The following is a 57,671-nucleotide window of genomic DNA, read 5'->3' on the forward strand; positions in this document are numbered from 1 at the left end:
TCATCAATCGCAACAAGTTACCTCAGAAAGGGCCTGTCCTTATTGCCGCCAACCATAACAGCCATCTTGATACGCTGGTATTGCTCGCTTTGTTTCCCATTAGTCTGGTCCACAAGGTTCGCCCTGTGGCTGCTGCTGACTATTTTCTGTCAAATCGCTTTTCTGCCTGGCTCTCATTAAATGTTATCGGCATCATCCCTATTAACAGAACAGGAAATGCTGCTGATAGGAATGCGCTGTTTAATGAATGCCACCGCGCGCTGGATAAGGGAGATATTTTATTGGTATTTCCTGAAGGAAGCCGAGGTGAACCTGAGGTGATGAGCGAGTTAAAAAAAGGGATCTACCACCTGGCAAGAGAGCATGACCACTGTCCTGTTATCCCGGTTGTCATGAAAGGCCTTGGTATGTCTTTGCCCAAGGGCACAGCGATGTTTGTACCTTTCAACTGCGATGTTGTTATCGGCCAACCTGTGGATCACGTCGATTGTTCAGAAACCTTTATGGCTGAGATACAGGCTCAGTATGCTGAACTCAGTCAACACTGTATTACCCAGTATAACGCCTAGGGTCTGTTGACCTTTGGTTATGATTTTTGCAGCAGTTTGTGGGGATTTTATGCAAGGCAGAGGCTTCGATGTGTAGCTCGCCTACATGAGAAGCTGATAACGCAGCAGAAATTCCCCACAAACGCTGCCCGAAGGGTTCGACTGCGCGTCCCGTACTCTAAGCATTTTAAGCTTTGTTGAGGTGTATTTGCTTAGAATAACCGGGCAGCATATACCTCGCCGCGCCTAAAACGCTTATAGCGAGAACAAAATTTAACCACCAAAGGTCAACAGACCCTAGTGTATTTGCTTAGAATAACCGGGCAGCATATACCTCGCCGCGCCTAAAACGCTTATGATGGGAACAAAACTCAACCACCAACGGTCAACAAACTCTGGCAATCATCCCCTTCAACCAGCTCACAAAGCTCTCCGTGCTTTCGTCCTGCATATTGCTGATCAGGTAATACCCTGCGTTGGCTTTGATGGGTGAAAACGGTGACACCAACCTTCCGGTTTCCAACTCATTATCGATAAGCGCCATACGCGCCATCGCGATGCCTACGCCTGCTTCTGCGGCGGACATGGCCATATCAGTGCGGTTAAAGAAGTGGCCGCTTTCGGTGGGTACAGAAAGCTGCATTGCTTTGGCCCAGTTTCGCCATTCTAAATCCTTGTCGGCTTTTTCCCATGGCATGGCATCGTGCAGCAAGGTGATACCGCGCCAATGCTGAGCATTACCTGCTTCGTTTTGCAGCCACTGGTGACGTTCCAGATATCTTGAGTTCATCACTGGCAGCAGATACTCGTCCAACAACAGTTCAGCGTTCGGATGTTTGAAAGGATGCGGGCGATAGTCGATGGCAAGATCAAAGTCCCGCGTGTCAGCGTTCACCAATGCGCCTTCGGCATAGATCTGTACCTGAATATCGGGGTAAAAGTCGTGGAAGCTTTCGAGTTTTGGCACCAGCCATTTAAACGCAAAGGAAGGCGTCAGCTTTAGACGGATTTCCTGTTTCTTTCCGGTATTACGTTGCAAGCTGGCGATTTCTGCATCAATTTCTGCTAAATGGAAACTCACATTTTGGTGAAGCTGTTTACCCTTTTCGGTCAGACGAATACCCCGGGAATGACGTTCAAGCAGAGTGAAACCCAGTTGCTGCTCCAGTTGCAACAACTGTTGGCTCACCGCCCCAGTAGTCAGGTGCATAGCTTTCGCGGCGCTGGTCAGTGTGCTGTGCCTCCCAACTTCCGAAAAAGTATAAAGGGCACCGAGATGTTGGCTTTTGAGTGTCTGCATTTTTGCTTTTAGACATTCTATACACAGTGATTAATTTAAATCGATTGTTAGGGTTATGTAAACACCGCAAACTCGCCCTGTCTGATTGGGGGGAATAATCATGAAAGTATTGGTCTTGGGAAGTGGCGTTGTCGGTTTGATGAGCGCCTGGTATTTGCAGCAGGCAGGTTACAAAGTCACTGTCGTCGATCGCCAATCTAAAGCGGGCGAAGAAACCAGTTTCGCCAATGCAGGGCAAATCTCCTACGGTTACTCCTCTCCTTGGGCAGCACCCGGTATTCCGCAAAAGGCCATTCGTTGGCTGATGGAAGAACACGCACCGCTCAAAGTGAAACCCTCGCTCGATCCTCAGTTGATCAAATGGGCAACGCAAATGCTGTCAAACTGTCAGCTTGATCGTTATCAGGTGAACAAGTCGCGTATGCTGGGCATTGCCAACCATAGCCGTCAGTGTCTGTTGGATTTGCGTGAGAAGCATGACATCGAATATCAGGGGCGCCAGAAAGGCACACTGCAAATCTTCCGTAATCAGAAGCAACTTGATGCGGTAGAAAAAGACATCGCCCTTCTGGAGCAAAGCGGTACCCGTTATCAGCGTATGACGGTCGAAGATTGCATCAAGCAAGAGCCCGGATTGGCCTCTGTGAGCCACAAGCTGACTGGCGGTCTCTATCTGCCGGATGACGAAACGGGTGATTGCTACCTGTTCTGCCAGCAAATGACCGAGCTTGCCAAAGCGCACGGCGTGGAATTTATGTTCGACACCGAAGTGAAGAATGTGAAACGCGAAGGCACCCGAATTGTCAGCGTCGTAACGGATAAAGGCGAACTGGAAGCAGACGCTTATGTGGTGGCGATGGGCAGCTACTCGACCAAGTTTATGGCAGGTCTGGGTCTGAGTATTCCTGTGTACCCGGTGAAAGGTTACTCGCTGACCGTGCCTATCACTGACGAAACGCAGGCACCGACATCAACCGTGATGGACGAAACCTACAAAGTCGCCCTGACCCGCTTTGACGATCGTATCCGTGTGGCGGGCACTGCTGAGTTGGCAGGCTTCGATCCTTCTATTCCGGAAAAGCGCAAAGCGACGATTTCCATGGTGGTAAAAGATCTGTTCCCACACAGCGGCGATTTCGACAAAGCCGAGTTCTGGACAGGGTTCCGCCCAATGACGCCAGATGGTACGCCGCTGATAGGTAAAACGCCGTTCGACAATCTGTTCACCAATACCGGTCATGGTACGCTGGGCTGGACCATGGCTTGTGGTTCCGGCCATCTGCTGGCGCAAATCATCTCCAAAGAGATCACCAGTAATGTCGAGGGTCTGGATTACTTCCGCTACGCGGGATAACACATCTGACTAACAGAGGGGGCCACAAGGCTCCTTCTTTGCTTTCTTCTCCCGAAAACTATCTTTGCCACTTTCCCACTTTCCCCTTCCTGCTTTGTATCAAGAATAACGCGCGCTCTTCTGCCCTACACATCTAGGCTCTATGCATCTCTTTTCAATGAGGGTTTGTTATGCCAGTCATTCAACAGTTCAGCCTTGATGGTCAGGTTGCCATTGTCACCGGTGCTGCCGCCGGGATTGGGCGCCGGATAGCCGAAGTTTTTGCTGATGCAGGCGCAGAAGTGATGGTAAGCGATCTGGATTTGGATGCCGCGACAGAAGTGGCTTCCGCCATTAATGCTACAGGTCGACATGCTATCTCAGCGGCCTGTAACGTCACCAAAGAAGAAGACAGAACGGCTTTGGTTGAACGTGCTGTCACGACATTTGGCAAGGTGACTATCCTTGCCAACAATGCAGGCGGTGGCGGCCCAAAACCCTTCGACATGCCAATGGCAGACTTTGAGTGGGCGTATCAACTCAATGTATTTTCCCCTTTCAGGCTGATGCAGCTTTGCGCGCCGGAGATGGAAAAAGCCGGCGGAGGCGCAGTATTGAATATCAGTTCGATGGCTGGCGAAAACAAAAACTGGATGATGGCGTCTTATGGCTCTTCGAAAGCCGCCATCAATCATCTCACCCGCAATACCGCTTTTGATTTGGGTGCCAGGGGCATTCGCGTGAATGCCATTGCACCGGGGGCAATCCGCACGGCGGCGCTGGAGAAAGTGCTCACCCCTGATATTGAAAAAGCCATGCTGAAACACACGCCACTCGGAAGGCTTGGGAAAACCGATGATATTGCGCTTGCCGCCCTGTTTCTGTGCTCGCCCGCGGCAGCTTGGGTGAGTGGTCAGGTGCTGACAGTCAGTGGCGGCGGCTCTCAGGAATTGAGCTAAAAACCATCTTTAACGAAAGTTAACCCCTCCTCGCCTCTCCCCTAAAAAGGGGGAGCCAAGACCGATTGTGTCATTCCCTTTAAACGGGAGAGACAAGGACGGAGTTAAATGGGGGGAGGGGGAATCTTACTTCTCCATCTCTGCTTTCAGGTTATCTAAACCCGCTTTATAGAGTCCGGTGATGGCTGAAATGGCTGTTGCGTCGTTGAGGTTTTCAGGCGGATCGTTGTTCGGATAGCCACGGTAGAATCCGGCCTTCCAAGTCACCACACTTTTGTCACCTTCGGCTTTCACTTTGATGGTGGACTGGTAGTTGGTGACGGGTAACAACGCGGTGTTGTCTTTGATGATTTTGTATTTGAGCATCATGGCGTCAGGGTTGTAGCGCTTTATCTCTTCCGTCACGCTCTGGTCACCCACATAAACGACACGCACCGCCCCTTTCTCAGCCGGGTTTCCTGATTCCATGACCACTTTAGTCACGGGTGGCAACCAGGAAAGGCTCTCGAAAGCCCCTACCGTTTTCCAAACTTTGTCCGCTGGGGCATTGATGGTGACAGATTCAGAGACTTTGAGCCTTGATGGGCCATGGGCGTTGGCCGTTGAAACGCCGACAATGCCTGCCAGCATCACGATGACGGGAAGTAGTTTTCTTAACATCCGCTGTTCCTTCTCAAACCGTTTCGTTTCTTTATAACGACGATCAGGAAGGAACAGAATCACGTCAGTGGCAAAAGTGTTTTCCGTTTTTAGTGAATATCCTTGTATTACCTACCCACGCTGGGTTTCAAGCGTAAAGGTAAGATGCTATCCCCAAAAAACCTGAAGATGCAGGACTCAGATATACCCAAACAACCTGAAGATACTTCTATTCAGAGGTCATCAATGCATTCAATTCGAGGCAAATTTCACGAGGAATAGTGGTTCTATTTCCCTGGAATTAAACGAAGAAGTGGGCGCATTGAGGGCATCCCTTCGGGCAAGTTGACTAACACCAAAAAATGCCTCTTTGTGATCAGGTGTAACGATGACTAGCCCACTCATAAACCGCTTCATCAAACTTCGAAAATTCCACATGAAATTAAACTGAAAAAATTCACACCTTATTTCTATAATGTTACAAAAAGAATAAATAAAACAATTTGAATCTCATCGAAAATAAACTTGCAAGTCATTTTAAAAATTAACTAACCATCCATTTCGTTTAAAACAAGAAAGGTCATAAAAGTCAAAATGAAGTCCGCAAAAGATCATTTAAACCAATATTTTAAACCAAAATCACAAGGAGGTATAAACAGATTAAAACAAAGATACAAATTAAAGTTAAATTAACTTTAAAAAGGCAGATTAAAAATCGAAATATATTGTCACATTAGAAGTTTAGGTTCACCCGGAAATCAATCAGAGGGTATATCTCAAATGAAAAAGTGGGCTCTATTATTATCTTTTCTAACGACAACAAACGTGCTTGCTGGTAGTGATGTCTACCTGACAAACAACTCTAGCCAGACTCTCACTATCAATGTTGATCATTCCGGTTCTGACTTACTTGAACATGGAAATGAATGGTTCCAACTCACTCAAACGTTGGGGCCTTGGGAGACCAAACCCGTGTTGACTTTCAATCGCTGGGAGGGCGTTAAAGCAGGCAAAGAATACCGCTTCACTACCGTAGTCACCAATGAATCTGGCCAGCAATCTATGTTACACCAAACCATGACGGGTCATTGGAGTCACTCTTCTATTTCCTATGGTGTCAGCGCAGATGATGTGCCTTTGCACATGCAGAATGACCGGAACATTCACCGTTTCCACACCTCTGTGTTTCAGGACCGTCCTACGGAGCTGGCCATGAAATCCGTTGCTACCGCCAGATATGATAATCTTTATTACACCATCACTCCTGAGAAAATAGGTGAGCCTCAAGCACCATCTGAAGATACGTTAAAAGTCATGACGTATAACATTTGGGCTTTGCCATTGATTGCCTCTCATATCGGTGATCGGTTCAATATCATCCCCGAATACGTGAAAGGCTATGACGTTATCGCGCTGCAAGAAGTCTTTGCTAACGGGAGAGGCAGCTTCCTCCGCAGACTGGCCGCTGAATATCCTTATCAGACCCAAATGCTGAGTAAGAACAGTTCAAATATATATGATGGTGGTGTGGTCATTGTCAGCCGCTACCCTATCGTGAATGAAACACAATTTATCTTCCCTGATTGCTCGGGTACAGATTGCTTCGCCGATAAAGGGGTAAATTACGCGGAGATCATCAAAGGCGGAAAGGCCTATCATGTCTTTGCCACACATACGGCTTCTTTTGATACCGATACCGCAAGAGAATACAGGCAGCGACAGTTCCAACAAATTCGGGCTCTCGCAAATTCACTCGATATTTCGGCAAATGATACCGTCATCTACAGCGGAGACTTCAACGTGAACAAACTTAAGTTTCCCGGTGACTATCAACAGATGATCGAGAACCTCGCTGCTGTCGAGCCAACTTACTCGGGCTACACCGAATCAACATTTGATCCACGTATCAACAATTTTGCCGGTGAAGCGCTGTCCGGTGGAGAGCACATAGAATATCTCGACTACGTCATGATCAGTAGGGAATATGGCTCGAATACCGCGACCAATGACAACCGCGTCGATGTCCCTAGAACAACAGACGCGAGACTATGGAAACACTGGAATCTGTCTGATCACTTTCCCGTCGCCGCGGTGATTCAGCAATGAAAAAAGTCGTTATCGGCTTGGTGCCTGTCTTACTGACAGGCATCTTCATTGGGTTAGGAAGTGACGCTGACACACCTAATGTGGCTGTCATACCGACAAAAGCTGATGTCACCAATACGCCTCAAACTGAGCCTGACATCGCTTTACCCTTGCGCACTACAGACAAGGTTTCCGCCTCGACAAACCTAGAGGTGAACAGTTCATTATTTAGCGATGATTTACTCTTAGGGGATCTTAAACGCTTAAAAGGCGAGCCTCTGCAACGATCTTTACAGGCATTTTGGACTCACTGCTCTGGGAAAGAAAATTGCGACGAGCGCTTGTTAGAACTGCAGCAGCGCCTCTCTGCGGTTAATTATGATCTGCTAGCCACTTTCCCCATGCGAAGTGAAATCTGGAAAACAGTCCAATCCACTGTCCCACTCACCAATGACAATACGATTGAAGAGAATATCGCCATCTTCAAACGATATGGAGCAGAGACTTGGGATGATCACACCAGTGTGGTGCTGGCAGATGCATTCACTATGCTGGATTTTAAGCAACAAGCACAGCAGCTAAACAATGTTTCAGCCGATATCTTTTTGTCGGAGTATCAATCTCTCCTCGGTCATTGGCGTCAAGATTTAAAGGTACTGGCGCTTGAATCAGGGGTAAATCAATATGAGCAAGGCCTTGCTCTCATTCCTCCAAGTTTTACCAACGAACAACGCAGTATCATCCAAAGTCAACTCGCAAATTATTACCTCGAACCTCGGGAAGCAGAGCAGGTACTGGCCCGTGAGCGAGCAGTGATAGCACAATCAGAAAAAGTAGCGCGTTATCAGGCAGCCCTTTCCTCTCTTGAAGCATCATTGGAATCAGCACGCCTTACTACGCACTCTCATCTCGACAATACACGTTGGGAAGAATACAAGGCAGGAGAAATCAGCGTATTTCGGCGTAGGTTCTTTTCAGCAGGCACTGACTAGAAAAACGGGGCTCCCCATTTTCTGGAGAGCCTCCGATACAACGTGCTTCAATAGCCGAGACCCGTTACGCTCAGTAAATCCTTTATCTTCACCTATGAAGCGTGTTTTTTAATAAACCCTTTGATCTTAGGTGCTATCGCCTCTCGGTAGCGGCGACCGTTGAAAATACCGTAGTGCCCGACACCTTTTTGCTCATAATGGAGTTTCTTTGATTTCGGCAGCTTGGTACAAAGATCCAAGGCTGCAGAAGTTTGACCACGGCCGGTGATGTCATCTAACTCCCCTTCAATGGTCAATATGGCAGTTTGGGTAATGGCATCCAAATCGATAAGCTCTCCGCGATACTGCATGGTCTTATTAGGCAGTTTGTGTTCGAGGAAGACCTTGCGAATGGTATCGAGGTAGTAATGGGCAGGCAAATCCATCACGGCGAGGTATTCATTGTAAAACTTACGGTGGGCTTCTGCATTGTCGCCATCGCCTTTCACCAAATCGCCAAAGAACTTGAAGTGCTTCTGCACATGGGTATCAAGGTTCATCGACATGAAACCGGAAAGCTGTACGAAACCGGGATAAACCAATTGTCCCGCCCCCTCATATTGCTCGGGCACAGTACAAATCACGTTGGATTCAAACCACTCCAAATCCTTGTCACTGGCATAATCGTTCACTTCCGTCGGGTTGATTCTGGTGTCTATCGGCCCGCCCATCAGCGTCATACTGCAAGGCACCGCAGGATTGTTACGCGCTGACATCAAGGCGGTGGCCACCATTAAAGGAACGCAAGGCTGACAAACCGCGATGGCATGGGTGTCTGGCCCCAGAAGTTCTAAGAATTCGACCAGATAATCCACATAATCGTCGAAGTGGAACTCCCCTTCACTCAGCGGCACATCGCGGGCATTATGCCAGTCTGTGACATACACATCGTGATCTGGCAGAAAGGTGTCAATCGTGCCACGCAGCAAGGTAGCGAAGTGACCGGAAAGCGGCGCAACGAAAAGTACTTTAGGTTGGTTAATTTGGGCTTTGCTGCGGCGAAAATGCAGCAGATTACAGAAAGGTTTATTGGCAATCACATTGTACTGAATCGCGAGCTTCTCGCCGTTGATGACGGTGGTATCAAGCCCCCAGGCCGGTTCGTCATAGCAATCAGTCAGCCGCTCCACCAGTTCCATGGAAGCATCAAGCGTTCGGATAACCGGAGTCGTTTTCATTGGGTTCCAGGGGGCGGCATTCACATCCCGCACAAACTTAACCCAGCTGTTCAATGGCTTGATAGCATCCATATAGGTTGCGTTGAATTGGTAAAGCATAAACCGCCCCTTAATTCTGGCTGACTACAAAGGTGGTTTCGTTTTTATTAGCGATGGGTTATCGCTTATTGATTAACCACACAATTAATATACTAGCCCAGTTCGGCGTATTAACGCTTTGGCAAACTTCCACACAAACATCTAGATATCAAACGCGTGACCCTACGCGAAGCCACCCATTATCTGGTCCAGCAAGGCATGGTCTACCGCGTAAGAGGCTCCTGTCTGTATGTGGGATCTGGCCAAGTATCACCGAGCAGCAATTTTTATGTCATCCCCCCCTTTCGATGAAAAGTCGTCTCTAATATTCATCAAATTACCCGCCATTAGCGCTTACTTCCCCACCAGCCTTTCCTGAGGACTGGTTTACCGCAGTACTTTTATTTTTATCTCACTGGAAAGACATATGTCTCATATCTAGTCTTTTATGAGACAAAAAAGTCTTATTCAAGCGGGAAAAACAATGAAATACATCTTCATTCTGACGGCGTTGTCGATGCTATTAAGCGGCTGCGACAGCCGTGAAATCTCTGGAAGCCAGCAAGACGAAGAAGCAAAAGCTCTGGCCCTTAAACTTGCGGTATCAAGCCACGAGGGCAGTGCAAGCTCAGAAGCAGCCCTGTACTTCGCCTCGCTGATAAACGAAAGATCCAAAGGTCAACTGACTGTATCTGCATCATTTAAGCCCAACAACGTCAGTGAGCGGGAGTTGATTGCTTCCGTCCAGAAAGGCGAGGTGGACTTTGCTGTTGTGACAAGCTCAAAGATGTCCTACCTTTATCCTTCTCTTGAACTGTTTGATTTGCCTTTTTTCTTTACAGATCATGAACAAGTCACACAAGTTTATGAAAGTCCGGCTGGCAAACTCTTGCTTAACTCTCTCCGAAAAAAAGAGCTTGTCGGACTGGCATTTTGGGATGGTGGCTTTAAGCATCTCGTCACCACTTTTCCCATGGAAACCATCTCACAATTAGACCAACGCCGCTTTCGCGTCACCGAAAGTGCCATTATTAAACAGCAATTCTCTGCTTGGAAAAGCCTGGCTATTCCCGTATCAGATGAAGTGGTAACGCAGGCTTTCTCAAATGGGGATTTGGATGGAGAAGAAATCACGCTAAGCCGGTTATCAGCGCGTCGAATTGCTGGGCAGAAACTCTATCTCACCCGTCATGGTCACCAAACCCAAATATTGATCATGTCGGAGAAAGCGAACGCAAAGCTCTCTGAAGCGCAGAAAACTCTCATCAATAGCGCCAGTAATATTGCCACCTCCTTCCAAAATGAAATTTCCCATCGAAAAGATCATGTTGCGCTTGCCAATTTAAGGGAAGAAGGAATCACCCGGCAACCGTCTGACAGCTTGCTTGCCGATTTAAAAGCCTCGTCTTCTAACATCATGGAACATAACAGGATGCGGATCGGCACGGCTATTATCGAACAAGTGCTTCAAGGAAAAGAGAATTGGAACCATCCGCATCCAGATAAACTTATTGTTGCGTTAGACGCCGATATGATCGGTGGTTCAGCCATTTCGGGATTGTCTATACGCAGGGGAATAGAACTCGCGCTGGAAGAAATTAATCAAGGTGGTGGCGTACTGGGCAAAGAAGTGAAATTGGTCGTCAGAAACAATTCTATGGTCCCCTCCCGGGGGTTAGATAACATTGCAATATTCTCGGAACTACCCAACCTAATTGCTGTGTTTGGTGGAATCAGTAGTCCCGTTGTGCTGGCAGAACTGGATTTGCTGCACCAACACAAAATACTGATGCTGGCTCCCTGGGCTGCCGCCACTCCCATTGTCAGTAATGGGCAAAATCCGAATTTTGTTTTCCGGGTTTCCGTGCGGGACGAATACGCCGCCCAGTTTATGCTGGATGGCGCATTGAGTGTTTCTAAAAAAGTAGGCTTTTTGCTGGTCAATAATGGCTGGGGAAGGAGCAATTTTGAGGGACTGACAAAAGAGATGAAGAGACGTACGCTTGCTCCTGTTCACGTCGAGTGGTTTGACTGGGGTGAGAAAAACATGGGAAATAAAGTTAAAAATCTCGTCCAGAAAGGCGTTGAATCCATCATTTTTGTCGGCAATGCCGTAGAAGGTGAAAAGTTTGTTTACCAACTTGCCAAATACCCCAATCCACCAGTCGTTTTCTCTCATTGGGGGATCACAGGCTCAGAGTTTGCCAGACGTTCTGAGAGCGCGCTTAGGGCCGTCGATCTCCGCGTATTGCAAACGTTCACTTTCGTTGAAAACAACACACCTGAAGCCAAAACTTTAGTCCAACGCTACCACCGCCGCTATGGAACCAAAAAAGAATCAGATATTTATGCCCCGTCCGGTACAGCACATGCTTATGATTTAATGCATATGCTCGCTATTGCTGCTGAAAAGGCAGGTTCGGCAGATATGTCCGCCATCCAAAAAGAACTCACTAAATTGGATAGATACAACGGACTGCTAAAGCAATACCGTTCTCCGTTTGATCGCGGTAAGCAAGATGCCCTGACATCAGAAGACTACCTGTTCGCTCACTATAAAGACGGAAGTCTTTATCCATTGGAGAGCGATCGCTGATGGCAACCAAAACCAGCATTGCCAACCGCTTTTCCAGACTTCTCCTGCTACTACTTGTCTCATTCTTACTTTTGATTGTGGGCGCTACCACCATCATGGAAATTTTCCGAATTGAGCGACAGCTCCAAAGTACGCTCCATAGTGATGCGTTTAATACTTTAGGTCTTCTTGACCTAGAGCTAAAAACGCAGCAACGGGCAGTATCACGAACAGCACAAAGCCAGCTTTCCATCAACAGTCTTATTAATATCGGAACTGAGCAATATTACTTCCATCATGCTTTGGAAGATCTGACGCTCTATACCGCTATTGAGGACGCCTTGCTGTTTGATTATGCAGGGAATGCACTCGGCGATAGACAAGGCGATATCGGATGGTTTTCCCCGCAACTCGTCACAGATACACTTTCCTCTGGCCGCGGGGACGTCAAGTTTATCAACGGTAGCTTCTATATCATTGAGCCGATTAATTACTACTACGCAGTCCAGGGGGGAATCATTGCCAAAATCAATCTGGACCGGCTGACAGAAGCAGCTCTGGCAAACCTTGACCACAGCTACGACCTCAACATTCATCAAAAGTGGGGGAATAGTGAAGGTGATCTCGATGCTATGGGTATTAAAGTTTCTATGTATCCCGCGCAAGACCTGCTGATTGGAAAATTCGACATTTCTATTACCTTGAACCAACCCTATATTTCTATGCTCAAGGAAATTTCACCCTGGCTTACCAACTTCAGTATCCTTGCGCTTATCGCCATGATTCCACTGGTCATTATCACCAAGCGAATCGGGCAAAAAATGGCCACACCAATCGTTGAACTTGCCAACGAAGTCAAGGCAGGGGAATACCCGGTAAAAGCGCATGCATCAGACGCAGAGTTGGCGACCCTGGCAGAGGTTTTTAACCACGCTACCCAAGAAATAAACCGCATCAATGAACAAAATATTCAGGAAGAGCGTCAGTCTGGGCAAAGCCAGATAATCGCGATTGTGGATACTGTCATTGATGCCATTATCACCATCGATTCACAGGGCTATATCGCCACGTTTAATCCCGCTGCCGAAGGATTGTTTGGATACAAAGCAAGTGAGGTTGTGAGTCAGAAAGTCAATATCCTCATGCCTCATAAATTCGCCCGTGACCACGACACTTACATCAATAATTATCTCTCGGGTAAGCAGGCTCGAATTATCGGTGTGGGTCGTGAAGTTGTCGCAAGACGTAAAGATGGCTCGACATTTCCTGCGGAGCTGTCAGTCAGCGAAATGCAAGTATCGGGAAAACGGATGTTTACCGGTATCATCCGCGATATCACTTCACGAAAGCAAGATGAGGCGATGAAAAGCGAGTTTGTGGCCACAGTGAGCCACGAGCTTCGCACCCCCCTGACTTCAATACTTGGTGCGCTCGGTTTGATCCTCGGAAAATTCGCGGATGAGTTACCCCCAAAAACGCATAAAATGCTGACCCTGGCACTCAGGAACTGTGAACGCCTGACTCTGCTGATCAACGATATTCTGGATATCGAAAAGCTCAAATCCGATCAGATGGTATATACCTTCCACAGGAACAATCTCTACAGCATCATCACCCGTTCAATTGAGGACAATCAGGATTACGCCCGCCAGCATCAAGTCAGAATGTCGTTCCGAACGGAAACAGAAAATGCCTTCATCATCGCTGACTCCCCTCGCATGCAGCAGGTGATGGCAAACCTGATTTCCAACGCAATCAAGTATTCAAAGCCAGGAGATAAAGTAGACATTTTGCTCTCTTTACAGGGGGGCGAGTATAAAGTGGAAGTGACTGATGTAGGAACTGGCATTCCGGAAGAGTTCCTTGATCACATCTTCGATCGGTTCTCCCAGGCTGATAGCTCTGACACCCGGCGCGTGGGCGGCACTGGTCTTGGGCTAGCTATCACTAAATCCATTATCGAGGCGCACAAAGGCAGCATCAATTTTTTCTCCACACAGGGGCAAGGGTCTACGTTCTTCTTCACTTTGCCTTGTGAAAACGCCCCTTCCCTCCCGAAAGCCCAGCAAGTTGCAGATACGCTTGCCGAATTTCAAATACTCTTTGTAGGACACAATGAAGATTTACTGACAGCACTCAGAAACCAGCTCTATCCTGCATGTGAGATCTCTGCTGCCGAATCAGTTTCACGTGCAAACCTCGCATTAGGCCAACAACCTTTCCAACTGGTCATGATGGCATTCCCTCAAAATGAACCCATCGACAAACTGCTGGACCAACTAAACCGTCGCAACATTCCAACCGTATTTCTTACTGATGGCATTCAGGACATCAAACTGCCTGAAGTTGTGGTCGCTACCCACGATATCCATGCATTGAATATTGGTAATCTTAAATCTGAACTATGTCTTATACTTAAGACATCAATTCCCAGGGTCTGTTGACCTTTGGCGATGATTTTTGCAGCAGTTTGTGGGGATTTCATGCAAGGCAGAGGCTTCGATGTGAAGCTAGCCTACATGAGAAGCTGATAACGCAGCAGAAAGTCCCCACAAACGCTGCCCGAAGGGTTCGACTGCGCGTCCCGTACTCTAAGCGTTTTATGCTTTGTTGAGGTGTATTTGCTTAGAATGAGAATGACTAGGCGGCACACACCTCGCCGCGCCTAAAACGCTTATAGATAGAACAAAATTCAACCACCAAAGGTCAACAGACCCTAGAGAGTCAGTCTGATGGATAAGCCAATTACCGTGCTTTACGTTGAAGATGATGAAGACATTCGTGATGTGGCAGAGCTCGCACTGGAAGGCGACGACTTCGTCATTCTGTCCTGCGAATGCGGTGAGATGGCTCTTGAGAAAGCCGCGCTATCGAACCCGGATCTATTGCTGCTGGACGTTATGATGCCAGATATGGACGGTCCCACGACGCTAAAGCACCTTCGGGAAATGCCACATTTAGAAAGCACACCCGCGATTTTTATGACTGCCAAAGTTCAGCCTGCGGAAGTGAAGTCCTATCACGACTGTGGCGCAATTGGCGTGATCAGCAAACCATTTGACCCTATGTTACTGGCCGACGAAATCATAAAGATAATGGGAAGGCACAGTGCATGAGACCTTCTCAAGTCAAAAAGTTTCAAGAACAGCAAGCCAAGTTCGCCAGCAGTGTTGCCAAACGCACTGAGCGTATTAAAACACTTTGGAATAAAATCCAGTCCCAAACATCCTCCGAATTTTGCGAATTGGAAGAGCTGGTCATGGAAGCGCACAAGCTTGCTGGCACCGCCACAACACTTGGGTTTGTGGATCTTGGTGAGTGCGGAAGAGAAATCGAAGTACTATTGAAACCTCATATTGAGAGCCAGACACTGCCTGCGGCAATCGATGATATCGACAGACTGATTGCGGGTATCGACGATATCGCCAAGATCGAACCTAAACGCCCTGACGATTTTACGTTTGGTGAGGTCACGCTACTTCACGAGAAGGACCGTACAAAGCAACTGGTTTATGTGGTGGCAGAGAACCCCGACGATGTCTCGGAGATGGTCAAACAACTCCAGTATATCGATTACGAAGTTATCCTTCTCGAGACCGCAACCCAGCTGAAAGATGCACTCTACAACAAGGCCCCTTCCGTACTGATTGTCGACTTGAACGACTTTCAGCTCCTGGATGACATTACCCGAGTCTGGCGTAAAAACAGTGGTATTCCTCTTGTGGTACTCAGCAAAACCGAATGCTGGGAAAGTCGGCTACATGCCGCCAAGGCGGGCGCCTACACCTTCTTCCACAAACCTGTTGAGTACGATGATATTCTCGGGCTGCTCGATTCGCTGTGGGAGACAAATAACGCCCAGTATCGCGTGCTTATTGTGGAAGATGACCGCACTCTCGCCGAGCATTACTCGATTGTGTTGCAAGGTGCTGGAATGAAAACCAGCATTGTGGATAATCCCCATCAACTACTTGATGAACTTGGCGAATTCCATCCTGATCTTGTTTTAATGGATCTTTACATGCCGGAATGCTCCGGCGTGGAAGCCGCCAGTGTTATCCGCCAACATGCTTCGAATACCAATGTGCCTATCGTGTACCTTTCCGGTGAAACCGATCTCAAGCTTCAAATGAAGGCACTCCAGGTCGGTGCGGACGATTTCCTGACCAAACCCATCAATGATCTACACCTGACACAAGCCGTGTCGATTCGTGCTCGTCGTTTCCGCGCCTTGAGTGCCATGATGGACAGAGATAGCCTGACCGGTCTTTTGAATCACTCCAACCTGAAAATGGCGTTGGAACGTGAGCTATCCCGCGCACGACGTCACAAGTCTCCAGTCAGCTTTGTGATGATCGATATCGATTACTTCAAATCGATTAACGACAAATATGGCCATCCGGTCGGCGACAAGGTGATCAAAGGTGTGGCCCGTTTGTTGAATTACCGCTTCCGTAAAACCGATACCAGCGCCCGTTATGGTGGAGAAGAATTTGCTTTGATCTTGCCTGACACCCCCGCAGACATTGCTCTCAGGCTGATTGATGAAATTCGCATTACCTTTGCGAAAACGCCTTTTTCTAATGGCCCAGAAACGTTCACCGCAACCTTGAGTGCGGGGATCGCCACCTTTCCGGAATTCGATTCTACAGAAAGCATCATCGAAGCGGCAGACTCGTCACTCTATCTGGCGAAAGAGAGAGGACGCAACCGTGTCATCACCCATGTTGAGCTGGGTGAGCGCCATGATTCTCAGGAGAAAAACACCGCCTGATATCTTGATAGGTTTTCATTAGGATCTGTTGATCTTTGCGAGAATTTTGAGAGAAATTCGCGGCAGCTTTGCCATTTTTTCGCGCCATGCTTGGAGGAATTCAACGCACAGGGAGCGAAAAATGAAAACCTTACTTCTCAGCATGGCAATGGTCGCAGCATTCACCGCACAAGCCGCCAACGTCGATGTCAAAATCACCAATGCCACCGATGGTATTTATTTCACCCCACTGATTGTTGCTGCTCACAGCCCGGATGCGTATCTGTTCCGCACTGGCGAAGCAGCATCTGCTGATCTTGAAGCTATGGCAGAGGGTGGTGAAGGCTTCAATGCTGCACGTGATGATATAGACCGCCTACGTATTCATCCTGGCGTGCTATCCGCCGATGAAGGACTGGAAGATTCGGCACTGAAATACCGACACCGTTTTCTGAACCCCGGCGCAAAAGTCACCATCAAACGCGTTTGGTAATTCATTACCGCAAAGCACAAACGGGCACTGTTGAAAGTGCCCGTTTTGATCTCCGGTCACGTATTTATATCTATGTTAAGCTGATTGAAAAGACGATTAATGTTGGAGAACCCGTGCTGAGCTTTGTTGAATCGCAGGAAAGCATTTTTCGCCTGCTGACTTTTTTCTCCTTTTTTGGGGTGATGGCTGCTGCAGAGTGGCTGTTTCCCAAACGGACTCTTACGGTGAGTAAAGCCAAACGCTGGCTGAATAATATTGCCCTGATGATGCTCAACACGGCTGTGCTCCGCGCTATTTTTCCCCTCGCCGCTGCGGGTTTCGCCGCATGGTGTTCCCGCCAGGGGATCGGTTTATTCAATATCCTCGACGCGCCGCTTTGGCTTTCAGTGATCCTCAGTATTGTCATTCTCGATGGCATCATCTGGTTCCAACATAAACTCTTCCATACTGTCCCTCTGCTTTGGCGTTTGCACGCGGTTCATCATGCAGACCGGGACCTGGATGTCACTTCAGGTGCACGCTTTCACCCGATTGAAATTCTGCTCTCCATGCTGATTAAGTTTGTAGCGATTGCGCTGTTAGGTGTCCCTGTCGTGGCAGTGATTTTGTTTGAAGTCATACTCAGCGGTATGGCTTTGTTTAATCACAGTAATGTGGCTATTCCATTGTCAATTGACCGCTGGGTGCGCAAAGTACTGGTGACGCCGGACATGCACCGCGTGCATCACTCCATTCACCGCTACGAAAGTGATTCGAACTTCGGCTTTAACCTTGCTATCTGGGACAGGCTGTTCAACACTTACCGCGCGCAACCCGAGGAAGGCCATTACGGTATGACAATTGGCATTAAAAGCCAACGGGAAGAAAAACATGTGGTTTGGCTAACAGGTCTGCTTGCCCTGCCATTTCGTTTGTTCAAACGCGCCCCTGAGAAAAAACAACAAGATAACTCCCTCTGAATCAGGATTGGATTCCCATGACTAAAGTGATCGTCACTTCGCTTAACCCTGCCAAAATTGCTGCTGTGGAAGCTGCCTTCAAAGAAGCATTTCCTAACAATGATATGACCTTTGAAGGTGTGTCTGTTGCCAGCGGTGTACCGGCTCAACCCATGACCAGCGAAGAAACGTTGGCAGGTGCCCGCAACCGTGTCCACAACGCCAAGAAAGTGATTGATGGTAGTTTCTATGTGGGCGTCGAAGCAGGGCTGGATGCCCCTTACACCTTTGCCTGGATGGTGGTGGAGTCTGCCGACCGTGTCGGTGAATCCCGTTCAGCCTCAGTACCATTGCCACCCGCGGCGCTGAAAATGCTGGAGGAAGGAAAAGAACTCGGCGATGTCATGAATGAGATGTTCAACGAGCAAAACGTCAAGCAGAAAGGCGGCGCGATTGGCATGCTGACCGGACACCTGCTAACAAGGAGCTCGGTCTACCATCAGGCGCTGATCCTCGCCCTAATTCCGTTTATAAATCCTAGGCTGTTTCCAACGAAAGAGTATTAAAGAGATCCTAGGGGCTGTTGACCTTTGGTGGTTAAATTTTGTTCTCGCTATAAGCGTTTTAGGCGCGGCGAGGTGTGTGCCGCCTAGTCATTCTAAGCAAATACACCTCAACAAAGCATAAAACGCTTAGAGTACGGGACGCGCAGTCGAACCCTTCGGGCAGCGTTTGTGGGGAATTTCTGCTGCGTTATCGACTTCTCATGTAGGCTAGCTACACATCGAAGCCTCTGCCTTGCATAAAATCCCCACAAACTGCTGCAAAAATCATCACCAAAGGTCAACAGCCCCTAGGTCCTAAAGATTGTAAAAAAGAAAAAAGCGGCACTGCTAATCAGTTGCCTCTTTCTCTTGTCCCTAGAACCTGCTTTTACTGAGCCTCAAGGCCCTCTGTTTATTTTTCCAAAAGCTTCAACAACCACGCCTTCTGCGCGTCATCCAGTTGCTTTAACTCGTTGGATCCACGAGTGATAGTGGCTATTCCTACGCCCAGCATCTGACTTAGTTGTCTTTGGCTCATCTCGCCTTTTAGCAACTCATTGACAATATTGACTCTGGCAATCAAAGCTGTTCGCTCATCAGGGGTCAGCAACATTTGCAGCAGTTCCGCTTCATGCCCGTCATCACTTGCTCTGTGGATCAAATCCAGCACATCTTGCCAGCCAGAATATTCCGGCGTCGCTTTCATGGTCACCTCATGGGAATAGGTTTGCTAAACCCAAGCATTATACCCCATCTATGTCAGAGTCTTAGTGAATCATGACTTAATAACGACGCTTGGACTCACTTTCTGTCAGGAACTGCAGTTTCTGACCCAGTAACTTGCTGTAGTAGATGTCATACATCAGCACGTTTTGTACGTAACCACGGGTCTCTCGGAATGGAATGGCCTCGATAAACGCAATCGCATCCAGATTACCGTCTGACTTCTCCAGCCAGCGGTTCGCTCGATGGGGGCCAGCATTGTATCCGGCAAAGGCAAGAATGCGGTTTTCATCGAACTGATCCAACAGCATCCGAAGGTAGCCACTACCCAATCGGATATTGATACCCGGGTCGTTCAGCGTGCTCTTCCCGAGATAGCGGAACCCCAGTTTTTTTGAGGTTTCCTTTGCTGTTGCTGGCATTAATTGCATCAGCCCACGTGCGCCAACAGGCGATACTGCGCGGGCGTAGAAAGCACTCTCCTGACGCGATAAAGCCAGAAGGGTCGTCAACGGAAGATCACGCTCTTTGCTGAAGAACTCAAACCACCAGCGATGCGCCACAGGAAAGCGGTACTCCAAATGTCCCCATAGCTTTCCAGCTATCGTTGCCTGCACACAAAGGTGATACCACTTCTGGTCGGACGCATACGCAGCCAGGTTCGCTTTCTGATCTTGATCGGCATTGCGGAGAATGTACTGCCACTCTCTTTTCGCAGCGGTAATCTTATCCAGTGCCAACAGTTCATCCACACGCTTCAAAGCGCTGTTAAATGGTGCCAGTGCGCCTGGGTTAAGCGGGGTGGTTTGGTAAGGGATATCAATCGGCTTACCTAACTCGTCCGCTGCTGCAACACTGTAGAAGTTACGCTCGCCGATTATGGACTCAAAAATCGCGTTAGCTTCTGCCGTTTTACCGGATTCTTTCAGCACGCGGGCACGCCAGTATTTCCACTTGAGCGAGTCGCGCTCTTTTTCTGACATGGCATTAATCCAGCGACCAACGCCTGTCCAGTCGGCTTCCACTAAGCTCATGCGCACACGACGCTCCAGCAGCGACTGATTCACTGATTGCTTGAGATGCTTGTCACGCCAAGCGACAAGGGTTGCATCTTCTGTCGACATCAAACGACCAGCGAGGTAATCGGCCATCTCCTGACGTTCATGCTTGTCGTAGTGCTGGCCTTCTACAGTGCGGTTGAACTGCTTCACCGCCTCCTCCGGATTGCTGCGCGCAAGGCGTTCAAAGGCAATGCGGGTGAGATGGCGATTAAAGGTGGTGACTTTGCTTTTCTTGGAGAAATCCGCCACGCCCTGAGGCTTGTTATACAGCGCCAGAATCTCTTTGGCCTGACGTTTGGCATAAGATGACGTCAGTTGCTTCTCAAGATAAGTCATCAAGGACTTATTACGGTTGTCAAACGCCAGCAACATGCGCTCAAGCACCAGGCTATCCGTCAACTTACCTTTGTCTTTAAGGTGATCAAACAGCTCGTCGCACGCCCTGTCGACTGAGGAACCTGACATATACAAGGATTTGGCACCGGACAACGCCAGTGCTTTGTCGCCTGCCTTGCTGTGTGCATAGTAGTAATGGCATTGGTAACTCTCACCGCGTGGTACCGTCTGCTGGAATGCCACCAACTGAGACCACTTTCCTTTTGAAGCCAATGCGCTTAGATGACGAGCACGCACTGTCCCGGTAAACGGCACATCTTCGTACGTCTTAAGGAAGGTATTCACTTCTTTGGTGCTGGCACTGTCGATATCGCGCATAAAGTCGCGGTAGTCCAAGTACGGGTATAGTGGGTAATTTTTCACGTCAGATTTCAGACGCGAGAAGGTCTTTATGTCGTTGCGATCAATGGCAGCAATAGCCTTTTCGTAACGGGTACGCTGTTCATCAATCGTGAGGGCTTGGGCCGGCGCAATGCCACCTAAAAGCAACACCAAACTGAGGGGCGCGGCAAAGTAAAATTCATCCACTGACGTTATATATTCTTTTGTAATTATTGAGCTTTTGGTTAATAGCATTTCAGATGCTTCTCCCCGGCGCGCTTAGCTTTAAGCTTATACCCAATCCATCAAGTTAGATGGAAAATCAGATCCGATGCACCGTCTTCTGTATATCAAATTTCCTGACCTCCCGCTGCAAAGAAACTGTTACTGAAAACGACAAACGGGAGCTCGGGCAGGTGAGACGGAAGCATGCCTATCTTTCTTTTGTTTTTCCCAACAACAAATGGTTCCCAAAACTATACTCTGACCAGCTCAATGTCTGACCTTAAAGCGGTTTGAGGCTTAGGGTCAGTTGATCTATGGTGATAACTTTTTGCAGCAAAATTTAACCAACAAAGGTCAACAGCCCCTTGGGTTGTTACAATGCTTGAACGAAGCAGGTAGAATATCCGGCTAATCATTTCTATTTAGTGACAAGAGAACGCGAGCAGAATGGCTGAGTACGTTTATACCATGTCGCGCGTTGGCAAAATCGTGCCACCGAAGCGTCAGATCCTGAAAGACATCTCTCTGTGCTTTTTCCCAGGTGCCAAAATCGGCGTATTGGGTCTAAACGGCGCAGGTAAATCCACCCTTCTACGCATCATGGCGGGTATCGATACCGATATCGAAGGTGAAGCGCGTGCACAACCTGGCATCAAAGTGGGTTACCTACCTCAGGAACCAAAACTGGATGAAGACAAAACAGTTCGTGAAACTGTGGAAGAAGCAGTTTCTGACGTGGTTGACGCCCTGTCCCGTCTTGATGCTGTTTACGCCGCTTATGCAGAACCAGATGCAGATTTCGACGCCCTGGCAAAAGAGCAAGGCGAGCTGGAAGCATTGATCCAGGCAAAAGACGGCCACAATCTTGATAACACCCTTGAGCGCGCTGCGGATGCACTGCGTCTACCAGAGTGGGATGCGAAAATTAAGCACCTGTCTGGTGGTGAGCGCCGCCGTGTCGCTATCTGCCGTCTGCTGCTTGAACGTCCAGACATGCTGCTGCTCGACGAACCAACGAACCACCTGGACGCAGAATCTGTGGGCTGGCTGGAACGCTTCCTGGTTGATTACAACGGCACTGTTGTGGCTATCACGCACGACCGTTACTTCCTTGATAACGCAGCGGGCTGGATTCTGGAACTTGACCGTGGTGAAGGTATTCCATGGGAAGGTAACTACACCTCCTGGCTGGAGCAAAAAGACGCGCGTCTGCAACAAGAAGCGTCATCTGAAAAAGCCCGCCAGAAGACCATCGAGAAAGAACTTGAGTGGGTTCGCCAGAATCCTAAAGGTCGTCAGGCAAAATCTAAAGCACGTATGGCACGCTTTGAAGAGCTGAACACCACTGACTACCAGCGTCGTAACGAAACCAACGAACTTTTCATCCCACCGGGTCCACGCCTGGGTGACAAGGTTATCGAAGTGAATAACCTGACCAAGTCATTCGGTGACCGCGTTCTGATCGACGATCTCTCGTTCAGCGTGCCTAAAGGTGCGATTGTGGGCATCATCGGTGCCAACGGTGCGGGTAAATCTACCCTGTTCAAGATGCTGAGCGGCACCGAGCAGCCAGACAGCGGTTCTGTAGAAATGGGTGAAACCGTACAACTGGCGTCGGTTGATCAGTTCCGTGACAGTATGGATGACAACAACACGGTTTATCAGGAAATCTCTGAAGGTGCAGAAATCATCCGCATCAATAACTTCGAGATCCCTGCACGTGCTTACTGTTCGCGCTTCAACTTCAAAGGCAGCGACCAGCAAAAACGTATCGGTGACTTGTCAGGTGGTGAGCGTAACCGTGTTCACCTGGCAAAACTGCTAAAAGCGGGCGGCAACGTACTGCTTCTCGACGAACCAACCAACGACCTGGACGTAGAAACTCTGCGTGCACTGGAAGAAGCACTGCTTGAGTTCCCAGGCTGTGCCATGGTTATCTCGCACGACCGTTGGTTCCTCGACCGTATCGCAACTCACATTCTGGACTACCGTGATGAAGGTCAGGTGAACTTCTTCGAAGGTAACTACGCGGAGTACAGTGAGTGGCTGAAGCAAACGCTAGGGGCAGCGGCAGCACAACCACACCGCATCAAATACAAGCGCGTGACCAAGTAATCGCAGCTTGATTGAGAAAAGGACCACGCCACGTGGTCTTTTTTTATCGATATATCTGCGGCTTACCTTCAATTATTGACTAATTCATTACTAAGACGGGTAGAGCATCACGGAGACGAAGCGTCGAAGTAGAGATATAGCGTCGACTCTCCTACACTTGGTGTAAAAGGAATTGAGGAATTTTAGATGGCTGAACGTCGTAAATTTTCCCGCGTGGTCTATCGTACGCCTGCGACTCTCCAGCAAAAAGATAGGAGCTGGGAACCAAAATTGCTGGACCTTTCGTTGAAAGGCGCATTGCTTACTACTCCCGCCGGCTGGGGGGAAACCGGTAAGGCTGACGATTATGTTCTGAGTTTTTGTCTAAACGAATCAGACATCACATTAGATATGGAACTCAAGCTGATTCAGGAAAATGATGAATGCCTGCACTTTGAAATCGTCCACATCGATATCGACAGTGCGAGCCACCTGAAGCGTTTGGTCGAACTCAATGTGGGTAATGATGATCTGCTTCATCGTGAATTAGCACAACTGACAGATTTAAAAGATACCGTATAATCGCGGTGCTCAATTAAGCGCAAATACATGAAGTAGTAGTAACATGCCCCACAACATTCGAATCGCCGTCTCCCATGCAAATGGCTCTCGCCATTTTGTACTTTCCCCTTGGCTCAAGAAAGTTCTGCTTTCACTGCTTGCTACCCTGATTGTCGGCATATTTGCCAGCATCGCGACTATCTATTATCTGAACCATCGCTCCACGACAGCAGAGGTGACGTTGAAGAACATGACGGAGAAAAGCTCTGCGCTCGTCGGCCAGTTGGAAGATCTCAAACAAAAACGTCAGCAACTTGAGCAGTTGATTAACAACAAAGAAGAGGAATACGCGCAGATCATTGAACACAAAGACAGTCAACTAAGCTACCTGACACAGCGCGTGTCGACGGTGGAAGAAGTGTTGGGTCTGGAAAACGAGGGCGATGAAACTTTGCCTTTGGCGGCTCGCTTGGACGTCGCAGCCATTAACTCTGCCGTGCGAGCCACCATGTTACAACTGATCCCGAGTGGTAAACCGATAGAAAGCTATCGCCGCTCTTCTGGCTATGGCTCGCGTAAACATCCTGTCACGGGTAACAAGAAGTTTCACCTTGGCTTGGACTTAACAGCTGATATCGGAACGCCCGTTTATGCGCCTGCTGATGGGGTAGTGGAATACAAACGCCCAAGCCGTAAAAAAGGCTATGGCAATATGCTGAAGATTGACCATGCCTTTGGCTTTATGACACTTTACGCGCACCTCGATAAATTCAACGTTGAAACCCGCCAGTTTGTAAAAAAAGGCGATTTAATTGGTTGGTCAGGAAACACAGGGCTTTCAACTGGCCCACACCTGCACTACGAAGTGCGCTTCCTAGGCAGGGCGTTGAACCCCAAACGCTTTATCGCCTGGACGCCGGATAATTTCGAGTCTCTGTTCGAAGAAGAGGACAAAGTGAATTGGGCAAGCTTGGTAAAGATCATTGAAAATATGGTTTCAACTCAGGTTCAACTGGCATCCGATGCCGTTGCTCAATCAGGTACTGTCACAGCGAAAAGCCTGGATGATTCTGCGGTCACCATAGCCGCTGCAGAGTAGATAAGGACAAGATACAAAAAGCGCCAATTCGTATTGGCGCTTTTTGGCTGAAGTGTCTGGACACGTTAATCCATTTCATCCAGTACGGTCAGCACTTCAGAAAGCTTGTTCACCCCATAGATTTTCATGCCTGGAATGTCTTTTTTCGGCGCATTCGCTATTGGCACGACAGCGCGCTTAAAGCCGTGCTTGGACGCTTCTGACAAGCGCTCTTGCCCGCTGGGCACAGGGCGAATTTCTCCGGCAAGACCGACCTCGCCGAATACCACTAAATCACGCTGTAATGGACGGTCACGAAAGCTTGAAATCAACGCTAGCAGCAAGGCCAGGTCCGCACTGGTTTCGGTGACTTTCACCCCTCCGACGACGTTAACGAACACATCCTGATCTGACATTTGCAGGCCACCGTGTTTGTGCAGAACTGCAAGCAACAACGCCAATCGGTTTTGCTCAAGGCCGACGGCGACCCGACGTGGGTTGGCAAGCTGACTGTAATCCACCAGCGCTTGAAGCTCGACAAGCAAAGGGCGAGTACCTTCCCAAAGCACCATCACAGAACTCCCTGACGTCGCTTCCTCGCCACGTGACAGGAAGATAGCTGAAGGGTTGCTCACTTCACGAAGCCCCTGCCCTGTCATCGCAAAAACGCCCAATTCATTGACCGCGCCAAAACGGTTTTTGTGGCTGCGTAGGGTACGGAAACGGCTATCACTGGAACCATCAAGCAATACCGAACAATCAATACAGTGCTCCAGCACTTTGGGACCGGCTAGTGTGCCGTCTTTGGTCACGTGACCGACCATGAAGATAGCTACATTGTGCTGCTTGGCATAGCGGGTCAGGGCTGCTGCAGATTCACGCACCTGAGCCACACTGCCCGGCGCAGAAGCGATATCAGCACAATGTATCACCTGAATCGAGTCGATAACCATGATTTTTGGCTGTTCCGTGCGGGCAATCGAACAGATGGTTTCAACGTTGGTTTCCGACAACATCTTGAGGTTGTCTTTCGGTAGCCCCAGTCGCTCAGCGCGCATGGCTACCTGTTGTAGCGATTCTTCACCGGTCACATACAAGGTCGGCATTTGGCTTGCTAACCAGCACATGGTTTGCAAGAGAAGCGTACTTTTACCCGCCCCAGGGTTACCACCAATCAAAATCGCAGCGCCCGGTACAATGCCTCCGCCCAGCACGCGGTCCAGCTCTTTAAATCCACTGGTAAAACGAGGTACTTCCTGGAGGTCGATAGCAGAAAGCGTCTGAACTTTGGCTTCTGTCGCACCGGCATAACCAGCATATTTTTCTGTGCGAGCCACCGTCGGTGAAGCGGCAAAACGTACTTCAGTGATCGTGTTCCAAGACCCACAGGCTGTGCATTGTCCCTGCCAGCGCGGGTAGTCCGCACCGCAGTCATTACACACGTAAGCACGTTTTGTTTTCGCCATGATTGCTCCTGTTACCAATTTTTACATGTATCGCTTGCAAGTATGCACATAAGTTCACGCCCAGGAAGGGAAAAAAGGTACACTAAGGGCATAATTTGACGATACGTATTCTGTACTCTTAGTTTCAGGATTCTACCAGACTTTATCGAGATGAAGGACCACGACAAGGAGCTGTTCGATCAGCTACTCCCCCTTTATGAGCAAGACGCTTTTGATGCGGTTCTTGCCGAACTCACTCCTAATGACAACGCTTCCGAACGGCTGATCACCAAAATGGAAGTGCGGCGCCTCACGTCTCCTTGCAGTAAGCCAGTTGATCTTCGTGGCAAAGTCGTTGGCGACTGCCGTCGCTACTTCCTACACGATGTCAATCACTGGATGGACGATGTGGCCATTAACCTGTATCACCGCCGTGTGGATATCTATCAAGGCAAGATGACTGTTGGCCTTTGGGAAGAACTACATAACACCCCTAATAGTTACCGGGTATTGCAACGCCAAGGCGATGTCCGTGCGATGGAATCACCTGATACTGTTGACGCCGTGCCAATCCGTTTTGGTCACTACCTATCGAGAAGTGAAAACCGTATTCATCTTTCTACCCGCATTCAGGCTTTCTTGCCTGATGGTACGGAAGTGAATGGTTCGACCATCGATATTTCCAATTCAGGTATGCAGGTCAAACTACCCTCTTCGTTCCGGTATGAAGCAGGTTCAACGCTGGTCATTTACTTCCCGCAGTTGGGCGACGAATGCCAGCTTGCTGAGCTCTTCAGTGGCCTGAACTATCGTGTGGTGGGTGTTGAGCTCAACCTGAATGCAGACAACTTTCAGCGCCTGCGACTTCGGTTGATGAGCAGCACAGATGTCATCAAAGAAGCAATCGAAATTAAGTCCAGAAAACACAATTTAACTTCCAAAACGGAAAACGAAGACAAGTTCCTGTCTACCCGTTCCCGCGCATATGAGCAGGTTTTCCTTGAGCAAACGCCCTCACTGCCACTTTTTTTCTGTGGTCACAAGCTAAGATACAGCCTGCTAACAGAGCAAAACAAGGAACTTTGGGACTACTGGCATGATGAGCGAAATCAGCCGGTGATCGACAAGCTGTTTTCAGCCAAGCGTCTGCAGTATCTGGCACTTGAAGGCTTAACCAACAGCGAAACTCTGGTTTATTGCTTCAACCATCAACAGGGTGAGAAAACCTACTTCTTCTCCGCCTGTCCAACAGAGCTTGATGAAGCGCTTCGCCACTTGTTTTGGCATGTGGGCAGCTCACGCCCTTCTTGGCGCGTACTTCGCGTCACTATGGCAAAGATTAGCGAAGAAGATGCGCGCCGATTACAGGAAGTCTCCCCGGCCTACATCCAGCAGATTGATGAGCTAACCCATATCGCGACGATCCAGGATTTAACACTTTCCCACATCAGTGGTGATTTTCGTATTCCCATCAAGCCCAAGCATCCGGTTAAGCAACTCAATCAGTTTGCCCACCCGCGTGATCCCATCCTACCTGTGGAGGCGGTACCTTCCGTATTAGCCCCTCAACGTAAGGAGCCACGTTATCAGCACAAAACCAAAACCACGCTGGTGCACCATCTAAGCGGCGAATTGCAAGGGCGGACCATCGACTTTTCCACTCAGGGACTGAATGTGGTGTTGGATAAGCCGTTTACAGGCAGTAAACAGCAGGAAGTCGCAATCACCTTCACCGATCTAACGCGCGTTGACCCCAAAGCACCGCTCGGTAATGTGCCTTACAAAGTGGTACAAATCAGTGAAGACAGAACCAACATCAAGCTGGCACTGTTGAAAGACAGACGCAGCAAGCAACGTAGCCATTACTTGCAGCGTCTGATTGAGCACAACCAGCATAAGCTTCTGCTCGACAGCGAAAGGCTACCGGACGCGCCCCTACTGCATGCCATGCATCAAATGCTGCTAACCCGTCTGTCTGCAACGCCATATTTCATTGTACGCCGGGACGAAACGCTTCAGGTGTCTGCGATTGGCGAGAGTTTAACGGGTAATGAGCTCAGCCGACTGCTACAGAAAAATGCTGGCTCAGACATGATGTCACTGCGCTCAGTGATTGGTGATCACCTCTCAAAATACGCGAACCCAGTCACCCGCCACCGTAACCGTGAAGCACAGGTTCGTCATGAGTTCTATATTTCAGCAACGGTCACAGACGGTGCCATTGTTGACAGCACATCCCGACCCTTGGAGAGCTTCGGCTCGCCGGAAGAACGCAAGATGTTTATCTCACAGGCCAGAAGGCGTGGTAAGTTCTTCGCAGTCAGAAACTGGCTACAACCGATTGATAATGGTATTCAATGGCTTGCACCAGAAACACTCGAATCACTACTGTCTCTTTCAACCCTTCGGGCAAGACAGTTGGAAATGGAATTTGCCGATCTGTGTGCATACGGTGAAATGAGTGACATTACGGATGAAGTGTTAAGGCGTCTGGAAATTGGTGGTTGAACCAAGACCCAATAGCAGAAAAATAGAAAAAAAAAGGGATGTCAAATGACATCCCTTTCTCATTTTCTCTAACGGTTTACCAACTCAAGCGTTGCGGTAACAGAGATGCAGAAAGCACACACAACACCCCTCCCAAGTCTGCATGGCGAATAGCAACTTGCGCTACTTGTTGTACTTTCGGCTTTGCGTGGTAAGCAATACCAAGGCCTGCAGCAGACATCATCACCAAATCATTCGCACCATCACCGACGGCCAAAGTATTGGCCGGCATCAGCTCGTAGCTTTCAGCCAAGTCAAGCAGGATATCTGCTTTGCGCTGTGCATCGACCACTGAGCCTGCCAGTTCACCCGTCAGTTTACCGCTCTCAATCACCAATTGGTTTGATTCGGCATAGGCAAGCGACAAATCCTCTTTCAGCTTGTCTGAGAACCAGGTAAAGCCACCGGACGCAATCGCCACTTTCCATCCACGCGCCTGCAAAGATGCGGTCAGTTGCTTCATGCCCGGCATATAAGGAATATTGTCACGCACTTGCTCAAGCACCGACACATCCGTGCCTTTCAGCGTCGCAACACGTTGGCGAAGGCTTTCTTCAAAGTCGAGCTCACCGCGCATAGCACGTTCCGTCACTTCAGCAACTTGCTCACCTACACCTGCCAGTTTGGCGATTTCATCAATACACTCAATCTGAATCGCCGTTGAGTCCATATCAAACAATGCCAGTCCCGGCTCGTAAAGGTTTGGAATATTCTCGAGCGAAGCGCAATCAAGCCCCAAAGCATCACAAAGCTGCACTACTTCTGGTGCCAGTTCACCACGCATCAACAATACTTCATATGGGCCAACGGTCCAGCCAGTCAGCGGGAACACCGGCTCACCGAGCAGAAAGGAAAGGTCATCCAAAGAACCTGGGCTGATATGAAGCCCATAAAGAATCCACCCTGCCTGACGGCAATCTGACGGACGAAAATCTCGGATAGAAGGAAAACGGTTGAGCAGCTTTACGTGTTTTTTAATCGGATAGGCTGAAAATGCATCCATTGCATACATTCCTTTTAGTCAGTTGCCCTTACTATATCAAAGAGTGAGACATATCACAGCATGACGATGATTTCTCCCTCACTTGCTTTTTTCCAGTCAGAACAGCAAACTGAATCAGTGAGCGCTCTCTCCACTCCACTTGTTGCGGTAACACGTTGGACACCGCCTTAGCCTGGACAGCTTATGCTTCAAATCAATAAAAAACGCCTTAAAAGGCTTTGGCAGTTTATTGTTGTGGTGGCCTGTTTTGCCACAATAATGATGCTGTTTATGTACAGTAATCAATTGAACAACCGCAATTACAAAATGCTCTACGATCAGACAGAATCCCTTTCCCGCGTCATTCTCCGTCAGGCGGCCGCTTCCGCGAATAAAGCGCTTGCGAACGATGACATGGAAGCCGTGCAACAATTGGTGAGTAACCTTCAAAACGAACCACTGATCCTTGATGCCGCTGTTTATGATGTGAAAGGGAATTTAGTGGCGAGCTCACTGGGAGCAATGCCTTTAGAGCAGCTAACAGGGCTCAATACCCCGCTTTCCGTGGCCAGTATTGGTCGCCAGCAGCTGGTTGAACCCATTGCCGACGATGGCAATATTTCCGGCTTTGTGCGGATCACGCTGGAGCATGGTGAAGTGATAAAAGCCGCTTCCAACCGGCTTGAACAAAGCATCAACCTGGTACGCGCCATGATTCTGGTCGCGATTGCCACAGGTGCCTTGCTGATCTTTACCTTCGCCAACCGCCGGGATTTATGGCGTTCAACATTCCTGTTAAAGAGTAACGACTAACAGGGCGAGAGCGAAGAGCGAACCTGGGTTCTTAAGATAACTTTCCCCTGAACGCAAAAAGGATGGCCGAAGCCATCCTTTTTCATCTTGGTCTGTCAGCAGAACTTACGCTTCTTCCGCGTCGCCCAGCAGTACAGATTCCAGTGCGATTTCAATCATTTCGTTGAACGTGGTTTGACGCTCGTCAGAAGTGGTTTGTTCGCCAGTCTTGATGTGGTCAGACACAGTGCAGATAGTCAGTGCTTTCGCGCCGAATTCTGCTGCTACACCGTAGATACCCGCTGCTTCCATTTCCACACCCAGAATGCCGTACTTCGCCATGGTGTCGAAGAAATCTGGTTCTGGAGAGTAGAACAAGTCAGCAGAGAAAATGTTACCTACACGTACGTTGATGCCTTTTGCTTTCGCTGCATCAACCGCGTTACGGGTCATCTCGAAGTCTGCAATCGCTGCGAAGTCGTGGCCGTTGAAACGGGTACGGTTGATTTTCGCATCAGTAGACGCGCCAACACCGATGATAACTTCACGCAGTTTTACGTCTTCACGCACTGCACCACAGCTACCTACACGGATGATTTTCTTCACGCCGAAGTCTTTGATCAGCTCAGTCGCGTAGATTGAGCATGATGGGATACCCATACCGTGGCCCATAACAGAGATCTTGCGGCCTTTGTAAGTACCGGTGAAACCGAACATGTTGCGAACATCACAAACTTGCTTAACGTCTTCCAGGAAGGTTTCTGCAATGTATTTAGCACGCAGCGGGTCGCCCGGCATCAGAACTACATCTGCAAAATCACCCATTTCGGCATTGATATGTGGAGTTGCCATTTTCTATTTCCTTTTGATCAAATTTCGGAATCAACCGATGCTAATCGGGTCGCAGCATTCGCTGATAGTCTAGGCTGCGACCGGAATTTAGTTTGGAATTACAGGAAAGACTTTCCGTATTCCATGTCTGAAGTACCGAAGTACTTCGCCAGAGTCTGGCCGATGTCTGCGAAGGTCTCACGACGACCGAGCGAACCTGCTGGTATATGTTTGCCGTAAACCAGAACAGGAATGTGCTCGCGGGTGTGATCCGAGCCTTCCCAGGTCGGATCACAGCCGTGGTCAGCGGTCAGGATCAAGACATCATCTTCTTTCAGCATTTCGAGGATTTCAGGCAAACGCTTGTCGAAATACTCCAGTGCTGCAGCATAGCCAGCCACGTTACGACGGTGACCGTAGTGAGAGTCAAAGTCGACGAAGTTGGTGAAGATGATGCTGTTGTCACCTTCTTGGTTCATCGCATCTTTGGTCGCGTTGAACAGGACTTCCAAACCGGTCGCTTTCACTTTTTTGGTGATACCAACGTGCGCGTAGATGTCTGCAATCTTACCGATAGACACCACCTCACCTTGTTTCTCATCAACCAGCTTTTGCAGCACGGTCGCCGAAGGCGGCTCTACAGATAAGTCACGTCGGTTACCGGTGCGCTCAAACTGGCCTTTGCCCGGCCCGATGAACGGACGTGCGATAACACGGCCAATGTTGTAGTCTTCCAGCTCTTCGCGGGCAATCTGGCAAAGCTCCAGTAGACGATCCAGACCGAAGGTTTCTTCATGACACGCGATTTGGAATACCGAGTCCGCAGAGGTGTAGAAAATTGGCAAGCCAGTTTTCATGTGCTCTTCACCCAGATCGTCAAGGATCTGCGTACCTGATGCATGGCAGTTACCCAGATAGTCCGGCAAACCTGCGCGTTCAAGAATGCGGTCAGTCAGCTCTTTCGGGAAGCTATTTTCTTTGTCAGTGAAATAACCCCAGTCAAACAGTACAGGTACACCGGCAATTTCCCAGTGGCCCGAAGGGGTGTCTTTACCGGAAGACAGCTCAGCCGCATGGCCGTATGCACCGATGATTTCCGCGTTTTCATCCAAACCTTCAGGGAAGTAGCCTGATGATTCTTCACACGCTTTGCCCAAACCCAGTGCATTGAGGTTTGGCAGTGTGAGTGGACCTTGGCGGTCATCATTGTTCGCGTTACCTGCCGCACACGCTTTCGCGATAGAGCCCAGGGTATTCGCGCCCACATCACCAAACTTGTGAGCATCTTCGGTTGCACCGATCCCAAAGGAATCCAGTACCAAAATAATCGCGCGTTTCATGATCGCCTCCTTAGACGTCTTGTGGGCCAATCTGGCGGTAAACTTCAGGGGTCGCCTTTGGCGCTTCGTTTTCGATGCGCATGGCAGCCTGAAGTGCTGCAGCTGCTTGTTGCCATGCAGCTTCATCCTTGGCATGTACTACCGCCAATGGCGTGGTGCTGTCAGCTTGCATACCCAGACGGATAACATCGCTAAAGCCCACTGAATAATCGATCGTATCACTTGCAACACGGCGTCCACCGCCAAGGCCAACGACAGCCATGCCAATTGCACGGGTATCCATCGCTGATACAAAACCAGCGCGGCTTGCAAACACTGGTTTCACCACGTTTGCCGCTGTCAGATACTTACTATAGTTCTCAACGAAATCGAGCGGACCACCCAAACCCGCCACCATTTTGCCGAAGCATTCTGCAGCCTTGCCGTTATCCAGCACGGTTTGCAGTTTGTTCATGGCATCGTCTTTGTCTTTCGCCAGACCACTGATGGTCAGCATTTCAGCACAAAGTGCCATGGTGACGGCATAAAGGCGAGGGTTACGGTATTCACCGGTAAGGAACTGAACCGCTTCTTTCACTTCCAGTGCGTTACCTGCACTTGAAGCCAATACCTGATTCATGTCAGTGAGCAGTGAGCTGGTGCGGGTACCCGCACCATTGGCAACTGCCACAATCGATTTCGCCAGTTCTTCAGATTTCTCGTAGGTCGGCATAAAGGCGCCAGAGCCTACTTTTACATCCATCACCAGCGACTCTAAACCTGCCGCCAGTTTCTTCGACAGGATAGATGCGGTGATCAGAGAAATATTGTCGACGGTCGCTGTCACATCGCGGGTTGCGTATACACGCTTATCCGCCGGTGCCAAATCACCGGTTTGGCCAATGATCGCCACACCTGCTTCTTTGGTCACTTTGCCGAAAACATCGTTGTTCGGCGTGATGTTATAACCCGGAATCGCTTCAAGTTTGTCCAGCGTACCACCGGTATGACCCAGACCACGGCCTGAAATCATAGGTACGTAACCACCACATGCCGACACCATAGGGCCAAGCATCAGGGAGGTCACATCACCCACACCGCCGGTACTGTGTTTATCGACGATAGGGCCATCAAAATTCATGTGTGACCAGTCAATCACCATGCCTGAGTCACGCATGGCGCACGTCAGTGCGACACGTTCGTCCATGGTCATGTCATTGAAGTACACTGCCATGGCAAATGCCGCGATCTGTCCTTCAGAAACAGTATCTTTTGCAATGCCCTGGATAAAGAAATTAATTTCTTCAGAAGTCAGCGCAATGTTGTCACGCTTCTTCCGAATGATTTCTTGGGGAAGGTACATAATCGACCTCACGTACTGGGTGTCAAAAACAGGGGGAGCCGAAATTGCCAACTCCCCAAAAGAAGGGCTTAGTAGCCGCCTTCTGCCGCTTTTTCGCCTTCACCCAACGTGTGAAGCAGATTAGCCAGTAGGCTTGATGCACCAAAACGGTAGTGTGCGTTGTCAGCCCACTCGCCGCCCAGGATACGGTCAGCCATCGCCAGGTACTCCGCTGCATCTTCAGCAGTACGTACACCGCCAGCTGGCTTGAAACCCACTTTTTCCGCAACGCCCATCTCTTTGATCACAGTCAGCATGATTTCTGCTGATTCTGGTGTCGCGTTCACTGGTACTTTACCGGTAGAAGTCTTGATAAAATCTGCGCCCGCTTCGATAGAGATTTCAGATGCGCGCTTGATCAGTGCTGCTTCTTTCAGCTCACCGGTTTCGATGATCACTTTCAGCGTCACGTCACCACAGGCAGCTTTACATTGTTTAACCAGCTCAAAACCGGTTTCCTCATCACCCGCGATAAGCGTGCGGTATGGGAACACAACGTCAACTTCATCCGCACCGTATGCCACAGCCGCTTTGGTTTCAGCCACTGCGATTTCGATGTCGTCGTTACCGTGTGGGAAGTTAGTCACGGTTGCGATTTTGATTTCAGGTGTGCCTTGCTCGCGAAGTTGTTTCTTCGCCACAGGGATAAAACGTGGGTAGATGCAGATAGCAGCAGTGTTACCTACTGGGGTTTTCGCGCTCTTACACAGTTCAATAACTTTCGCATCTGTGTCGTCGTCGTTCAGGGTGGTTAAATCCATCAGTTTCAGGGCACGAAGAGCTGCTGCTTTTAGATCGCTCATGACTTTCTCCAGTCGTAAATATTCAAAACCAAGTAACAAACTATGCGAGGCTCTGCTCGACATAATCTGATGAGCGGACTTGGCTCCTTGAAGTTTGGCGCGCTGCATGGTCAACGCCAATCAACATTCCTTGTTGCCGCACACCCTTTGGCATTCTGCCGGGTGTCCACCTGTCTCATCGTGCTGCAAGTTTTTTACACGTTGGGGCAGGTTTGATGTCTCACCTTTCCGCGGTCTGTGAAACAGTAGTGAAATTAATGAAAGACCACTCCTGAAACTTTGACAGCGTTCACCAATTTTACCAATCTTCCTTTGGTTACACTAGGTGTTACCTGTTTCTGTTGAAAAACACTTTGTTGCTGATGATGCAAACCTGAGCGGACATTTTTCGGTGTTACTGGCATCACTATAAGTGGCGATTAAGCATCACTTTGTCTTATTCCTGACGAATGGGCTCCCGAAGCTCCAGGCATAAAAAACCGCCTCACAAGGAGTAATGCCGATCGTTTTAAGTCATTGAACGCTCCTACGCTGGCTTCATAATCGGCCTCAACATTGTTGAGGCCGATTTTTTATGTCTGAGTTTTTGAAAGAGTTACACATCACCGCTGAGTTTTGCCAAGACCATCCTATCAACGCATTCTCTAAACACATTCCTCTTGATTGGGTTGAAGAAGCCTTCAAGCAAACTGGACGCGCTTCTTTGCGTAAACGTCGCTTTCACGCTGAGCAGGCAGTGTGGCTGGTTTTAGGGATTGGATTACTGCCCAACCGTTCGATTCAGAATGTTTGTGACCAACTTGAGTTGGCTTTTCCTGATACCAAAGGGGAACTTCCTCCTCTCGCCACAAGCAGCATCATCAAGGGCAAGGAAAGGCTCGGTGCCGAGCCGATGCGTTATCTCTTTAAGCTCACAGCAGCGCAATGGGATAAGCAATGTGAATTCGACAAGGTATGCGACTTGAAGGTGCTCAGTGTTGATGGCACTTACTTCAAGACTCATGATACCGACAGTAACCAGCAATTGGTTGGCTCCGCTCCCGAGAATTCTCTGACCTTGTTTGATAGAGGCTTTATGTCGGCGGAGCTGTTTGCCAACTGGCAGGGTAGCAGTCAAAACACGCATTGGCTGACGCCAATCAAAGCAAAGCTCAGGTATAAAATTATCGAATCTTACGGTGAGTATGATTATCTCGTGAAACTGCCCGTCTCTCCTCAAGCCCAACAACAAGCGCCGTACTTGGGAAAGTCGTGGACAGCAAGGCTGGTGTTAATTCCCTCGCCAAAAGGTGAGATAAAAGGCTTTATCACGTCATGTCTATGCCCGAGAAGATATGCACTAAAAGAACTGGTAGAGGTGTACTGGCAACGCTGGGAAATAGGGCAGGGCTACGGAGAACTGAAGCAATATCAGCTGGCAAACAAGCCCATCTTACGAAGCTTAAAAAGCGAGAGTATCTATCAGGAGTTGTGGGGGATCCTGACGTCTTACAATATCGTCCGTTTAGAGATGGCGGCGATGGCGAAAGAGCACAACGTTGAGCCATTTAGGATAAGCTTCCTCAATGCGCTTTATCTCATCCAAGATGAGTTTATCTGGGCGAGTGGCAGAAGCCCTGGTGCAGTACCTAAGGTACCAGAAATGCTTAGAGAAAATGGCAAACGGCTGATATTACCTTACAAGAGAAAGAGGAAAGCTTACCCTCGGGCAGTGTTGAAAAGACCCGCAAAATATCCGACCAGAACCAGAGAGAAAAAAGCCACTCGCTCTTGAGCGAGTGGCCTTAAGCCCTGGGCTTCCGTTTTTGTTTTCTTTGGTTTGATTTAAACCAATGACATCCAAATCACGGCAATGACCAAAACCGGACAGACAAACTTCACGTACAGAGGCCAGACTTTCCAGAAGAAACTTTGCTCAATATCGTCATACCCCTGTCTAAGTTCCTTCAGTTTCTGGGTGCGTTTCCATACCCAACCACCGTATAGACAGAAAAGAAGTGCGGCAATTGGCTGGAAGTACTGTGTTGCGATCGTCGCTACTAAGCCAAACAGCTCGCCAAAGTTAAACACGATCACCAGACTGAAGGCAGCGATAACACCCCCCAACAACCAGCTTGCAACTGAACGTTTTGTGCCAAGGCGCTCACTCATTAGCGCAACAGGGCATTCGAGCATAGAAATCGATGATGTCAGTGCAGCAATCGTCATCAACAGAAAGAAGACAAGAGCAACGAAAGTACCAACCACGCCAAGCCCTTCAAATAGCATTGGCAGAACATCAAAAACCAGTGTTGATGAGCTCAGCAGCGCGCCGTTTGTGTCATAAATCTCAACGCCCTGATGCATGGCTGCAAACATAGCAGGTAGGATAACCAAGCCTGCAATGACAGCGACTGCTGTATCCACCAATGTGACATTCAACGCCATTTGGGGCAGATTCTCTTTCCGGCTGAGGTACGAGCCGTAAATCAACATTGAACAGCCACCTATAGTCAGAGAGAAGAAGCCCTGCCCCATCGCCGCCAGAATCAAATCACCATCCATCACTTTGGAAAAGTCAGGGATGAGATAGTGCGCCAAACCATCGGTAGCACCAGGCAATGTCATCACGTAAATGAAAAGCACAGCGAACAGAATGAAGAGTGCTGGCATCAGGCGTGTTGACCATTTCTCGATACCTTCTTTCACACCAGCCTGAACAATCAGAATAGTTAGCAGATAGAAAAGACCCGCGCCCAAAAGGTTTCGTTCAACCGAGAACCCCTTCAACCAGATTGCAGTGTCATGAAGCCCCATAAGCTCTGCACCTGCGGCAAGCAAGTAAGAAATTAGCCAGCCACCGACGATGCTATAGAAAGCCAAAACAAGACAAGGCACCAACAGGCCGATAAGGCCTACACCTCCACCGAGCATTTTCGATAACGGAGATCGTCCCAATTTTCTCATACTGTCGATAGGGTTGGCCTGACCATGGCGGCCAATCGCCATTTCAACTAACAGCATTGGGTACGCAACAATGAGGATCATCAAGAGGTAGACAATAAGAAAGGCACCACCACCGTTACTTGCTGCTTGCGTTGGGAATCCCCAGATATTACCCAGACCGACCGCAGCACCTGTTGCTGCCAGAACGAAACCGAGTCTGGAACTAAAATGTTCGCGTCCTGCTGCCATTGTTTTACCTCTCACAACGTATCAGTGAGCTAGTACAATAGTAAAACCTAGATTTACCTGCAATAGCAGAAAGTTTGATCGAGCAAAAAACACTCAGACAAAATAAAATATTGCGATCAGGGTGTTATCAATTATCTTCTTTAACATTTCAGCCAGTGAACAGATATAAAAAAACCACGGCTGTTACCGTGGTTTTCACTTTCATTCGTTTTGGCGACTATTTCATTTGTGCAAAGTATGCAGCCAGATTCGCCATATCCGCATCACTCAGCATATCTGCCTGAGGCTTCATGACCATCGCCTGCGCGCCAGTACGCTCACCGTTTTTATAAGCTTTCAATGCGGACACAATATATTGTTCATTCTGACCTGCAAGATTGGGATATCCTGGGATCATCGCAATGCCGTTAGCACCATGGCAAGCCGCACAAATTGCCGCTTTTGCTTTACCAGCTTCTGCATCTCCTGCAGCAAATGAGGGCGCAGCCATCATCATGGCAGCCAGACCTATAGGTAAGAGTTGTTTCATTGCTTCCTCGCTTTATTGTTTTCCAGTTTTGTTAAATTGTTGCACGTAAAAGGTATTCACGCATTCAATGCGTGGAATTTGTGCCAGACAAGCTCACACTCATCCCCCACATAATCTTTACAAACAAACAAATCTCCAACGGCTGCTACCGTGTCACCATAAAATAAAATCGGTGTTCTGCGGCGAAGCCAACTCGGGACACCATACTCCTGAAACAGCTTTTTCATCTTTCTTTTACCTTGCCGCCCTTCCGGGTGCGCTGATAAGCCTTCCGGATCAAAACTGACCCTTACTGGCTCGTCTGCCATTGGGGCACGGAGTTTAATCCCAACACCACAGTTTTTTCCCAACACCAGTTGCAGCTTCCCTAGTTTGTCCGGCAATTGAACCATTTGATCAAAAGTCACCATCGATCCCCAATCAGAAACATCATGGTAAGGCGTAACAAACCAAAGCTTTCCCTGATACCTACGAACTTCCCCTTGAGAGATCTTCAATGCTGGATTGGCATCCTGTGCTGCGTTTATGACAGACGAAAAAACCTGATCTAACTGTACTTTCGACAGAGAAACCCTTCCCACCTTTTTTAGCCAACGCCGAACCAGAGCCGTTTGTAATGCCGCAGAGTAATTGCTGATGTTGTTGATGCTTAGAGTGGCGTCTTCACTTATCACATCAGCATCGAAGGGAACCAATAATTCATCTAGAAGCTGCTCTTGTTCAGCACAGTGCGTAGCAGTGCGATTAATCGCTTTCACCAATCCTACCCAACGCTGGGTCGCCTTAGGTAGCCATTCTTGCCTGATAAAGTTACGGTCAAAACGGTTATCCAGATTGCTTTCATCTTCTACCCAGTTAAGCCCCTGAGATTCAGCATATTCCTCAATTGTCTTTCTGTTTGCCTCAAGTAAAGGACGACATAACACAGCATGTTCCATCGGACGGATTTCAGGCATGGCAGCCAACCCCGCTGGGCCACTACCACGCTTAAGCGCTAGTAAAAAAGTTTCTGCCTGATCGTCGGCATGCTGGCCGGTCAATACCAGTGCATTATCATCTACTGAGTTCAAAATAGCCTGATACCGCGCATCCCTCGCCGCTTTTTCGAGGCTCTCTCCCTTAAGGGATAGTGACACTCTAATACCCTTGAATGCAAAATCAGCCTCTCCAGCCCATCGCTCGCATTGTGCCAGCCAAGTATCGGCCTTTGGACTTAAACCATGATGGACATGAATGACCAGATAGTGATGCTGTGGGTGGATATCCCGATAAGTGGCGAGCAAATCAAGCATTACACGTGAGTCCATGCCACCACTGAAAGCCAGCACTATCTGGCGTGGTTCAGGCGTGTGTTTATCAAGTACATATTCAAACAGAGAGAACAACATAGACACTTCGAAAAAGACGAATTTTTCGAATCATAGCATCAGATACGAAAAAAGGGCCATTCGGCCCTTTTTAATCAAACAGTTTGCGCTTAGCAATAACCGTAGCTCAGCAGACGCTGGTAACGACGCTCACGGAGGTTATCTGAGTCAAGTTGCGAGAGTTCTTCCAACTGGCCCACCAGCAATGCTTTGATGTTTTCTGCGGTTTTCGCAAAATCCCGATGTGCACCGCCCATCGGCTCTTCGATGATGTTGTCAATAAGGCCCAGCTCTTTCAGACGAGGCGCAGTCATACCCATCGCTTCTGCTGCTTGTGGCGCTTTGTCTGAATCACGCCACAGGATAGACGCACACCCTTCTGGCGAAATGACTGAGTAAGTAGAGTACTGAAGCATGTTCACGTAATCGCCCACACCAATTGCCAGTGCACCACCAGAGCCACCTTCGCCAACCACGTTAACGATGACTGGCACAGTCAGACCTGCCATTTCTTTCAGGTTACGAGCAATCGCTTCAGACTGCCCACGCTCTTCTGCACCTACGCCAGGGTATGCGCCTGCTGTATCAATGAAAGTGACGATTGGCATATTGAAACGCTCAGCCATCTTCATCAGACGCAATGCTTTGCGGTAGCCTTCTGGTTTTGGCATACCGAAGTTACGAATCACTTTTTCGCGGGTTTCACGGCCTTTTTGATGGCCGATAATCATCACTGGTCTGCCATCAATACGCGCCATACCACCAACAATTGCTTTGTCATCTGCATACGCGCGATCGCCTGCCAGCTCTTCAAATTCAGTGAAGATCAGATCCGCGTAGTCCAGTGTATATGGACGACGTGGATGACGCGCCAGCTGTGCAACCTGCCAAGCACCCAGATCGCTGAAGATTTTCTTCGTCAGCTCAGTGCTTTTGGTCTCCAATTGCTCGATTTCTTTGTCCAGGTTGACAGCCTCAGCTTCGTCGCCACGCTTGGACACTACACGCAAGGCTTCGATTTTTGCTTCCAATTCCGCGATTGGCTGTTCAAATTCAAGGAAATTAAGACTCATAGAGAAAGAATCCTGTTAAGTAATAACATAGCCCCGCTCATTCCTGGCAGGGCCGAAATATCAATCAAATTCCAGCTCGACCTGTTTATCGCCGAGCAGCGTTTTTAAATCATCAATCAGTTTGTCGTCTGGCGTAATACGCCACTCTGTACCTAAGACCAACTTTGCGCGAGCATCGTCACGCTGGTAGTAAAGGTTGACCGGAACCGTTCCCGCACGGTGCGGTTCCAGGATCTCACTGAATCGTTCAAAAAATTTGTTATCAATTTGCCTGTCGGTCACTGAGATAGCAAGACCACGCAGGTACTTTTCACGCGCTTGGGAGATATCAAGCACTTCTCGTGCCGACATTTTAAGGCCACCGTTGAAGTCATCAAAGCTGACCTGTCCCGATACCACCAAAATTCTGTCTTTTTCTATGAGATCCAGATACTTTTCTAGCGCATCTGAGAACAGCATCACTTCCATGCGTCCTGAACGGTCATCCAAAGTCAGGATACCGATACGGGTGCCTCGCTTAGTGGTCATCACACGTGCAGCGATCACAAGGCCAGCCACCGTTGATACCACATCACGTTTGGTGGCGTGGGCATCTTCGAGGCGCCAAGTAATGTAATGCTTCAGCTCCTTCACATAGCTGTTGATCGGGTGCCCTGTTAAGTAAAGCCCTAGCGTTTCGCGCTCACCTTCCAACCAGACTTTGTCAGGCCATGGCGGCACTTTCGCGTATTTGTGCTCCACCTCTTCAGGTGCATCCGTCAATACACCGAACATATCAGTTTGACCAAACGCTTCTGCCTGGTGGTGTTGGCTTGCTGATTTCAGCGCATCATCCAAAGAAGCCGTCATCGCCGCTCGGTGAGGGCCTAGTCGGTCCATGGCGCCTGACTGAATCAGTTTTTCAATGACACGCTTGTTCACCTTCTTGGTGTCAATGCGAGCGCAGAAGTCGAACAGGTCGCGGAAGTAACCGCCTTCTTGACGCGCTTTGATGATGTTTTCGATTGGTGCTTCACCCACACCTTTGATTGCACCGATACCGTAAACAATCTCGCCTTTTTCGTTCACGTTAAAGCGGTATAGACCCGCGTTCACATCCGGTGGCAGCATGGTGAGTTTCATGCGGCGACACTCTTCTACCAGGCCAACGATCTTGTCGGTGTTATCCATATCCGCGGTCATTACCGCTGCCATGAATTCCGCCGGATAGTGTGTTTTCAACCAAAGTGTTTGATAGGAAACCAGCGCGTAGGCTGCAGAGTGCGATTTGTTGAAACCATAACCCGCAAACTTCTCCACCAGGTCGAAGATCTTCATCGACAGCTCGCCGTCTACACCGTTGGCGATTGCCCCGCTTTCAAAGGTTGCGCGCTGCTTCGCCATTTCTTCTGGCTTTTTCTTACCCATTGCGCGGCGGAGCATGTCTGCACCACCCAGGGTGTAGCCTGACAGCACCTGAGCAATCTGCATCACCTGCTCTTGGTAAAGAATGATGCCGTAGGTTGGATCCAGAATTTCTTTCAGTGACTCGTGCTGCCACGTCGCATCCGGGTAAGAGATCTCTTCGCGACCGTGCTTACGGTCGATAAAGTTATCTACCATGCCTGATTGCAAAGGGCCCGGACGGAACAGGGCTACCAGTGCGATGATATCTTCGAAACAGTCGGGTTGAAGGCGCTTGATCAGCTCTTTCATACCCCGTGATTCGAGCTGGAATACCGCTGTGGTTTCTGAGTTCTGCAAGACGCGGAATGAAGCTGCATCTTCGAGCGGGATAGACTCAATACGCACTGGCTCTTGTCCGCTACGCTCCAGACGCGGGTTAATCAGCCCCAAAGCCCAGTCGATGATGGTCAGGGTGCGTAGACCCAAGAAGTCAAACTTCACCAAACCCGCGGTTTCTACGTCATTCTTATCGAACTGGGTAACCGGGAAGTGACCTTCAGCATCAGCATAGATGGGAGCAAAATCGGTAATGGTGGTTGGCGAGATAACAACCCCACCCGCGTGCTTACCGGCGTTTCGTGTACAGCCTTCCAGAATGCGGCAGGTATCGATAAGCTCGCGGACTTCTTCATCCGCTTCGTAGATTTCACCCAGCTGTGGTTCAGCCACAAAGGCTTTTTCTAATGTCATCCCCGGATCGGGCGGCACCAGCTTAGAGATACGGTCAACAAAACCATAAGGGTGACCAAGTACACGCCCCACATCACGGATGACCGCTTTAGCGGCCATGGTACCGAAGGTAATGATCTGGGATACCGCATCACGTCCATACATCTCAGCAACGTGATCAATTACCTGATCGCGCTTATCCATACAAAAGTCGACGTCAAAGTCGGGCATGGAAACACGTTCAGGGTTGAGGAATCGTTCGAACAGCAGATCGTATTCCAGTGGATCAAGGTCAGTGATTTTAAGCGCATAGGCCACCAGCGAGCCTGCACCGGAACCACGGCCCGGCCCCACAGGAATCGCGTTGTCTTTCGACCACTGGATGAACTCCATAACGATAAGGAAGTAACCTGGGAAACCCATGTTGTTGATCACTTCCAGTTCGACTTCAAGACGCTCATCGTATTCTGGTCGACGCTTCAAACGCTCTTCTTCATTCGGGAACAGGAATTCCAGACGTTCTTCCAAACCTTCCCGCGACTTCATCACCAAAAATTCGGTTTCTTCCATGCCTTCGGTCGGGAAGGCGGGCAGAAAGTATTCGTTGAGGCGAACAGTGACGTTACAGCGCTTGGCAATTTCTACTGTGTTTGCCAACGCCTCAGGAATGTCATGGAACAGCTCACACATTTCTTCTTCTGAGCGAAGATGCTGCTGAGGACTGTAGTTTTTCGGGCGGCGGGGATCTTCAAGTGTGTAGCCATCATGGATCGCGACGCGGATTTCATGGGCATCAAACAAATCCGCGGTCAGGAAGCACACCTCATTGGTCGCAACAACGGGAAGATCATGTTCGGCCGCAAAATCGAGCGCAAAGTGAAGGTAAGCTTCTTCATCCGGGCGCCCTGTTCGCATTAATTCGATGTAATACGCATCAGGGAAATGAGTTTGATAGAAGGCTGCGCACTGATTAGCCAGACCCGCGTTACCTTTGAGCAGGGCTTTGCCCAGATCACCACGACGTCCACCCGAAAGGATGATAAGGCCTTCTTTCAACTCAACCAGCCAATCCTGATCAATAACAGGTTGATGCTGGATATGGCCACGTAGATAGGCTTTTGAAATCAGTAACGTAAGGTTTTTATAACCGATGTTGTTGGCAGCCAGTACAGTAATTTGGCAGAGATCTTCACCAAAAGCGTCCGTCTGCATTTTAAAGTCAGCGCCGATAATCGGTTTCACACCCGTACTCTGCGCCGTGTTATAGAACTTCACCAAGCCACATAGGTTGGTAAAGTCCGTCAATGCCATCGCCGGCATGCCTAGCTCGGCCACTTTCTTGACCAATGGCGGCACCTTGCCGAGGCCATCGACCATAGAAAAATCACTGTGAACACGAAGGTGAATAAAGCGTGGGTCTGACATAGTACTCTTACGTTACTGATTTATTGTTGTGAATGTGGGAGGAGTGAGATTCCCCCTCCCGAAACATTATGCAATGCCGAGCGCGTTCTTAACAGGTTTAAAGCTCTTTCGGTGCTCGGGGATAGCACCATGTTCAGCAAGCGCTTCAAAATGCGCCTTGGTTGGATAACCTTTGTGCTTGGCAAAGCCGTATTGTGGGTATTGCGCGTCCAACTCTTCCATTTCGCGGTCTCGAACAACCTTGGCCAGAATGGAGGCTGCACTGATTTCCGCCACACGCAAATCACCTTTAACGACTGCCTCTGCAGGGATATTGAGTCCCGTCGGTACACGGTTGCCATCAATCAAGACGAAGTCAGGCTTGATGTTTAAGCCAGCCACGGCTCGCTCCATAGCCAACATGGTGGCAGAAAGAATATTGATGTCATCAATCTCTTCCGGTTCAGCACGACCTAATGACCACGCCAATGCTTTTTCTTTGATTTCCTCAAAGAGCACTGCGCGTTTTTTGTCAGTCAGTTTTTTGGAGTCGGTCAGCCCTTCAATTGGCTTATTGGGATCGAGAATAACAGCAGCCGTTACCACTGCGCCCACCAAAGGGCCCCGTCCGACTTCATCAACACCAGCGATAAGCCTAGCGTCAGGATATACAAAAGGTTCGAAGTCCATTGACTAACGTCCTATCAGATTCAGCACTGCATCAGCGGATGTTTTGTCAGCATCGCAGCGGATAATTTCATGCAAGCGGGTGAATTCCACCATCAAAGCGGTGTTGTCACTGTCGAGAAAACGGGAAACATCATTCGCCAAGGTTTCTGGCGTGCAGGCCTCCTGAAGACGTTCTGGGACCAGTTCACGACCTGCGAGGATATTCGGCAGAGAAACGAACTCAGTCTTAACCATACGCTTGGCTATCCAGGCAGTGATCGCATTCACTTCATAACCCACCACCATAGGACGTTTGACCAGCATGCACTCAAGCGCGACCGTGCCAGAGGCCAGCAGCACCGCATCAGAAGCGGTAATCACGTTGCGCGCGGTGTCATCCACCAGCACAAAATCCAGTTCTGGTGCCGTTTGTTGCCATGCTTCTTCAAATTGGACCCGGCGTTTTTCATTCACCAGCGCAACGGCAAAGCCAAGTTCCGGATATTTTGCTTTAAGCAATTTGCAGGTTTTGATGAAGGTTGGTGCCAGCAACTTCATTTCACCACCACGGCTACCCGGTAAAACCGCTAGATAGCGCTTGTCCTGGTTTAAACCCAACAGGGTTTTCGCTGCTGCTTTGTCACTCACCATCGGGATGTCATCTGCCAGGGTGTGACCGACGAATGCACAGGGAACGTCAAACTTGTCGTAAAAGGCTTTTTCGAAAGGCAGAAGTGCCAAGACTAAATCTGTGGCTGCGGCAATTTTGAAAATGCGCTTCTGACGCCACGCCCATACACTCGGGCTGACGTAGTGAACGGTTTTGATGCCATTGTCTTTGAGGTCTTTTTCGAGCCTCAGATTGAAATCTGGCGCGTCAATACCGACAAACACATCAGGCGGATTCGCTGTAAAATAGTCGACAAGTTCGCGCTTCACTTTTAGCAAGCGCGATAAGCGGCCGAGCACTTCAACAATGCCCATCACGGCTAACTCTTCCATGTCGAACAGTGTTTCGCAGCCCAATGCCTTCATGCGAGGGCCACCAATGCCCACAAATTCCGCATCTGGATATCTGGCTTTGATTGTCTTGATAAAGCCGGCACCTAAAATATCGCCGGAGATTTCCCCGGCGACAATTCCAATTCGAAGTGGCTTAGCCATTAGCGAATAATGCCTCGGCTTGAGTTCTCGAAAAACTCCACGAACAGTTGCAAAGCCTGCTCGTCTTTCGACATTTCAAGGATCTGCTTCTTGGCTTCTTCCAATGTTTTACCCGAGCGGTACAGCTCCTTGTAAACAGCGCGGATTGCTTTAATCGCACTCTTTTCAAAGCCACGGCGCTTCAGGCCTTCCACATTGATACCGAATGGTGCGCAGTGGTTACCCTGAGCCATCACATAAGGAGGAACATCCTGAACCACAATCGAACCACCACCCAGCATGCAATGACTGCCGATAGTGCAGAATTGGTGTATCGCGGTCATGCCACCAACAATCGCGTAATCCCCCACTGTTACATGGCCAGCCAGCGTTGCATTGTTAGCAAAGATACAGCGATCGCCAATCACACAATCATGTGCAACATGAGCATTGATCATGAACAGATTGTCGCTGCCCACTTTCGTGGTGCCCTCATCCTGAATAGTGCCACGGTGCATGGTCACGCTTTCACGGATGGTGTTGCGATCACCGATGATCAACGTGGTAGGCTCACCCGCGTACTTGAGATCTTGACACTCTTCGCCAATAGAAGCGAATTGATAGATTTTGTTGTCACAGCCAATTTTTGTTGGCCCTTTGATCACAACATGTGTTTTGACTTCGGTGCCTTCACCGATTTCCACACCGGTGCCGATGAAAGAAAAAGCACCAATCTTGACGTTTGCGCCAAGGATTACGCCTTCTTCCACAACAGCCGTTGGGTGGATTTGTGCGGTTTCATGAATCACGATTAAAACTCTCTTCTGGCACACTTCAGCTCAGCTGAGCAAACAACCTTACCATCAACTTTAGCAACACCTGTGAACGCAGCAATGCCGCGACGCTCTTTCAGGAATTCCACCTCCAGAACCATCTGGTCACCAGGGGTTACCGGCGCACGGAATTTTGCGTTATCGATACTGGCAAAGTAATACAGTTCATTCTCTTTTGGCTGACCGAAGGTCTTAAATGCCAGAAGGCCAGTCGCCTGCGCCATCGCTTCCAATATCAATACACCCGGAAATACAGGCAACTGAGGGAAATGCCCCGTGAACTGTGGTTCATTCACAGAGACATTTTTGATTGCGTGTAGGTACTTACCTTCTTCGAAATCGGTAACACGGTCAATCAGCAGAAATGGATAACGGTGTGGCAGCAGTTCTTTAATTTCGTTAACTGTCAGGATTTTATTTTCGCGACTCAAAGTTTTATTCCCGTATGAAATACTTATTATATGTCGTTGAATTGGCTGATAACACAAATGGCCCACACTGCAGGTTCTTCCGACAATTTATCGAAACGAACCACCAGGGCAGGCCATCGCGGACGGCTATTACTCGCTGTCTTCTAGCTGTTTTTCAACGACTTTCAATCGTTTATGCATGTCTTCGATTTTCAGCACTCGTGCAGCGGTTTTGCGCCACTCTCTGTTAGTCTGAAGTGGAATACCCGAAGAGTACATACCCGGTTCAGTGATAGGTCGCATCACCATCGCCATACCAGTGATCGTGACACCATCTGTAATTTCCATATGGCCGTTAATGACGGTCGCACCACCAATAATGCAGTGCTTGCCGATCTTAAGGCTACCGGCCATTGTGGTTGCTCCTGCAATGGCGGTATTTTCACCGATCGAAACATTATGAGCGATCTGACACTGGTTGTCGATAATCACACCATCAGCAATCACGGTATCCTCAATCGCGCCACGGTCAATGGTGGTACAAGCACCAATCTCAACGCGATCACCAATGACGACCCTACCCACTTGAGGAATTTTCACCCAGCGGCCTTTGTCGTTTGCGTAACCGAAGCCATCAGAACCGATAACGGTACCCGATTGCACAAGACAAGATTCGCCTATCACCACATTGTGGTAAACCGTCACGTTTGCCCAAAGGCGGGTATTGGCACCTAACTTGGTATCTTTACCTACAAAGCAGCCAGCACCGACTTGCACGTTGTCGCCGAGCTCTACGCCGTCTTCTACCACAGCGTTATGGCCAACAGCGACGCCATTCCCCAGTTTCGCTGTCGGTGAAACATAGGCACTAGGGGCAATATCAACCGCACAGGCAGGTGTGGTATCCAGCAATTGTGCGGTTAATGCATATCCCAGATACGGGTCTTTCAACACTAGTGCATTTCCGGTGCAGTATGACAGGTCGGCTTCCTTGACCATCACAGCACTTGCCTGACAATCGGCAAGATGTTTGCGGTATTTGCTGCTGGAAAGGAAGGTGATCTCTCCTTCGCCAGCTTTATCCATACCCGCGATGGCACTGATTTGCACACTGCCATCACCGTGCAGTTCTGCACCCAGTTTATCCGCTAATTCAGCGAGCGTAATAGAAGCCATTTTCTACCTTACTTATTTCACTGCTTTCAGTACTTTTTCTGACAGGTCGTCTTTCGGGCTTGCGTACATCACAGCCTGACTATTGATGACCATGTCATAGCCTTCTTTCTTGGCAATTGTTTCAATAGTTTTCTGTAGCTTCTGAACTAGTTTACGCTCTTCTTCAACGCCACGTTTACGCTGATCTTCCTGAAGGTTTTTCGCTTTCAGTTTAAAATCCGCATCCAGCGCCTGCAGCTCGCGTTGCAGCTTGGTGCGTTCCGCCTCACTCATCAGCTCACCATTGCGCTGCAATTTCTCAACGCCTTTTTCCAGTTTGCTACGAAGACGATCAACTTCAGCGATACGATCTTTAAATTCTTTGCGAAGCTTTTCGTTCACATTACTTTTCTTCGCCATTTCGGCCAGTACTGGGCCAGTCGCAACGTAACCAATTTTCTGTGCAGCTTCCGCCGCTGTTGCGTAAAAAGAAGCAGTAACAATGGCAAGGCTCAGGCCTGCCGCTTTGATAATAGGTTTCAAACTTTTCTCCTAATGTTGAAATCAGAACGTACGGCCAATGGTAAAGGTGAAGAATTCCTCGTCGTCACCCTCGTATTTCTTGATTGGTTTAGCCAGTGAGAATACCAGCGGTCCCATCGGGGAGCGCCATTGAATCGATGCACCATACGATGCCCGGTAGTTCGATGGATCGCTATAGTCGTAAATATATTCCTGACCACTGATGACACGCGCATCATTCAGGTCGTAATCGGTATCCCACACTGAAGCCGCATCCACGAACACACTGGTTCGGATCGCACTTCTCGCTTCTTCCGAAACAAATGGCATCGGGAAAATCAGTTCCGCACTGGCTAGCGCAATGGCGTTACCACCGACAGAATCGTTACTGCCTACAAGCGCAGGGTTGTTACCCGCTCCTTGGTCATATACCGCTTTGGGGCCCGCCGTATTTGAACGGAAACCACGTAGCGTTGAATAACCACCTGCATAGAAATTTTCATAAAACGGCAGCAGGTAATCATTTTCGTCATTGCTACCATAACCATTTCCGTATCCCAAACGTCCGCGCATTAAGAACGAAAAGTTATGTGCGTCATCCAGAGGGAAGTATTGGCGAACATCATACTGCGCTTTGAAATACTGGGTATCAGAACCCGGCACTGTCATTCGGAATGATGCGCGCTGATAGTTACCCGCTGTTGGGAAGAAGCCGCGATTCAGGTTGTTTCGTGTCCAACTTACCGACCAGTCAAAATCATCGACCACGAGACTGCCATCATCTGTCACGCTGTCGCCCATAGAATCGAGGAATTTTTGAATCTGGTAATAGCCACCCAAGTTTTCAATCTGACGGTGGGTGTAGCCCATAGAGAAATCAAAATAGTTGATTTCGTCAAACGGGAAACCCCAAGTCAGGCTGGTTCCGTAGCTTTTATCCGTGTAGTCAACGATGTTTGCATCAGAGGCTTCAAACTCATTGAAGAAAATACGCCCACCAAGGCTGATGCCATCCAGAGTAAAATAAGGGTCACGATAATCCAGCGTCAGGTTCTTTTGGTAATCGTTGATCATCGCATTGACACCAAAACGGTTACCTGAACCGGCAAAGTTATCTTGCTGGAGACCTGCCTGAAAACTGATCCCTGACTCGGTACCGTAACCGATACCAAAATTCACACTGCCAGAGTTGGTTTCTTTAACGACATACTCGACATCTACCTGATCATCAGTACCCGGTACCCGGGAAGTCCGAACATCCACGGTTTCGAAAAAGCCCAGACGGTTCAAACGATCTTTACTGGTCTCAACCGATTTAGAATTCAGCCAAGAGCCTTCCATCTGTCGCATTTCGCGGCGCAGCACTTCGTCTTTGGTAATTTGGTTACCAGAGAATTTGATGTTGCGAACATAGATACGCTTACCCGGATCAACGTTGACGTTTAGGGCAACCGTTTTGGCTTCATCATCAAATTCAGGAATGGTGGAAACCTGAGGATAGGCATAACCTTGCTCACCTAGCTTACGTTTAATTTCATCTTCCAACCGCGTCACTTTTTGACCGTTGTAAGTCTCACCGTCTTCGAAAGGCACCAGCGCGGCAAATTCAGCACTGTCTTTACCGCCTCGGAAGCTGACATCTGCCACCGTGTAAGGTTCGCCCTCATCAATATTCAGGGTTATATAAACGCCTTTCTTGTCAGGTGAAATTGAAACGTTAGCCGATTCAACGCGAAACTTTAGATATCCGCGGTTCAAATAGAAGGAACGTAGATTCTCCAAATCACCGGCTAATGCCTGTTTCTGATATTGTTCGTTGGCGAGGAAGTTCCACCAAGGTACATCAGCTCGGAGCTTGAAGTTATCTTTCAATTCATCATCAGAAAAAACGTCGTTACCAATAAAGTTAATTTGTTGGATTTTTGCTGAGACGCCCTCAGTGAAAACAAACTTAACATCAGCACGGTTTCGAGGGAGCGGGGTGATCACCGTATCGACAACAGCATTGTATTTACCCACGCTGTAGTAGAAATCTTCCAGACCTTTTTCGATATTGGATAGCTTAGTGCGGTCCAGTGACTCACCCACGCGAAGGCCGGAAGCGGAAAGGTTCTCTTCCAGCTGTTCTTCTTTAATGGCTTTGTTGCCTGAAAAAGACACGCTGGCAATCGTTGGGCGTTCAATCACTTTGACCAACAGATCATCGCCATCACGGAAGACGCGCACGTTTTCAAAGTTGCCGGTGGAAAACAGGGATTTGATGATCCCGGAAACATCGCCTTCGTCGATGTTGTCGCCAACCCGTACCGGCATTGCGAGCAACGCAGCACCGAGGCTGACGCGCTGAAGCCCCTCAAAACGAATATCTTCTACTACGAACTCATCGGCCGTAACAGAACTTGAGAATAAAAGAGAGGCTATAAGAAGTTTTTTCATCGCCATTGCTTGCTCTGACATTTCCTTGCTAAACGCTGAATGTTTATAGTCGGGCGAAATCGTTAAATATCGCTACAGCCATCAACGCCATGATGATTGCTGTACCTACCCGATATCCCATATCCTGCACTCGTTCAGAGACGGGGCGACGTGTCACGGCTTCAATACCAAAAAACAACAGGTGTCCGCCATCAAGAACCGGTAACGGTAACAGGTTAATAATGCCTAAATTAACGCTGATCAGTGCGAGAAAGCCGAGAAAGTATACCAGACCGAAGTCTGCGGTCATCCCTGCACCTTTTGCAATTGAGATAGGTCCACTCAAATTCCTTACTGCCACGTCACCTGTGAACAGTTTTTTGATCATACCTGCGGTGAGCGACACCACCTGCCAGGTTTTATCCAAGGCCGCCGGAATGGCATCCAAAGGGCCATATTGAAGCGTCAATTGATGCGACTCAGGCCAAGGCTCTACCTCTGGGGCAAAGCCTGCATAGCCTATTGCCTTTCCATCCTGAACATTGGCATCTGGCGTTAAGATTAAAGATACTGCTGTACCATCACGTTTAACAACCAAGGGTAAAGCCTGTTCAGGGTTCGCACGAATGGTCTCAACCACTTCGGTCCAATCGGTTACCGCGCTGCCCCCAAGAGATACCAATTCATCGTTGACGAGAAGCCCCGCTTTTTCAGCAGCGCTGCCTTCAACCACATTAGCAATCACGTTTGTGATTTCTGGGCGGTAAGGTGTCATTCCAAGAGTGCGCAACGCTGACTGTGATTCAGGGTCAAAAGACCAGGTTGCCAAATCCAGATTTTTCTCAACTGCGTATGCTGCATTTTCATCTGGTTTGACTGCCACTGTCATATCACTGTCACCAATATGAGCGATCAACTGAAAATTAACTGATTCCCAATCTGGCGTTTTGATACCAGAGATCTCAGTTAGTTCCATTCCCGGCTCTAAGCCGGCTTGAGCGGCAATAGATTGGGGAGCGACATCACCAATAATTGGTTTTACTGCTGGTACACCAATGATCATCACCAACCAATACGCCACAATTGCAAACAGGAAGTTAGCCACTGGGCCTGCAGCAACAATCGCACTACGCTGCCAAAGTGGGCGGTTATTGAATGCTTGCTCTTTCTGGGATACTGGAACGTCGTCTACACGCTCATCAAGCATTTTGACGTAGCCACCTAATGGGATCATCGCTAACGTATATTCGGTGCCGTCTTTGCCCACTTTTTTCCAAATCGACTTACCAAAGCCAATCGAAAAGCGCTCAACTTTCACACCACATTTACGTGCAACCCAAAAATGGCCGTACTCATGTACGGCAATCAAAATGCCGAGTGCAATGAGGAAAAACAGCAGGTTCCAAAGAATGGCGCTCATTGTGTTAACTCCATAATCCTTTTCTGAGCCATGACACGTGCTGTGTCATCCACCTCTAAGAGGCTTTTAATGCAGGATGGTTGCGATAACTCCGCCCGTTGTAACACAGCATCATTCACCTCAGCAATCTGCATGAAACCAATTTGCCCCTGCAAGAATGCTTCAACCGCAACTTCATTGGCGGCATTAAGAGTCGTTGTTGCAGCCTGACCCACGTAACAGGCATCAATCGCCAACTTCAAACATGGATAACGGTTGAAATCTGGTTTCATGAAAGTGAATTCACCGACTTCACTGAAATCCAGAGGCCTCACACCCGCTTCAATGCGCTCTGGGTAAGCCAAAGCATACGCAATAGGAGTACACATATCCGGGCGTCCCATTTGTGCCAGCACAGAACCATCTCGGTACTGTACCATCGAGTGGATCACCGATTGAGGATGGATGATCACATCCAACTGTTCACGACTGGCATTAAACAGCCATCGCGCCTCAACATATTCGAGACCCTTATTCATCATAGTGGCAGAGTCGACGGAGATTTTAGGGCCCATCGACCAATTCGGATGCGCGATTGCCTGAGCGGGCGTTACTTCTTGTAGAAGGGCTAAATCTGTGTAACGGAACGGACCACCAGAGCCTGTAAGAAGGATTTTGCTGACGCCTTCAGAGGCCAAATCACAAATACCTGGACGCGACTGAATGCTTGCTGGAAGACACTGGAAAATTGCATTGTGCTCACTGTCGACGGGCAGAAGCTCAGCACCGTATTGGTGAACAGCATCGATAAAGAACTGGCCAGACATCACCAGCGCTTCTTTATTGGCTAACAGAACGCGTTTCCCAGCCTTCACAGCTGCCATGGTGGGAATAAGACCTGCTGCGCCCACCACTGCAGCCATAACGGTATCAACATCAGTGTGCTCTGAAATTGCAGAAAGACCTTCAATCCCGCTAAGCACTTCTGTCGCGCAGCCTTGATTTTTCAGCGCCAGACGCAAACTAGCTGCTGCTTCAGCATTCGCCATAGCGGCAAACTTTGGACGCCATTTCAGGCACAAAAGAAGCATTTCATTGACATTGGCATTCGCCGCGAGCGCGAAAACCTCGTAGGCGTGAGGATTCTTTTCAATCACAGAAAGCGTGCTGGTACCAATTGAACCGGTTGCACCAAGAATCGTTATCTTACGCATAGGAAACTCTAAATTTTTGTTCTGTAAAGCCTGAATACAACTCACCGGCTAAACGCCGGTGAAAGTGTTACGCAAGCCAGAAATACAATACGGTGAAGACTGGGAATGCGGCCGTCAGGCTATCTATTCTATCCAGTATACCGCCATGTCCGGGTAAAATGCTGCCACTGTCTTTCACACCTGCAACACGCTTAAACATGCTTTCCGCCAGATCGCCCAAAACTGAAGCGAAGGAAGTGATCAAGGCAACAAGACCTAACATAGCAAGGGAGGAGAAAGGAATAGAGAAATACTGAGCAGCGGTCAAGGTGACAACAACTGCTGCGATCAATCCGCCAATCAGACCTTCAACCGTTTTATTCGGGCTCACCGAAGGTGCCATTTTGCGCTTACCGAAGGTCTTACCCGCAAAATACGCACCTGTATCAGCAGACCAAACCAACAAACAAACCAAAAGCACCATCTTCGCACCAAGATAAGGGGAAACATCGAAGTGGTAGGCACGAAGAAGAATAACGCTCCAGAGAAATGGGAGCAGCGTCAGTACGCCAAATCCTTGCTGCACCGCGTTGCTCTCTCCCCACCAACCTGTTCCTCTTGGATAGCGCAGAACCATCACAGTGGCTGCCAGCCACCATAATGCACCAGCAATCGCCAACACACTGCCACTGATGGAGTTCAATTGCAGTCCATCAAGAGTCACAGGTAACGCAAACAGTGAACCGACAAGAATGATTGCAGGGAAAACAAATGCGCTAAAACGGGACGAGGCAGCCACAAACTTGGTCCACTCCCAGTGGCCAAGTAAAGTGACGCCTGCCACAGCAATCACGAAAAGTTGTAACGGCAAAAAGAAAATACCGGCGATAACAAGCGGTGCCAGTACCAGTGCCGTTAAGACACGTTGTTTCAGCAAACGAAACCCTCTATTTTTCTACTTGTAACATGGCCTTGATCTGCTCACCGGTACACCCAAATCGGCGTTCGCGGTTGATAAACCAAGCAATAGCATCGGTGAGACTTGTCTCGTCGAAATCAGGCCAGAATTGTTCGGTGAAATACAACTCCGCATAGGCCGCTTGCCACAGCATAAAGTTGCTAATGCGGCATTCGCCGCTGGTGCGTATCATCAAGTCTACGTCTGGTAGGCCAGAACAAGACAGGTGCACCTGAAGATCACCTTCAGTGAGTTGCCCTGCAGGAATTTCGCCACGCTCTACCTGAGCAGCAAGCTTTTTAACAGCCTGCATAATATCCCACTGACCGCCATAGTTGGCAGCCACGTTCAATACCAATCCGGTATTGTTGGCCGTTAAAGCTTCCGCCGCGGCAATTTTATCTTGTAACGACTGGCTAAAGCGCGTGGTATCACCAATTACCTTGAGCTTTACACCATTTTTGTGAAGACGTTTCACTTCACGTCCCAGCACAGTGACAAAAAGCTCCATCAACAGGCTGACTTCTTCCTCTGGACGACGCCAGTTTTCACTGCTGAATGCAAACAGGGTTAAAACCTGAATACCAAGACGATTAGCAGCTGAAACAGTTTTTCGAACGGCGTCAACACCGGCTTTATGGCCAAACATACGCGCTTTGCCACGCGCTTTGGCCCAACGGCCATTTCCGTCCATGATGACGGCGATGTGTTTAGGAAGTAGGCTGGGATCGATTTCTTGATGGAAAGATTGGGAGCTCATCATTATCCTTCGCAAATAAAAAGCGCTGTACTGCTAGCACAGCGCTTCGGCAATGGAATCAGAGTGTAGCCGGAATTAAACTTCCATCAACTCTTTTTCTTTGGCTTCAAGAATTGTATCAATTTCTTTAACAGCCGCGTCAGTCAGTTTTTGGATATCGTCCTGACCACGACGCTCTTCGTCTTCAGAAATTTCTTTCTCTTTCAGCAAGCCTTTCAGATCGCTGTTGGCGTCACGGCGGATGTTACGAACAGCAACACGGCCGCCTTCAGCTTCACCACGGACAATCTTAACCAAATCGCGACGACGCTCTTCGGTTAGCGGTGGCAATGGAACGCGGATAACGGTACCCGCAGACATCGGGTTCAGACCCAGATCTGAAGTCATGATCGCTTTTTCGATAGCTTGCGTTACGGACTTATCGAAAACAGTGATAGCCAGAGTACGTGCATCTTCCGCAACGATTGAAGCCAGTTGCTTCAACGGAGTTGCAGAGCCGTAGTAATCGACAGAAAGGCCATCAAGCAGCGCTGGATGTGCACGACCAGTGCGGATTTTAGATAGAGTGTTCTTCAGCGCTTCAACGCTTTTCTGCATGCGCTCTTTCGCATCTGCGTTAATTTCATTGATCACGAGAATATCCTTGAAGATTCTTTTTTCTAACGATGGAGATTATGCCACTAAAATTGATTAACCGTTATCAATTAGTGTGCCTTCTTGCTCACCCATCACAACTCGGCGCAGTGCGCCAGGCTTATTCATGTTGAAAACACGAATTGGCATCTTGTGATCGCGAGCCAGAGTGAAGGCAGCCAGGTCCATCACTTTCAATTCTTTTTCCAGCACATCCTGGTAAACCAGGTGGCTGTAGAGTTCTGCATCCGGGTTTTTCGCTGGGTCGTCAGTGTAAACACCATCTACCTTGGTGGCTTTAATCACAACATCAGATTCGATTTCAATGCCACGCAAACATGCTGCTGAATCTGTGGTGAAGAATGGGTTACCAGTACCCGCAGAGAAAATCACCACACGGCCATTGCGCAATTGGCTGATAGCTTCTGCCCAGTTGTAGCTGTCACACACACCGTTCAGAGGGATAGCAGACATTACCCGCGCGTTCACATAGGCACGGTGCAGTGCATCTCGCATAGCCAGACCGTTCATTACAGTCGCCAACATACCCATGTGGTCGCCCACAACCCGGTTCATACCCGCTTCTGCAAGGCCTGCACCACGGAATAGGTTACCACCACCGATAACCAAGCCAACTTGTACTCCAAGTTCAACCAGTTCTTTGATTTCTTGTGCCATGCGGTCAAGCACAGCCGGGTCGATACCGAAGCCTTCTTTACCTTGCAGCGCTTCGCCACTCAATTTAAGCAAAATTCGTTGATAAGCTGGTTTTGGGTTTGTAGTCATTCTCACTACCTTTAGGCACTAACTTCTACGGATGGGATTGTGAAAAGACCGCAGGGTTCTGCGGTCTTTTGGGTCTCAAAGAGGAATTAACCTTTCTG

At 48.9% G+C, this 57,671-nt stretch carries 48 protein-coding genes (2 of these 48 cut by a window edge); 18 read left to right on the forward strand and 30 right to left on the reverse strand.

Annotated elements, in window-relative coordinates; genetic code table 11:
- On the forward strand, nucleotides 1-569 hold the 3' portion of the coding sequence (locus tag GMA8713_RS01815; RefSeq protein ID WP_062705176.1) for a lysophospholipid acyltransferase family protein. Its footprint begins 79 nt before the window's first position; the window shows 569 of its 648 coding nt (coding positions 80-648); its start codon lies beyond the left edge, outside the window; its stop codon occupies nucleotides 567-569.
- Nucleotides 570-933: 364 nt separating this feature from the next.
- Here GMA8713_RS01815 and GMA8713_RS01820 read toward each other — a convergent pair whose 3' ends face one another.
- Nucleotides 934-1,848: a LysR substrate-binding domain-containing protein gene (locus GMA8713_RS01820; protein ID WP_062705178.1), complete on the reverse strand. Its 915-nt coding sequence runs from the start codon at nucleotides 1,846-1,848 to the stop codon at nucleotides 934-936.
- Nucleotides 1,849-1,948: 100 nt separating this feature from the next.
- Between GMA8713_RS01820 and GMA8713_RS01825 the strand changes: the two genes are divergently transcribed.
- The gene (locus GMA8713_RS01825; RefSeq protein ID WP_062705180.1) at nucleotides 1,949-3,202 is read left to right on the forward strand and encodes a D-amino acid dehydrogenase; all 1,254 of its coding nucleotides are present in this window, start codon (nucleotides 1,949-1,951) and stop codon (nucleotides 3,200-3,202) included.
- A 170-nt stretch (nucleotides 3,203-3,372) separates the two neighbouring features.
- Nucleotides 3,373-4,140 carry a 7-alpha-hydroxysteroid dehydrogenase gene (gene hdhA, locus GMA8713_RS01830; protein WP_062705182.1) on the forward strand — a complete coding sequence of 256 codons (768 nt, stop codon included), beginning with the start codon at nucleotides 3,373-3,375 and terminating at the stop codon, nucleotides 4,138-4,140.
- A 126-nt stretch (nucleotides 4,141-4,266) separates the two neighbouring features.
- On the opposite strand, the gene GMA8713_RS01835 is transcribed toward hdhA, so the two are convergent.
- Nucleotides 4,267-4,800 carry an SRPBCC family protein gene (locus GMA8713_RS01835; protein WP_062705184.1) on the reverse strand — a complete coding sequence of 178 codons (534 nt, stop codon included), beginning with the start codon at nucleotides 4,798-4,800 and terminating at the stop codon, nucleotides 4,267-4,269.
- Between the two features lie 759 nt (nucleotides 4,801-5,559).
- Here GMA8713_RS01835 and GMA8713_RS01840 point away from each other — a divergent pair.
- Together GMA8713_RS01840 and GMA8713_RS01845 are read left to right on the forward strand one after the other, a co-directional pair.
- Nucleotides 5,560-6,885, forward strand: coding sequence for a sphingomyelin phosphodiesterase (locus GMA8713_RS01840; protein WP_062705186.1), 1,326 nt, complete (start codon nucleotides 5,560-5,562; stop codon nucleotides 6,883-6,885).
- Nucleotides 6,882-7,856 carry a hypothetical protein gene (locus tag GMA8713_RS01845; RefSeq protein WP_062705188.1) on the forward strand — a complete coding sequence of 325 codons (975 nt, stop codon included), beginning with the start codon at nucleotides 6,882-6,884 and terminating at the stop codon, nucleotides 7,854-7,856. Before GMA8713_RS01840 ends, GMA8713_RS01845 begins: the two co-directional genes overlap by 4 nt.
- Before the next feature lie 92 nt (nucleotides 7,857-7,948).
- Here GMA8713_RS01845 and GMA8713_RS01850 read toward each other — a convergent pair whose 3' ends face one another.
- On the reverse strand, nucleotides 7,949-9,172 hold the full coding sequence (locus tag GMA8713_RS01850) for a polyhydroxyalkanoate depolymerase (RefSeq protein ID WP_062705190.1): 1,224 nt from the start codon (nucleotides 9,170-9,172) through the stop codon (nucleotides 7,949-7,951).
- Between the two features lie 463 nt (nucleotides 9,173-9,635).
- On the opposite strand from GMA8713_RS01850, the gene dctP reads away from it, so the two are divergent.
- The 7 genes from dctP (at nucleotide 9,636) to yjjX (ending at nucleotide 18,476) form a co-directional block, all read left to right on the forward strand.
- Nucleotides 9,636-11,747, forward strand: coding sequence for a TRAP transporter substrate-binding protein DctP (gene dctP, locus GMA8713_RS01855; RefSeq protein ID WP_062705192.1), 2,112 nt, complete (start codon nucleotides 9,636-9,638; stop codon nucleotides 11,745-11,747).
- A complete protein-coding gene (locus tag GMA8713_RS01860) occupies nucleotides 11,747-14,170 on the forward strand; it encodes a sensor histidine kinase (RefSeq protein WP_062705194.1) in 2,424 nt (807 codons plus the stop codon). The genes dctP and GMA8713_RS01860 overlap by 1 nt, the downstream gene beginning before the upstream one ends.
- A 288-nt stretch (nucleotides 14,171-14,458) precedes the next feature.
- Complete coding sequence (locus GMA8713_RS01865) at nucleotides 14,459-14,842, forward strand: response regulator (RefSeq protein WP_062705195.1); 384 nt, start codon at nucleotides 14,459-14,461, stop codon at nucleotides 14,840-14,842.
- Nucleotides 14,839-16,500: a diguanylate cyclase gene (locus GMA8713_RS01870; protein WP_062705197.1), complete on the forward strand. Its 1,662-nt coding sequence runs from the start codon at nucleotides 14,839-14,841 to the stop codon at nucleotides 16,498-16,500. The genes GMA8713_RS01865 and GMA8713_RS01870 overlap by 4 nt, the downstream gene beginning before the upstream one ends.
- 148 nt (nucleotides 16,501-16,648) lie before the next feature.
- Nucleotides 16,649-16,972 (forward strand): spondin domain-containing protein, encoded by a 324-nt coding sequence (locus GMA8713_RS28395; protein WP_269747437.1) that lies wholly within the window; start codon nucleotides 16,649-16,651, stop codon nucleotides 16,970-16,972.
- Between the two features lie 113 nt (nucleotides 16,973-17,085).
- Nucleotides 17,086-17,931 carry a sterol desaturase family protein gene (locus tag GMA8713_RS01880; RefSeq protein ID WP_062705357.1) on the forward strand — a complete coding sequence of 282 codons (846 nt, stop codon included), beginning with the start codon at nucleotides 17,086-17,088 and terminating at the stop codon, nucleotides 17,929-17,931.
- Between the two features lie 17 nt (nucleotides 17,932-17,948).
- Entirely contained in the window at nucleotides 17,949-18,476 is a 528-nt protein-coding gene (gene yjjX / locus GMA8713_RS01885) for an inosine/xanthosine triphosphatase (RefSeq protein ID WP_062705205.1), read from the forward strand.
- 391 nt (nucleotides 18,477-18,867) lie between these two features.
- Here yjjX and trpR read toward each other — a convergent pair whose 3' ends face one another.
- Nucleotides 18,868-19,161 (reverse strand): trp operon repressor, encoded by a 294-nt coding sequence (gene trpR / locus GMA8713_RS01890; protein ID WP_062705207.1) that lies wholly within the window; start codon nucleotides 19,159-19,161, stop codon nucleotides 18,868-18,870.
- Between the two features lie 76 nt (nucleotides 19,162-19,237).
- Nucleotides 19,238-21,211: a murein transglycosylase gene (gene sltY, locus GMA8713_RS01895; protein ID WP_062705209.1), complete on the reverse strand. Its 1,974-nt coding sequence runs from the start codon at nucleotides 21,209-21,211 to the stop codon at nucleotides 19,238-19,240.
- A 417-nt stretch (nucleotides 21,212-21,628) separates the two neighbouring features.
- On the opposite strand from sltY, the gene ettA reads away from it, so the two are divergent.
- The 3 genes from ettA to GMA8713_RS01910 all read left to right on the forward strand — a co-directional run bounded on the left by ettA (nucleotide 21,629) and on the right by GMA8713_RS01910 (nucleotide 24,935).
- On the forward strand, nucleotides 21,629-23,296 hold the full coding sequence (ettA, locus tag GMA8713_RS01900; RefSeq protein WP_062705212.1) for an energy-dependent translational throttle protein EttA: 1,668 nt from the start codon (nucleotides 21,629-21,631) through the stop codon (nucleotides 23,294-23,296).
- A gap of 186 nt (nucleotides 23,297-23,482) precedes the next feature.
- On the forward strand, nucleotides 23,483-23,857 hold the full coding sequence (locus tag GMA8713_RS01905; protein ID WP_062705213.1) for a PilZ domain-containing protein: 375 nt from the start codon (nucleotides 23,483-23,485) through the stop codon (nucleotides 23,855-23,857).
- A 43-nt stretch (nucleotides 23,858-23,900) separates the two neighbouring features.
- Nucleotides 23,901-24,935 (forward strand): M23 family metallopeptidase, encoded by a 1,035-nt coding sequence (locus GMA8713_RS01910; protein ID WP_062705215.1) that lies wholly within the window; start codon nucleotides 23,901-23,903, stop codon nucleotides 24,933-24,935.
- Nucleotides 24,936-25,000: 65 nt separating this feature from the next.
- On the opposite strand, the gene radA is transcribed toward GMA8713_RS01910, so the two are convergent.
- Nucleotides 25,001-26,380, reverse strand: coding sequence for a DNA repair protein RadA (radA, locus tag GMA8713_RS01915; RefSeq protein WP_062705216.1), 1,380 nt, complete (start codon nucleotides 26,378-26,380; stop codon nucleotides 25,001-25,003).
- Nucleotides 26,381-26,530: 150 nt separating this feature from the next.
- On the opposite strand from radA, the gene GMA8713_RS01920 reads away from it, so the two are divergent.
- The gene (locus GMA8713_RS01920) at nucleotides 26,531-28,867 is read left to right on the forward strand and encodes a PilZ domain-containing protein (RefSeq protein ID WP_062705218.1); all 2,337 of its coding nucleotides are present in this window, start codon (nucleotides 26,531-26,533) and stop codon (nucleotides 28,865-28,867) included.
- Between the two features lie 76 nt (nucleotides 28,868-28,943).
- Here GMA8713_RS01920 and serB read toward each other — a convergent pair whose 3' ends face one another.
- The gene (gene serB, locus GMA8713_RS01925) at nucleotides 28,944-29,909 is read right to left on the reverse strand and encodes a phosphoserine phosphatase (protein ID WP_062705220.1); all 966 of its coding nucleotides are present in this window, start codon (nucleotides 29,907-29,909) and stop codon (nucleotides 28,944-28,946) included.
- 183 nt (nucleotides 29,910-30,092) lie between these two features.
- Here serB and GMA8713_RS01930 point away from each other — a divergent pair, with 183 nt between their 5' ends.
- Nucleotides 30,093-30,701 (forward strand): YtjB family periplasmic protein, encoded by a 609-nt coding sequence (locus GMA8713_RS01930; RefSeq protein WP_062705222.1) that lies wholly within the window; start codon nucleotides 30,093-30,095, stop codon nucleotides 30,699-30,701.
- A 105-nt stretch (nucleotides 30,702-30,806) separates the two neighbouring features.
- On the opposite strand, the gene deoD is transcribed toward GMA8713_RS01930, so the two are convergent.
- From deoD to deoC, 4 genes are all read right to left on the reverse strand, one after another.
- Nucleotides 30,807-31,532, reverse strand: a complete 726-nt coding sequence (deoD, locus tag GMA8713_RS01935; protein WP_002538934.1) for a purine-nucleoside phosphorylase — start codon at nucleotides 31,530-31,532, stop codon at nucleotides 30,807-30,809.
- Between the two features lie 98 nt (nucleotides 31,533-31,630).
- The gene (locus GMA8713_RS01940; RefSeq protein WP_062705224.1) at nucleotides 31,631-32,851 is read right to left on the reverse strand and encodes a phosphopentomutase; all 1,221 of its coding nucleotides are present in this window, start codon (nucleotides 32,849-32,851) and stop codon (nucleotides 31,631-31,633) included.
- Between the two features lie 10 nt (nucleotides 32,852-32,861).
- The gene (deoA, locus tag GMA8713_RS01945; RefSeq protein WP_062705226.1) at nucleotides 32,862-34,193 is read right to left on the reverse strand and encodes a thymidine phosphorylase; all 1,332 of its coding nucleotides are present in this window, start codon (nucleotides 34,191-34,193) and stop codon (nucleotides 32,862-32,864) included.
- A 68-nt stretch (nucleotides 34,194-34,261) separates the two neighbouring features.
- The gene (gene deoC / locus GMA8713_RS01950) at nucleotides 34,262-35,035 is read right to left on the reverse strand and encodes a deoxyribose-phosphate aldolase (protein ID WP_062705359.1); all 774 of its coding nucleotides are present in this window, start codon (nucleotides 35,033-35,035) and stop codon (nucleotides 34,262-34,264) included.
- Nucleotides 35,036-35,609: 574 nt separating this feature from the next.
- Between deoC and GMA8713_RS01955 the strand changes: the two genes are divergently transcribed.
- The gene (locus GMA8713_RS01955; RefSeq protein ID WP_062705228.1) at nucleotides 35,610-36,809 is read left to right on the forward strand and encodes a transposase domain-containing protein; all 1,200 of its coding nucleotides are present in this window, start codon (nucleotides 35,610-35,612) and stop codon (nucleotides 36,807-36,809) included.
- Nucleotides 36,810-36,859: 50 nt separating this feature from the next.
- On the opposite strand, the gene GMA8713_RS01960 is transcribed toward GMA8713_RS01955, so the two are convergent.
- From GMA8713_RS01960 to tsf, 19 genes are all read right to left on the reverse strand, one after another.
- Nucleotides 36,860-38,209: a sodium-dependent transporter gene (locus GMA8713_RS01960; protein ID WP_062705230.1), complete on the reverse strand. Its 1,350-nt coding sequence runs from the start codon at nucleotides 38,207-38,209 to the stop codon at nucleotides 36,860-36,862.
- Between the two features lie 217 nt (nucleotides 38,210-38,426).
- Complete coding sequence (locus GMA8713_RS01965; protein ID WP_062705232.1) at nucleotides 38,427-38,738, reverse strand: c-type cytochrome; 312 nt, start codon at nucleotides 38,736-38,738, stop codon at nucleotides 38,427-38,429.
- Between the two features lie 56 nt (nucleotides 38,739-38,794).
- A complete protein-coding gene (gene tilS / locus GMA8713_RS01970; RefSeq protein ID WP_062705241.1) occupies nucleotides 38,795-40,126 on the reverse strand; it encodes a tRNA lysidine(34) synthetase TilS in 1,332 nt (443 codons plus the stop codon).
- An 89-nt stretch (nucleotides 40,127-40,215) separates the two neighbouring features.
- Nucleotides 40,216-41,178, reverse strand: coding sequence for an acetyl-CoA carboxylase carboxyl transferase subunit alpha (gene accA / locus GMA8713_RS01975; RefSeq protein ID WP_062705243.1), 963 nt, complete (start codon nucleotides 41,176-41,178; stop codon nucleotides 40,216-40,218).
- A 60-nt stretch (nucleotides 41,179-41,238) separates the two neighbouring features.
- Nucleotides 41,239-44,718 (reverse strand): DNA polymerase III subunit alpha, encoded by a 3,480-nt coding sequence (gene dnaE / locus GMA8713_RS01980; protein ID WP_062705245.1) that lies wholly within the window; start codon nucleotides 44,716-44,718, stop codon nucleotides 41,239-41,241.
- Nucleotides 44,719-44,784: 66 nt separating this feature from the next.
- Nucleotides 44,785-45,387 carry a ribonuclease HII gene (rnhB, locus tag GMA8713_RS01985; protein WP_062705247.1) on the reverse strand — a complete coding sequence of 201 codons (603 nt, stop codon included), beginning with the start codon at nucleotides 45,385-45,387 and terminating at the stop codon, nucleotides 44,785-44,787.
- 3 nt (nucleotides 45,388-45,390) lie between these two features.
- Nucleotides 45,391-46,530, reverse strand: coding sequence for a lipid-A-disaccharide synthase (gene lpxB / locus GMA8713_RS01990; protein ID WP_062705249.1), 1,140 nt, complete (start codon nucleotides 46,528-46,530; stop codon nucleotides 45,391-45,393).
- Nucleotides 46,530-47,318, reverse strand: coding sequence for an acyl-ACP--UDP-N-acetylglucosamine O-acyltransferase (gene lpxA / locus GMA8713_RS01995; protein ID WP_046307578.1), 789 nt, complete (start codon nucleotides 47,316-47,318; stop codon nucleotides 46,530-46,532). Before lpxA ends, lpxB begins: the two co-directional genes overlap by 1 nt.
- A gap of 2 nt (nucleotides 47,319-47,320) precedes the next feature.
- On the reverse strand, nucleotides 47,321-47,773 hold the full coding sequence (gene fabZ, locus GMA8713_RS02000; protein WP_002536399.1) for a 3-hydroxyacyl-ACP dehydratase FabZ: 453 nt from the start codon (nucleotides 47,771-47,773) through the stop codon (nucleotides 47,321-47,323).
- Nucleotides 47,774-47,902: 129 nt separating this feature from the next.
- Nucleotides 47,903-48,928, reverse strand: coding sequence for a UDP-3-O-(3-hydroxymyristoyl)glucosamine N-acyltransferase (gene lpxD, locus GMA8713_RS02005; RefSeq protein WP_062705251.1), 1,026 nt, complete (start codon nucleotides 48,926-48,928; stop codon nucleotides 47,903-47,905).
- 12 nt (nucleotides 48,929-48,940) lie between these two features.
- Entirely contained in the window at nucleotides 48,941-49,450 is a 510-nt protein-coding gene (locus tag GMA8713_RS02010) for an OmpH/Skp family outer membrane protein (RefSeq protein ID WP_062705253.1), read from the reverse strand.
- A 21-nt stretch (nucleotides 49,451-49,471) separates the two neighbouring features.
- Nucleotides 49,472-51,871 (reverse strand): outer membrane protein assembly factor BamA, encoded by a 2,400-nt coding sequence (gene bamA / locus GMA8713_RS02015; protein ID WP_062705361.1) that lies wholly within the window; start codon nucleotides 51,869-51,871, stop codon nucleotides 49,472-49,474.
- 37 nt (nucleotides 51,872-51,908) lie between these two features.
- Nucleotides 51,909-53,264 carry a sigma E protease regulator RseP gene (gene rseP / locus GMA8713_RS02020; RefSeq protein ID WP_062705255.1) on the reverse strand — a complete coding sequence of 452 codons (1,356 nt, stop codon included), beginning with the start codon at nucleotides 53,262-53,264 and terminating at the stop codon, nucleotides 51,909-51,911.
- Nucleotides 53,261-54,457, reverse strand: coding sequence for a 1-deoxy-D-xylulose-5-phosphate reductoisomerase (gene ispC / locus GMA8713_RS02025; protein ID WP_062705257.1), 1,197 nt, complete (start codon nucleotides 54,455-54,457; stop codon nucleotides 53,261-53,263). Before ispC ends, rseP begins: the two co-directional genes overlap by 4 nt.
- A gap of 67 nt (nucleotides 54,458-54,524) precedes the next feature.
- Complete coding sequence (locus tag GMA8713_RS02030) at nucleotides 54,525-55,373, reverse strand: phosphatidate cytidylyltransferase (protein ID WP_062705259.1); 849 nt, start codon at nucleotides 55,371-55,373, stop codon at nucleotides 54,525-54,527.
- A 10-nt stretch (nucleotides 55,374-55,383) separates the two neighbouring features.
- Complete coding sequence (gene uppS / locus GMA8713_RS02035; RefSeq protein WP_062705261.1) at nucleotides 55,384-56,154, reverse strand: undecaprenyl pyrophosphate synthase; 771 nt, start codon at nucleotides 56,152-56,154, stop codon at nucleotides 55,384-55,386.
- A gap of 75 nt (nucleotides 56,155-56,229) precedes the next feature.
- On the reverse strand, nucleotides 56,230-56,787 hold the full coding sequence (frr, locus tag GMA8713_RS02040) for a ribosome recycling factor (RefSeq protein WP_002536380.1): 558 nt from the start codon (nucleotides 56,785-56,787) through the stop codon (nucleotides 56,230-56,232).
- 57 nt (nucleotides 56,788-56,844) lie between these two features.
- The gene (gene pyrH, locus GMA8713_RS02045; RefSeq protein ID WP_062667595.1) at nucleotides 56,845-57,573 is read right to left on the reverse strand and encodes a UMP kinase; all 729 of its coding nucleotides are present in this window, start codon (nucleotides 57,571-57,573) and stop codon (nucleotides 56,845-56,847) included.
- Nucleotides 57,574-57,659: 86 nt separating this feature from the next.
- Nucleotides 57,660-57,671: the end of a translation elongation factor Ts gene (gene tsf / locus GMA8713_RS02050; protein ID WP_062705263.1), read on the reverse strand. It continues 831 nt past the right edge of the window; only the last 12 of its 843 coding nucleotides appear in the window; the start codon falls outside the window, past its right edge; the stop codon is at nucleotides 57,660-57,662.

It is taken from the genome of Grimontia marina, from assembly GCF_900060185.1.
GTDB lineage: Bacteria > Pseudomonadota > Gammaproteobacteria > Enterobacterales > Vibrionaceae > Enterovibrio > Enterovibrio marinus.

Coding starts and splice junctions, on each gene's coding strand:
- GMA8713_RS01940 (WP_062705224.1), bottom strand. CDS start 32,851: ATGAAACGCGCGATTATTTTGGTACTGGATTCCTTTGGGATCGGTGCA.
- GMA8713_RS28395 (WP_269747437.1), top strand. CDS start 16,649: ATGGTCGCAGCATTCACCGCACAAGCCGCCAACGTCGATGTCAAAATC.
- GMA8713_RS01835 (WP_062705184.1), bottom strand. CDS start 4,800: ATGTTAAGAAAACTACTTCCCGTCATCGTGATGCTGGCAGGCATTGTC.
- tilS (WP_062705241.1), bottom strand. CDS start 40,126: ATGTTGTTCTCTCTGTTTGAATATGTACTTGATAAACACACGCCTGAA.
- sltY (WP_062705209.1), bottom strand. CDS start 21,211: ATGCTATTAACCAAAAGCTCAATAATTACAAAAGAATATATAACGTCA.
- rnhB (WP_062705247.1), bottom strand. CDS start 45,387: ATGGACTTCGAACCTTTTGTATATCCTGACGCTAGGCTTATCGCTGGT.
- uppS (WP_062705261.1), bottom strand. CDS start 56,154: ATGAGCTCCCAATCTTTCCATCAAGAAATCGATCCCAGCCTACTTCCT.
- ispC (WP_062705257.1), bottom strand. CDS start 54,457: ATGCGTAAGATAACGATTCTTGGTGCAACCGGTTCAATTGGTACCAGC.
- deoC (WP_062705359.1), bottom strand. CDS start 35,035: ATGAGCGATCTAAAAGCAGCAGCTCTTCGTGCCCTGAAACTGATGGAT.
- GMA8713_RS01910 (WP_062705215.1), top strand. CDS start 23,901: ATGCCCCACAACATTCGAATCGCCGTCTCCCATGCAAATGGCTCTCGC.
- ettA (WP_062705212.1), top strand. CDS start 21,629: ATGGCTGAGTACGTTTATACCATGTCGCGCGTTGGCAAAATCGTGCCA.
- radA (WP_062705216.1), bottom strand. CDS start 26,380: ATGGCGAAAACAAAACGTGCTTACGTGTGTAATGACTGCGGTGCGGAC.
- deoA (WP_062705226.1), bottom strand. CDS start 34,193: ATGTACCTTCCCCAAGAAATCATTCGGAAGAAGCGTGACAACATTGCG.
- GMA8713_RS01930 (WP_062705222.1), top strand. CDS start 30,093: ATGCTTCAAATCAATAAAAAACGCCTTAAAAGGCTTTGGCAGTTTATT.
- GMA8713_RS01825 (WP_062705180.1), top strand. CDS start 1,949: ATGAAAGTATTGGTCTTGGGAAGTGGCGTTGTCGGTTTGATGAGCGCC.
- GMA8713_RS01920 (WP_062705218.1), top strand. CDS start 26,531: ATGAAGGACCACGACAAGGAGCTGTTCGATCAGCTACTCCCCCTTTAT.
- trpR (WP_062705207.1), bottom strand. CDS start 19,161: ATGAAAGCGACGCCGGAATATTCTGGCTGGCAAGATGTGCTGGATTTG.
- GMA8713_RS01845 (WP_062705188.1), top strand. CDS start 6,882: ATGAAAAAAGTCGTTATCGGCTTGGTGCCTGTCTTACTGACAGGCATC.
- dnaE (WP_062705245.1), bottom strand. CDS start 44,718: ATGTCAGACCCACGCTTTATTCACCTTCGTGTTCACAGTGATTTTTCT.
- deoD (WP_002538934.1), bottom strand. CDS start 31,532: ATGGCAACTCCACATATCAATGCCGAAATGGGTGATTTTGCAGATGTA.
- GMA8713_RS01870 (WP_062705197.1), top strand. CDS start 14,839: ATGAGACCTTCTCAAGTCAAAAAGTTTCAAGAACAGCAAGCCAAGTTC.
- bamA (WP_062705361.1), bottom strand. CDS start 51,871: ATGGCGATGAAAAAACTTCTTATAGCCTCTCTTTTATTCTCAAGTTCT.
- rseP (WP_062705255.1), bottom strand. CDS start 53,264: ATGAGCGCCATTCTTTGGAACCTGCTGTTTTTCCTCATTGCACTCGGC.
- GMA8713_RS01965 (WP_062705232.1), bottom strand. CDS start 38,738: ATGAAACAACTCTTACCTATAGGTCTGGCTGCCATGATGATGGCTGCG.
- GMA8713_RS01955 (WP_062705228.1), top strand. CDS start 35,610: ATGTCTGAGTTTTTGAAAGAGTTACACATCACCGCTGAGTTTTGCCAA.
- GMA8713_RS01820 (WP_062705178.1), bottom strand. CDS start 1,848: ATGCAGACACTCAAAAGCCAACATCTCGGTGCCCTTTATACTTTTTCG.
- GMA8713_RS01850 (WP_062705190.1), bottom strand. CDS start 9,172: ATGCTTTACCAATTCAACGCAACCTATATGGATGCTATCAAGCCATTG.
- GMA8713_RS01865 (WP_062705195.1), top strand. CDS start 14,459: ATGGATAAGCCAATTACCGTGCTTTACGTTGAAGATGATGAAGACATT.
- dctP (WP_062705192.1), top strand. CDS start 9,636: ATGAAATACATCTTCATTCTGACGGCGTTGTCGATGCTATTAAGCGGC.
- lpxB (WP_062705249.1), bottom strand. CDS start 46,530: ATGGCTAAGCCACTTCGAATTGGAATTGTCGCCGGGGAAATCTCCGGC.
- pyrH (WP_062667595.1), bottom strand. CDS start 57,573: ATGACTACAAACCCAAAACCAGCTTATCAACGAATTTTGCTTAAATTG.
- serB (WP_062705220.1), bottom strand. CDS start 29,909: ATGGATGCATTTTCAGCCTATCCGATTAAAAAACACGTAAAGCTGCTC.
- hdhA (WP_062705182.1), top strand. CDS start 3,373: ATGCCAGTCATTCAACAGTTCAGCCTTGATGGTCAGGTTGCCATTGTC.
- GMA8713_RS01860 (WP_062705194.1), top strand. CDS start 11,747: ATGGCAACCAAAACCAGCATTGCCAACCGCTTTTCCAGACTTCTCCTG.
- yjjX (WP_062705205.1), top strand. CDS start 17,949: ATGACTAAAGTGATCGTCACTTCGCTTAACCCTGCCAAAATTGCTGCT.
- lpxD (WP_062705251.1), bottom strand. CDS start 48,928: ATGGCTTCTATTACGCTCGCTGAATTAGCGGATAAACTGGGTGCAGAA.
- GMA8713_RS01905 (WP_062705213.1), top strand. CDS start 23,483: ATGGCTGAACGTCGTAAATTTTCCCGCGTGGTCTATCGTACGCCTGCG.
- GMA8713_RS01840 (WP_062705186.1), top strand. CDS start 5,560: ATGAAAAAGTGGGCTCTATTATTATCTTTTCTAACGACAACAAACGTG.
- accA (WP_062705243.1), bottom strand. CDS start 41,178: ATGAGTCTTAATTTCCTTGAATTTGAACAGCCAATCGCGGAATTGGAA.
- GMA8713_RS01960 (WP_062705230.1), bottom strand. CDS start 38,209: ATGGCAGCAGGACGCGAACATTTTAGTTCCAGACTCGGTTTCGTTCTG.